Raw genomic sequence first — 57,671 nt, 5'->3', positions numbered from 1 at the left:
TAGATGGCAACCAACTGCCGATAAAAGACGTTACCATACGCGAGCTCAAATTAGGCAGTGTAACACAAACAAATATTAACGGCGAGTTTAAAATACTTGGCACTAACTCGGGCACTATTACTGTAGCAGCTCCTGGCTTTGCAAAAAAGAGTATAAGCTATTCTGATACCTCATACCTGGATATCATGCTGGAAAAAGGTGCAAGTCAAACCTTTGATTTGGCAGAGGTTAATATCCAATCCAACGACGTAAAGGAAAACCCCACCAAATTTATAAATCTTGAAAACCGGAGCTACATGAATCTTTCCCAGGTTTTGCAAGGAACTATCCCCGGGTTAAGTTTACAGGTGGTTAACTCCAGCTCTAAAACCGTTACCAGTGTGGATGCTTATGTACACAGTTATTTAGGAAACACTGTGCTTACATTCATCCGTTTTTCTGTTGAGGATTTTTTGGTTTATAAAGGCCAAACTGAAGGGCAGAATATTATTAATATCTTACTAAGGGGTACAAATATCCCTGCCTCTATTTCTACTTTATATCATATTAATACCACTACAACGGTTACTAACGCCTTGGTGCCCGAAATACGTGGGGCAAACAATTTTGGAAGCAATGTCTCCAATATGCTCGTAGTTATTGATGGTTTTCCGCAGGATGGTTTTCCCGCCAATTACCCCATGACAAACGTTGAATCTATCGAGGTAATTAAAGACCCGAAGGAATTAGTTAAATGGGGATCAAGGGCCGCTGGCGGAGCTATCCTAATCAGGTCGAAACCTGCTAAAGCCGGAAAATTACTGGTGAATTATTCAGCCAGCTTTTATTATTCGCCGGCGCCTAAATTTAACAGAGACAAATTAAAACTGTCAGATTCCCGCACGTATTTAAATTACCTTCGTGATGTTGATTCTATTTTAAACAACAGCTACGGTGCCACACCGTTTGGCCTTTCGCCTGCCAAGCAGTTACTCAGTCAAAAAAAGCTGGGCACTATTACCGCATCAAAATTTAACACCAAATGGGATTCGCTCTCGCGGCTGAATAACGAAAGCCAGTTAAATATGCTACAGCAAGATTCCTACAGTCAAAACCACACTTTAACAGTAAGTGGTGGTACACTTGCTTACAAGTTTACAGCCATTGGTAATTATATCGGCGGGCAGGGTAATGATCTGGGCGGTAACAATAAAACGTACTCGTTTATCTTAAATAACAACTTTAATCTTTTAAAAAACAAGCTCCACATCCGGTGGCTCATCAATTACTCTGATGAAAAAACCAAATCAGGCTATTCCTTTTCTCCAACTAACGTAGGGCTTGATCCTTACCAGATGCTGTTAGACGGGCAAGGAAATTATATTTATGATTACACTAAGCTTTCAGCCTCGGCAAATCAACAAATCGTATCCCGTGGGTACAAAAATTACGGGGTTAATCTTTTGGAAGACGCCAGACTCAATGATCTTACTTCTTCGGTAATAAACAAACAATCCAATTTCAGCATGAACTGGAATTTATTGCCAGGATTATCATGGGCCTCGTCTGTAATTTACACCCATAAAGATAATGGTACCAGAAACCTGTACGATGGCGAGTCGAGCTATGCAAGGCAGTTGGTAGATACCTATGGGCAATTAACCAATAATGGAGTAATTTTTTATGTTCCTTACGGGAATATCCTAAAGTCAACCAATTCAATTTATGATAACACTAATATAAGGTCGGGCCTGTCTTATTATAAATCTCTTGGCAAACATACCTTTAACATTAGTTTAGGAGGAGCAGCTTCAAGCGTATCTACAAACAGCCCTTCAAACATGACATTGTTTGGCTATAACGCCAACACCAATACAAGCACACCGGTTTACCTACCTACAAACCCTTCAACACAAAGTACAATAACCAATTTTTACTCACTCTTTTCAGGGGCTTCATCTAGCGCCTACCCTTATTCATTAACACAACCACAAGGAGGCGATACCACTATAAACCGCAACCTGAACGGCAATGTGGTGCTTGAGTATAGGTTTTCTGATAGGATAAGAGCTAATGGTTCGTATATAGCCAATTTAAACCCTTTATATGGGCAGGCTGCTATTTATTCTGTACAGTCATCCTATAAAAGCGATGTTACGGGTCGTGTGGTTAAAAACTGGAACGGATTTTTGAAAGATGTTTTCTTATCTGTAGGAACTACAGGCATTATCATGCCCGATCTGCCTGCACAATATAAAAACACAAGGTATTTACAAACCTATTTTAATAACTATACCATTTGGGTAAGCGGCACTTCGCCTACACAGCAGGAAGGGCAGAGTTCAAAAAATTTATATCAAAAATTAACACTTGCTTTTGCAGATAGTGCTATAGTTGCATACGGAGCCTATAATACGCAAACTACTAAAGGTGATTTAACAGCAACAAACTCAAACAGTGCTGCTAATAATACTACTACAACAGCAAGATACCTTAGTGGTGGTTTTGCGGTGTTTTTGAGAAAAAAGTTATTGAACTTCCGTCTAAATTATGACAGATCACCGGAAGGGGACGCGCAATATAACGGAAACTTTAATTACAACATTAGCCGGGAAAGCTTTTTCAAATCGAATACCATAAGCGACCTGGAATTTAATGCAACTTTGCAGGAGATTAGCCCATACCAAGGCTTGTCGCTAATGCAAAGCACAAACATTCCTACCGATGGCTCTTACAGTCAGGCAATTAATAGTGATTTTAGTATACTCCCGTCAGCAAACCGAACTTTTGAAGTTCATGGTAAAATCGGTATCAATAATAACAAGCACACTTTGGATCTGCGCTATTACGATCAAACTTCCAGCGGTTTAAATAACAACCTCAATGTTTTAACCGATCCAACTACCGGCCTTTCTAACCATGTGAGCTACAGTAGCATCACCAACAAGGGTGTAGAGTTTTTCTTTAATACTGCTATTTTTAAAAGTGATAAGTTTAGTTATAACATTACCATAAACGGAGCACATAATACCAACATTGCACGCAGTGTGCCGGTAACTAATTTTACAGCAACCAGCGATTACACGATAGCTTTAAGGAATGGTTATGATATAAGTAACATATGGGCACCCAAATGGGCAGGCCTAAACTCAAGCGGCGATCCTCAGATTTATGACAAAAACGGTAAAGTTACCTCGGTACTTGATAGCGCTACGGTTGCCTCATCACTGGTGAAGCAAGGTGTAACCAAAGCCCCGTGGACAGGTGGTTTAATACAGGAGTTTAGATTACACCAGTTTTTTGCCCGTGCCGCCGTTACGTTCAATTTGGGATACGTAATGAGGTATTACCTTCCTTATCCTGGCAATGATTCGGAAACGAGCAGCCTTGTGGCCGACAGATGGCGTAAGCCTGGGGACGAAAACTTTACAGATGTTCCCAAAATCAGTGCCTCAGGTGCCAACACCTACAGGGAATTTGTTACCCGCTATTCAAGCAACAGTATATTGCCAGCCGATAACATACGCTTGCAAGAGATAATGGTAGGCTGTAATGTACCTAACAGGTATCTGCAAAAATATGGTATAAGCTTTTTAGTAGTAACCTTACAGGTACAAAACCTTACCTATTGGGCACGTAACAAGTATAACATAGATCCGGCAACTGTAGCCGTAGATGGAAGAATAGGAAACCCTCTGCCAAGGATCTATTCATGTAACCTAAGTATGAATTTTTAAGCAATATAACAATGTATAAAAGAACACTATTACTTGTTTTGGCTATATATGGCCTATGGTCACTATCAGCCTGCAAAAAATTCCTGGATATAGCGCCGTCTTCTACAAGCGTTAACCCTATTAAGATCCAGGATTTTCAGGAAATACTCAATAGCGATTCGTTAAGCAAATGCCATTTTTATTTGTTAGATGTAATGAGCGACGACCTTACACTCACAGACGCCCAAGTGGCTGCTTCTACCAATTACTACCAGCGTAGTTTTTTATGGCAGAGCCTGATCTGGAACCCATCTGATGTAGACGTGATGTATAACTCAACCTATTCGAGGATATTGCAAATGAATATCATTTTAGACCGGGTAAACGACGCCCCGGCCGATAATTATAATACACCGGAAAATAAAAGCAATGTTATCTCACAGGCTCTTATTAACAGGGCATGGTATTACCTGCAGTTAGTAAACGCTTACGGAGCGGCGTATGATGCTACAACATCGGCTACAGACCCCGGAGTGCCGCTTACAGTTACTGCCACTAATTATACCTTATTGCCAAGAGCAAGCGTGGCAGATGTTTACGCCCAGGTAATTGCCGACCTAAAAACGGCTGTTAAAAATCCATACTTAAAAAGTAAGGGAACCGATATTATCCATCCCGGAAAGGCATCCGGTTATGCCTTACTGGCAAGGGCCTATCTGTATGAGGGTGACTATGTTTCGGCATCAAACTATGCCGATTCTGTTTTGGCAACACAAAGTACACTACAAAGTTACTCTATAAGCGGTTATGTGGCCCCATCTCAATTACCTGATCTGACAACTAATCCGGAGATCCTGTTAGGGCGTGTCACCCTGGATATCGGCTTTTATACGCTCTACACCGCCACAATTATGCCTAGTTCAACATTAACGTCAACATTAACAACCTCCGATTTACGATACTCTAAAAAGTTTGCATCAGCTTCAAGATTTGCGCCTGCTACTTATGCTGTTTCCGGCGGAAATTCTATGTTTTTTGACAACAGTGTTGGTGTACCGGAGGTAATGCTGATTAAGGCCGAATGTTTGGCACGCAGCGGTAATTTTGCTGCTGCCGGAGCGCTTATTACCACACTAAGGAAAGCCAGATTAACAGCTTCAACCTTCGCCGCAGAGAATCGTACCTACACAGCGGCTAACATTTTAGGTTATGTACTGGATGAACGCAGACGTGAACTGTTTTACCACGGCGGACTCCGTTTGTTCGACTTGAAAAGGCTGAATAAAGACGCCACCCTAAAGAAGGACATTACACGCCTCAATAACTCAGGCAAAGTTATAGCTACACTTCCTGCAGGCTCTGGCTTATACCTGGTACCGTTTAGCCCAACGGTTTTAGCAGCTAATCCTAACATAGTTCAAAATCCCAGATAAGGAGAATAACTGTTAAACTATAAAACAAATAAAATCATGTTACAAAAAATATATCACAATATCTTCCGGTCGTTTTTTAGCTTTCAAGGGGCGTTGTTGCTGGGTTTGCTATGTATAATAGGGGCAGCCTCATGCAATAAAGGCATGAGCGATGCGGATACCCTACAGGCCAAATTTGACAGCGGAATGGTTTCGTACATTGAGGGCAGCAATGTAGTGGCCCTAAATGGCTTAAATTACAGTTTTACACCGTATTTTAAGGGAGTACCCATATCGCTGAACGGCGCGGCAAAAACTAACGATACGGTAACCTCAGTTGTCGATCCGTCATTAGTTGCTCAGTACAATCAGGTTTATCTGGAAAAAAATCCAACAATACCCCAAGGAGCATTCCAGGTTTCTTACAACGGAACCTTTCCAATAGCAGGCGGTTCTGCCCAAGCTAAAGATTCCTTGTATGTTTTATTGAAAGACGGTAGCCAGTTGAACGATAGTACCGCTTACCTGGTACCTGTTACCCTGGCGGCAAAAAAAGGTTCCAAGTTAAAATACTCTGTATTCTTTTTTAAAGTATTTGTTACCAAAGGCGACTTGAAAGCCAAAATGTATAGCATCGGCACTATTAATGGCGTTAGCTTTAACAGGCTGAGCAGTGGTGCGCTGCAAACTATACATACGAGTACTGGTGTGCCCGATTCGCTAAAGTTTAAGCTAAGCCTAAATAAGGTATTTCCTGCGCACGATGTTAGTGTGCAGGCAACTTTACTTACACAAAGTGAGTTAACTGCGGCTATAGCCAAGGAGAGATTTACCGGGATACCGATGCCCGATAATACAGGCAGCCTAACCAAAGACCTGGTTACCGTACCAGCCAGATCCTTACTGAGCAAGGATAGTTTAACGCTCCGTTTCCCTAATAAAGCTGTTTTAGCAAAAAGTCAATGGTACGTTATGGGGATTAAAGTTGTCACTTACACGGGCTCTCAATACGGTGTACCACCTGTGGCTAACGACTCTTGCAGGGCTTATGTCCGGTTTTTCCTGAGTAATTAATTCAAACTGGTTCTCCGTAAATTAATTTATACCAAATGTTAAAAAAAATGGGCCTGGGGGCCGTAATTTACTTGTACATCTCATTTGTTAACCTGTCTTTTTCAAAAGCTAAGGCATATCCGCCCGGGGATATACACCCCGATAAAAATCAAAGCGCGGTATGCCGGCTGGTGGTTAATATGATACTTGCCAATAACTATAAAAAGGTAGCCATTAACGATTCGTTATCAGTTTTGGTTTTTGACAGATATTTAAAAAGTCTGGATGAAAATCATAGCTATTTATTGGCCGTAGATGTGGCAGCCTTTGATCAGTACAAAACGTTGTTGGATGATGACCTGCAAAGCGGCAACCTGGCTCATGTATTCGGTATGTTTAATGTTTTTAAAATGAGGAATGAGGAACGTTTAAAATACGCGCTTACACAACTCGATGCCAATTATGATTTTACTAAAAACGATATCTATGTGCCCGACCGGAGAAAATTGCCTTTTATAAAAACAGAGGCGGATATGAATTTGATGTGGAACCAACGGGTTAAATATGATTTGCTCGAACTGCAGCTATCAAGCCCGGATATAGCAAAGAATAGGGAGACACTAAAAAAGAAGTATCAAAATCTGTTGGATCAATCGGCCAAAACGTCGAGCCAAGATGTTTTTCAATTATTTATGAACGCGTTCACAGCTTCGGTTGATCCTCATGCTGCTTACTTTAATCCCTTCAATGCTTCCCAGTTTAATGTGGGTATAACCCGAGCCCTGGAAGGTATTGGCGCAACACTGGCATTAAGTAACGAATACGTAACCATTAAAAGTTTAACACCCGGAGGGCCTGCCTATAAAACAAAGCTAATTAATCCGGAAGACCGTATCATTGCCATAGCCCAGGGTAAGGATGGCGATTTTCAGGATGTTACTGGCTGGAGGCTTGATAATGCCATAGCGTTAATTCGTGGGCCCAAAGGAACGATTGTGAAGCTTAAGGTACTGGCCAAGGGAAAAAGCGCGTCTGATGAACCTCTAACCGTTGAAGTTGTTCGGGATAAAATCATTTTGGAAGACCAGTCGGCAAAGCAGGAAATACGCACCTATAAAGCGATGGGCAAAAACGTTAAAATTGGTATCATCTCCATTCCGGCTTTTTATTTTGACCATGTGGCTTATACAGCCGGTGACCGCAATTACAAAAGTACAACCAGAGATGTGAAACTATTGCTGGATACCCTAAAACAGCATAACGTTGATGGCATTATGATTGACCTGCGCGGTAACGGCGGCGGATCATTAAACGAAGCGGTTAGCCTAACGGGCCTTTTTATCAAATCGGGCCCTGTTGTTCAGGTACGTGATGTTGATCAGCACATTCAGGTAAATCAGGATTTCGATCCATCAATATACTATAATGGTCCGCTTGCCGTATTGGTTGATCGTACCAGTGCATCTGCTTCTGAGATCTTTTCGGGAGCGATACAGGATTATGGCCGCGGCCTTATTTTAGGTTCGCAAACCTACGGAAAAGGGAGTGTGCAAACCACGGTAGATTTGAACAAGGTAGCGCTAAAACTAGCAGGCCAGAACAAAACAAACGCTGATACCGGCAAGCAAGATCAATTTGGACAATTGAATGTTACCATTGGAAAATTTTACCGGATTAATGGTAGTTCAACCCAGCATAAGGGCGTCGTACCGGATATCCAGCTGCCATCATTCATCGCACCGTCAAAATATGGTGAAGATAACGAACCATCTGCTATGCCATGGGATACCATATCCAAAACTGATTACATCCCGGTAGGGTTATTAAATAAGGTGGTGCCTGTTTTAAACAGCCAGTACCAAAAGCGTAGTCAAACTATTGCTGCCTACCAAGCATATAGCAACGAGGTAAAGGCGTATCAGGATAACCAGGGGCCTAAAACCATTTCATTAAATGCGCAGGCATTTAAACACACCCGTGATGTTAATGCCAAAAAAGCGTTGGATCGCGATAATAAGTTACGGGTGGCAATAGGGCTACCGGCGTTAAAAAAAGGAGAGGTAAAGGCTAAAACGGACGACCTTGACTTTATGAAAACCGAAGGCGCCCAAATATTAACAGATTACATCTTTTTGGATAAAGCACTCTTCGGTATAAACGGGCCAAGCTATTATCCCGAGGGTAAAACGGCAAACTAGTTGCCCCTTTAAATCATCACTAAAAAACAATGCCTGTAACTCAATATAATTAATAAAGCAAACGAAACCAACATGGTAAAAACAATAGCTATAACTACTCTTTCTTTTTCAGCCCTGCTGTTTAACGGGTATACAAATCATATACCTTCGCAAGGTAAAAATGCGCATTTACAAAACTTACAACACAGCAGCGGCAACGTTAAAACGGCTACCGACACTTTAGGGCTTAAAGCAGGTGATAAGTGCCCCGATATTGTATTCAGAGATACCACAGGGTATAACGGGCACGATGTTAAACTTAGCAGCTTTAAAGGCAAATATGTACTTATTGATGTATGGGCTTCCTGGTGCGCCCCATGCCGTGCACAATACCCGCACTTGGTTTTATTGGAAAATAAAATGAAAAACAAAGAGATAGTTTTTGTAAGTATATCAATTGATACCCGCGTGTTTAGGTGGAAGGGCCCTGCACTCCAATCAATGGGCGGCATTCAATGGATGGTAAAAGACGAAGGATTTGAAAAAGCATTTGGTATTACTACCATTCCCCGGTTTATTTTACTGGATAAAAAAGGCAATGTTTTAAACCCCAAAATGCCCCTTCCATCGCACCCAGAACTTGAGCAAGAGTTAAACAAGCTTAAGGGAATTTAAAATACATATACCCTAATATGATAAAATCAATTATTATAATGCTTGTTGCAATACCTTGCGCCGTAGCAGCACAGCAAAATTACACCGTTAAGGTTAAGTTAAAAAACGCTAGTCCGCCGGCTAAAGCTTATCTTAATTATAAGGTAAACCAAAAGATAATGCAAGACTCGGCTATTTTAATCAATGGCGAATTTACTTTTAAGGGCACCCAGAGCAACAAAATGAAAGCCTTTGTTTTACTGAGCCATACCGGTGTACCGGTTAAGGACCTAGCCGGTGCCGACCAGGTGGCGGTGTATCTGGAAAATGGTACTATCGTTGTTAACGCCACCGATTCATTAGTACATGCTTCAGTGAGCGGCACCATGCTTAATGATGACCAGCAGCAAATGGTTAGTTTGCTGGAACCTTACAAAGTAAAGGGTAAAAATATGGTTGCGGCCTACGATAAGGCCGAAGGTAATGCCAATGAACAGGAAAAACTGAAGGCGGAATTCGCTAACCTTCAAAAAGAAAAAAATGAAGCTATTGAGAATTTCATTAAAAGCCATCTTAATTCATTGGTGAGTTTAAACCTGCTCCTTACAACTGTAGATCCGGCCCAGGATATAGCTAAGGCCCGGAGGCTTTTTAACAGTTTAACGGCAGATGTACAAAATTCTGCAAACGGCCAAACGTACAAAAATGTAATTACAGAGGCCAAAACAGTGGAGGTGGGCAGTCAGGCTCCAAACTTTACAATTAAAAATACAAAAGGCGAGGATGTTTCCCTGGCATCTTTTAAGGGTAAATACGTGTTGGTAGATTTTTGGGCAAGCTGGTGCGGCCCCTGCAGGGCCGAAAACCCCAACCTGTTAGCCTCTTTTAAGCAGTTCAAAAACAAAAACTTTACCGTTTTGGGCGTGTCGTTGGATGGAGGAAAAAATGCTAAACAGCTATGGATGGATGCAATTACCAAAGATGGTTTACCGTGGGAGCAGGTATCTGAATTGCAGGGATGGCAGAGCCCAATTGCCCATCTATACAAAATAACTACCATACCGGCTAATTTTTTAATTGATCCAACAGGTAAAATTATTGCCCGTGACTTACGCGGGGATGATCTTAATCAAAAACTAACAACTCTTTTCTTATAATATTTCATCATAGCCTGTTTGGTATTTTAATATCAGCACACATTTTTTAAGGCTCCTATACAAAACATAATACATGAAAAAAGCAATAATAACGCTGCTCGCAGCATTACCCCTTAGCGCCGCCGCACAGCAACAATACACCATTAGCGGAACCGTAGGTAAAGTAAAATTCCCGGCCACTGCTTATGTGGTTTACCAGGAAAGAGGGCAAATGAAGTTTGACTCGGCTACCGTTCAGCCTGGTGGTAAATTTATTATTAAAGGCACCGTATCTGTCCCCATGAAGGCCTTTGTTATGATGGGGCAAAACGGCGAAAAATTAAACTCCAGACCAAGCCCCGATCAGGTGGGTGTTTATTTGGAAAACGGTGTTGTTGAAATAACCACACCCGATTCATTATTGAGAGCTAAGGTTGGCGGTACCCCTTTAAATAAAGACCAGCAGGACTTGGTTGCCTTGTTAACACCCTTTAAGAAAACAGAAGCTCAGATGAGCGCAGGCTTATCTAAAGCGGAGGGCAACAGCCAGGAGCAAGCGCAAATACAACAGGCATTTGAGAGCCTGGCCTTAGCAAAATTACAGATCCAGATGGGGTTTATAGAAAGTCACCCTAATTCGTTGGTGAGTTTAAATTTGCTGCGTAGCGCCGTCGATCCTGATAAATATCCTGAAAAAGCCAACACGCTGTTTAACGGCTTCAGTGCCGAGCTTAAAGCTTCGCCGGCAGGGCAGTCATATCTTAATAAAATTGGAAAGGCAAAAGCCTTAACTGTGGGTAACATAGCACCTGATTTTGTTTTGAAAAACACAAAAGATCAAGATATAAGCCTGGCGTCGTTTAAAGGTAAATACGTTCTGGTAGATTTTTGGGCAAGCTGGTGCGGGCCTTGCCGTAGAGAGAACCCCAATGTGGTTAAAGCATTTGAGAAATATAAGACTAAAAACTTTACTGTGCTTGGTGTATCGTTAGACGGAGGCGAAAAAGCGAAGGAAAAATGGTTGGCCGCTATCGGTAAAGATGGCTTAAACTGGGAGCAGGTATCTGACCTTGAAGGGTGGAGAAGCTACGTAGTTCAGCTATACCACATCAACGCTATACCAGCTAATTTTTTACTGGATCCATCAGGAAAAATAATTGCCAGAGACCTGCGTGGCGAAGAGCTTGAAGCAAAATTAGCAACCATACTTTAATACAATGGTCAATCTGTTTTATTTACTAATCAAAAAAAAGAAACCTGTTGTGGTTGCCTTTTTTATAATACTGTGCTCGCCGCATTTTACTTTGCATGCCCAAAGCCTGCAAAACGACACTTATGTTGATTATGACGAACTAATGAGTAATGTGCTTAAAAACCTTAAAGCGGCACAGGCAAAAACACCGTTTACCGGATCGGCGTCGCTGAGGAAACAAGCACTTTTATTGCCGTCTGATTCTAAGGCCCCCATACGGTCGTTGGTTAAACCCGGCCAAAAGGAAATGACAGCCGCCCAGATTATAAAAGACCGCAGGGATGGTGTTTTAATGATATATAAATATTATAAAGCTACCGAAAAAGAACCTGAAAAGGCACAGTTATACGCAACGGCCTCGGCACTTACCGCAGATGGTATTTGTGTATCCAACTGGCATGTTTTTATGGGCGTTGTTCAACCAGAAGAAACACTTGCCGCTAATGATAGCGTTACCTTTGTAGTAACCTTAAAAGGAGATGTTTACCCCATTCAACAGATTTTAGCATTTAATAAAAACGCGGATGCTGCAATTTTTAAAATCAATACTGGTAATGCTTACCTAAGCCCCATACCCTTGGGAACGGAGCTTGCCGTTGGCGAAACCGTTCACACGCTTACCAATCCGGAGCAATATATTTATTATTACAGCAAGGGTGTGGTAGCACGTAAAACAGCCAACCATAAAATTGGTGCAATGGGAGACCGGATGGAGATAACTGCCGACTATGCGAAGGGATCAAGCGGCGGTCCTATTTTGGATGACAGGGGTAACATGGCGGGCATGGTTTCTACCACGCACTCTATTTATGCACAAGATAGGCCACAGGTTAATTTGCAAATGGTAATTAAAACAACCATTCCGGCACAGTCCATCCGAAGGTTAATCCAATTAGAATAGTTGGATCTACCATAAACCCTCCCCTTTTTAAAAAAGCGAAACTTTAATATCAGCGAAAAGCAGAATTTACAATCAGGATTACTTGATGCTTTTGTTTACGATATAACCGCCCCAACACCTATAAATATCAATTGAAACCAAATGAAATATTATTTAATCATTGTCACTACGGCATTAATTTGCTTTACTGAAAGTTTGTTTAGTCAGGTTCGCTTAAAAGGGGACATCAAAGCGTTAAGGGCGATCGACCAGGTAATTATCCAGTACTACGAGGGCGATATTGACAAAACGGTTACGCAAAAAATTATTAATGGGAAATTTACCTGGGAGGCGCCCGTAACCGAATCGCAAAAAATAACGATGATTTTTCCGGGCCGGGCAATCTATATTTTTATAGACCCGGGAGATTTAACGATAACCGGAAGCAGGGATTCTGTGGACGCGCTTAAAGTAACCGGTTCTAAAACAAATGATGAGGCTGTAGCTTATGCCCTTAAATTGAAATCTTTAAATGACGAGGAAGCATCTCTTAACCTTCAATATCATAAATTAACCGGGGATAAAGAAGTGGAGCTGGAAGAAAAAATTGCAGGTATTGCTAAACAAAAAAAAACTATTGCTAATGCCTATATTGCCACCCACAAACAAAGCGCTTTCAGTTTAAACCTGGTAACTGAATTTTCCAGACTGGGTAACTACGAAGATGTTGCGAAGATGTATAACATGTTAAGCCCCCAGGTAAAATCAACATCAGCAGGCAAACGCGTTGCAAGTCGGCTGGCTATCCTCAAAAGAAGTGCTATTGGCGAAAAGATGATAAACTTTACGGAAAAAGACACCAATGGCACCGCTGTTAATTTTTCTGCCTTTAAGGGTAAATACGTATTAGTTGATTTTTGGGCCAGTTGGTGCTATCCCTGCCGGGAGGAAATACCCAATGTTATACAAGCGTATAACACCTTTAAAGACCATAACTTTACAGTAGTAAGCATTTCGCTAGATGATGTACGTAAAAGGTGGCTAACCTCATTAGCCACTCTTAAAATGCCATGGATACAATTGTCTAATGTAAAAGGATGGGACGATGAGCTACCCGTTTACTATGGAATAAAAGGAATCCCGAGCAGTTTACTTATTGATCCGGAGGGTGTCATCATCGCCAAAGACTTAAGGGGAGTGGCATTAAATAAAAAGTTAATAGAGTTATTTAGCCGCTCTAATAATAATTAAAGTGGGCATTAAGCCCGCTTCCGTTATATTAAATTCCGACATCTAAAAGCTGGAAAAACCAAATTTCATTAACCCAAATTACGCAGTAGCAAATAGCACCCTTACAACTCATTTAATCCCTAACTCCGCATAATTACCCCGTCTATTTTGAAAAATATAGTGGAACAACGCTTGATTGTTCCTTTTTTTGTTTATTTTGGGCTACCTAATTAGGTTGTCTATGTCGTTACCTTCCTGGATTCAAAAATTTAAAGAGCCAAAAACAGAGATCAGGCTTATCAAGGGTACATTTTACAAGTACGCTGTTGAGTATCGTTATAATTCTGAAAAAAAGCGGACGGATAAAATAACCCTGGAACTTCTTGGTAAAATCACCGAGAAGGAGGGCTTTGTCCCGTCGGATAAAAAACTAATAAAAGATAAAGGCAACAGCCTGCCGGTAGTAGATATCAAAACATACGGATTGTATAATCTCTTTACGTCTTTGCTTGCTGAGGATCTTCCCAGTTTACTTACACTCTTCCCAGAGCCTGTTAGTCAAACATTATTGACAGTAGCAATGATGCGTTTTGCTTATCAGCACCCAATAAAGCGTATGCCGTTTCAACATGCACATGACTACTGTTCTCTGAACTGGGTCACAAAAGGTCTTGATGACAAAGCAATTACAGCTGCATTGAAATATGTAGGAGAAAACAGAGAACTATTGCTGGGCTGGATGAAAGGCAGATTAGGGGTAAGGGAAGCTATGCAGGATAAATTTGTAATGATTGATTCTACGCACATACCATCCCTTTCAGAACATCTTTCAGTCAACGCAATGGGTTATAATCCACAGCATAGCTATGATCCACAAATACGCCTGATGTACATTTTTTCTGCACAAATGCAACAACCGGTGTATTATAGACTTATCAATGGGAATATTACTGACGTTACATCGATGAAGATATGTGTAGACGAACTAAATATCAAAGATGTGGTTTTCATTGCCGACAAGGGATTTTACAGCAAGAAAAACGTCGCTGACCTCAAAACTGCCTCCATTCATTTCATTATCCCACTATACAGAAATAATAATCTCATAGATTATGAACCGCTACAGCAAGCCAATTTTAAAAAAGGTATAAAGAATTATTTCACCTATCAGAAGAGGGTGGTCTGGTATTATGAATATGAAAAAGAAGGACTGATGCTAACTACTTACCTTGACGAGCGCCTTAGAGTAGAAGAAGAAGCTGATTTCCTTACCCGTACTCAAACACATCCTGATAAGTATAAAGAAGTTGATTTCTTTGAACGGGTTGACCGTTTTGGAACACTTACACTCACGAATCACCTGCCTGAAGCGGTGTCCGCACAAATGTTATATGAAACCTACAAACAGCGCAATGAAATAGAAGTCATGTTTGACGCCTACAAGCACTTCCTGCTTGCAGACAAAACCTACATGCAGAACCGATATGTGCTGGAAGGATGGTTAATGGCAAATTTTATAGCCATGATCGCATACTACAGGTTGTATACACGACTAAAAACAGCAAACAAACTTTCAAAATATGCACCAAAGGACATAGTAGAAATATCAAAAAGCATCTACCAAACTAAAATCCGAAACACCTGGGTAAGATCCGAAATAACAAAAAAGACAAAAGACCTCTTTAAATCTATTGACATAGACTACCTAAATTAGCGGAGTTAGGGTTTAATTTCTAATTTGTGAGGCTTTTGTTTTTCAATGCGTAATTTGGGATAAACATAGCTAATAGGAGCTAAAAGTTACCTATAACAATCATTGCTTGTAATTCATCTTCATGTTATAACAATGATTGATCTGTAGCAATTTATGATATACTACGGGTGCAATAAAAAATAATCCGTTTACTTTTCGCTTCTATCTATATATTATTGTTACCCGTAGTGCATTATCAGACTAAATTTATTTTAATGTGATTCATGTTCCTTTTAAAGATAAATTTGTTGAGGTATTGAATGGTGGTCAGGGCAGTTATTTTACTTAACGTCCTTGTCTTAAACCCCTCAAAAGTTTTGGCATAATTTCTTCTGATCATAAACTGATCGCACAGTTGCGAAAATAGCGTTTCAATCCTTTTCCTTGATTTTTTGAATAGGTATGGATACGGTTTGAATTTCTTTTGATTGTTTCTCATCGGGGTTTCCAATCTAATGTTTACAGATTCAAAAAGATTGACCTGTACCTCTGCGGACAAATAGCCTTTGTCTCCAAGTAGCACGCAATCAGTCATTTGTTGTTGTATATCTTTCAGGTAATGTATGTCATGTACGGAAGCAGGGCTTAGGTCAAAGTTCTCAAAAACACCATCTACTGAACAAACTGCATGCAGTTTGTATCCATAATACCTCGAACTTTGCGCAGCACAAAAACCATGGTTTGGAAAAGCGTATTCCTGTTCTTTGCAGATTTTACTTCTTGCTGCACGGGCATTTTTACATACCTCTAAAGGCATTGAATCGACAATGAAACAGTCCTGGACAGCGTTCAGTTTCTGAACAAGCTTTTTTCTCACCTCATTTATGTGCGGGAACAATTTTCTTTTTCTCTTATTGTAAACACTTCGTTCGATCAAGATATCAAGCGGGGTACCTTTCAGGTTTCTAAATAACTGATATTCAGAATCTATTCCACAATATTCAGCGGTCAAATTTAACGTAATTAACTCTAAATCAGACAGTCTTGGCCTTACTGGTTTGTAATAAAAGTCCTCTTTTATTGACAGTTTCCTAAACTCTTCTAAAATAAAAGTGTAATTTTGAATCAAGTTGTTCATGTTTGTAATTGATTGTCAGTCAATACAATATACCATTTATTGGCGAAATGAACAACTTTCTTTATAATGCACTACGGGTTATTGTTTTAACTGGAGTGCTAAGTTAGTTTAGTTGCTATTTGCGCTCCATGTTATCTATGCCGGATATGGTATCGGTAATATGAAAGAAATCAAAATCAGCCCAGCCGCCAATCGTCTTCGTGGCGTAATTAAACAATGCAAAACGGTAGCCAATAAACTGGGGGATTGTATAAGCCATTTTAAGCGGCGTGCCTAGCTTATTCCAACTTTTTCCGTCCAAACTATAATAAAAATAAGCGATGTCTTTTCGATCAGCAAAGTCACATTCGGCCTTTAAATAAACCGTGCTTTGTGTGAGCGGGATGGTTTGCGCCTCAACCGGTTTACCTGTTGAAGCATTGATCATGACGATAGACCTATTGCCTCCGGCAAGCCTTACACCAATTTGGCCATAGTTCTTTTGTAACAAGCCCAGGCCGGCAAAATCACCGTCTTTAAGGCTCGAGACATCGATCAGCACACTGCCTGCACATACCGGGCCTATGGTGCGCTGGGTCAAAGAATTCCGGGCAACCAGCAAGTTGCTATCGAGCCTTCCAGTGGCCAGGCGCAAATATCCTTTTCTTTTACTAACCGACCACAGTTCATCATCCGGGTTATGGTTCCACTGCCAAACCAGCGGTAGAGGCCGCTCACCCTTTTTACGGTTGAAGTCATCAGATGCCACTATACCCGGTATCAAACCTTTTCCAACGGGCAAATCCAAGGTGCCTGGTACTTTACCGTCTAAGCCCAGTACCGGCCAGCCATCCTCCCATTTTACCGGAACCAGATAAGGGATACGCCCTACGGCGCCATTGTCTTTAAAAAGGTAGGCAAACCATTTACCTTCCGGCGTGCTGATTAGCCCGCCCTGGGCAACCCCTTTGTCCTGGAGTGCCACCCGGCCTTCGTATGGCCCGGTGATATGATCGGCCCGGTGTATGATAACCGTGCGCATACCGCCTCTGGGCCAGGTGATGTTGAAGAGGTAATATTTGCCGTTCACCTTAAAAAGTTGGGATCCTTCGGCACCCAGGCCACCATTGCTGTTTGAGGGAGCGCTGGCGTTCTCTATCAGTACCTTATCCACTCCCCCGGCTTTAACACCCGTTATATCGTCATTTAATTCGGTCAGCCGCAGCTTACTGCTGCCATAAACCATATAGGCCTTACCATCATCGTCAAAAAACAAAGAATGATCATGCAGTGAAGGTTTAAATGACACGCTTTTCCAGGGACCTTTTTCAATATCTTTTGTAGAATAGATATAGGTTTTCCCGGTGGTCTGCGCAAAGGTACTAACATAGTAGACGCCATTGTGGTACCGGATGCTGCTTGCCCACGAGCCGCGCCCGTAAGTGCTTTTGCCATTCTTGAGGTTAAGTTCATCAACATTAGCCAACGTATCGTAAGCGTAGTTTATAATGCGCCAGTTAACCAGGTCTTTAGACTTCATGATCGGAACACCAGGACTCATATGCATGGTGGTGCTGCTCATGTAATAGGTATCCCCTACGCGGATCATTGCCATGTCGGGCACATCGGCGTAAATAACCGGGTTTTGGGCCGTGGGCTGGTTCTGGGCCGAAGCGGCACCAAATGCCAGCAAAGCCACAAATGTTAAACAACGGAGTATAAAGATTTTCATAAGACGGTCAATCTGGTATATTTTATATTTGTGAACAATAAAAAAAAATCACTCACTCTATTTCGTATTTTGCTTTTTGTATACTTCATCCGTCCCGTCGTAACGCAGGTATTTAAATGATGCGCTATTATGGCTCGTCATCCCCGAAGAAGTAGCATATAAGCCGAAGAAACAGCCGATAAATCCACCTGCTTCGTGTGTGCTCAAAAACTTGCCGTCCAGTTTGTCTTTTAATAAAACCCAATGGCCCGGTTCGCTTGCATAAGAGCAACTGTAATATTCGCCTTCTGCAGCTATCCGCAGCCCAACGGCTTGACCTTCTTTGGCAACCGGTGCTTCGGCCAACAACTCCATAGTTTGACCATCGCCTGTACTTTTGAATAATTGCAGAACATGCTTTCCGCCGGATACCGATTTCCCAATAAAATAGAAATGCTTTTCGTCCTGAAAAATAACAAGCCCGGCCTTTTCATTTTCTTTTTCAGGTATAAAGGTAAGCTCGGTTTCAGCAGTACACAAGAGATGCTGTTGGCGTTTCCCGATAAACGAAGGATTGCCGTATCCCATACAAGTTTCGGGCTTGAGTTTCAGCCAGAGGCCCGAAGTTTTATTAACCGAAAAGGAACTGCTATCGCAGCTTCTTAAAAATACCAATGAGGGGTCAAGCACACTGTTAAAGTTAAGGGTGTAACCGAAGTTCCCGCTTTGCGGAATTGAATTTTTCAGTTTAACCTCTTTATAATCAGCAAGATAATCGTATTTAACTTCGGCGTTACCGGCGTTAATCACAGGCCAGTCGTTTTCCCATTGAACCGGCGCGATAAAGGTTTCCCTGCCGGTATTATAATAATCACCGGTATAAGGCCTTACACCCAAAAATACCGCATAGGTCTTCCGGTCAGGGCCTTCAACCAATTGGGCATGCCCCGTTGATGTCACCGGATATTTCCGGTCTTCCGGCAGATCTCTCTGGGTAAGGATCGGGTTTTTTTCGTAGGGGAGATAAGGCCCCCAAACCGATTTGCTTCGGAATACCACTTCAGAATGATTTACCGAAGTACCACCTTCGGCAGCGTAAAGATAATACCAATCGTTTCTTTTCAACAGGTGCGGCCCCTCTATCCAGACCGGCTTTTTGCTGATGTCAACACCCCCATTAACCACTATCTTTTCTTCGCCAATAGTCGTCAGGTTCTCAATGTCAAATTCGAACATTTTAATGGTCCGGTGTCCCTGGTACAAAGGCTTATAATCAGGCGGATCACTGTTGTAAACAACATAGGCTTTGCCGCCGTCAAAGAATATAGACGGATCTATGCCCCTCACCTTTGGCAGCCATACAGGGTCACTCCAGGGGCCTGCCGGGTTTCGGGCCGTAACAACGAAATTACCCTTATTATCGATATTGGTACAGGTAACATAAAATGTACCCTTGTAATAACTGATGCCCGGAGCAAACAGCCCCCTGGTCATACGTTCGCCAATGAAATCCATCTGAGACTTCCGGCTGATGATATTGGCCAGTTGTTCCCAGTTTTTTAAATCCTTGCTATGAAACAAGGGTAATCCCGGAAAATATGAAAAAGTAGAATTAACCAGATAGTAATCAGCCCCAACCTTAACAATACTCGGGTCGGGGTAAAAACCGCTGAGTATCGGGTTTACCAGATGGATAGGCTGGGCAGCCGCATTTCTAAAAAGACAGCCCAGCAACAGGATCATTAAAACAGTGGTTTTTATTTTCATAGCTCTATATCATTCAATTATCGGCGTTGGTTACTACCGCGCCAGCAGTGTATAATTTTTTCCGGGTTCCGTTAGCATATCGTATAAAATGGTAGCATCAAGCTTCAGGGGCACTACAGGGGCAGCCGGGGAAATAACCGGAGCCGGAACGGGGTTGAGCTGATAGAAAGGATTGTTATTTGTACCTTTCGCGTCTTTCAGCACTCCGGAAATGGCTTTTAATGCGTTTGGCACCCGCAAACGCAGGTTACCGCCCAGTTTAGACCTGATGGTAACCTTGGTGAGTTTCCCTTCTTTCCAGTTCATGTCAATAATTTCGAAACCGCCAATAGCCCGCAGGCCGCCTACAGAGCCTTCCTCGCGCCAGGCGTCGGGCAGGGCGGGCAACAAGAAAACGGCACCATCCGCACTTTGCATCAACATCTCGGCAATGCCCGATGTACATCCAAAATTTCCATCAATCTGAAAAGGCGGATGTGCATCAAAGAGATTATTATAGGTTCCCCCTCCCCCCTTGTTAACCCCAAGCGGCGTCAGCTGATTGCGGATCAGCTTATAAGCATGGTTACCGTCCAGCATTCTGGCCCACCAATTAACCTTCCAGCCCATACTCCAACCCGTAGATACGTCGCCACGCTGCAAAAGGGTAGTCCCTGCCGCCTGGAAAAGCCCGGGTGTACGATAGGCCGAGATCTGGTTGGAGGGAAACAGGCCGTATAAATGAGAAATATGCCGGTGGCTATCTTTAGGGTCGTCAATATCGTCCAACCATTCCTGGAGCTGCCCATACTTGCCGATATGCATCGGGGACAGCCTAGCCCGCATCCTTTTCAATGTATCGGCAAACAACCTGTCTGTATCAAGCATTTCCGCGGCTCTGATTACCGTGCTGAAGCTGTCAAAAATAATCTGGTTGCTCATGGTTGTTCCTGCATCAAGCGAAGAACCCTGATGCGCCCTGGGCGCGTTCTCAGGTGACATATCGGGATTCATCACGAGCCAGTGACGGGCGGGGTCTTCAACAAGTACATCCGCGTAAAACATAGCGGAACCTTTCAATATCCCATAAACCGATCTCAGGTAATTTTTATCGCCGCTGTAGAGAAAATGTTCCCATAGATGCTGACTTGTCCAGCCACCGCCCTGGTTCCAGATACCCCAGAACGCGCCGTCAACCGCGCCCGTTGCCCGCCATATATCCGTGTTATGATGCGCCATCCAGCCCCTGGCCCCGTACATGGTTTTCGCAGTTTGTTTTCCCGATTCGGCCAGTTCCTTTACCATCTGCAGAAAGGGCTCATGTAATTCAGCCAGATTGGTTTTTTCAGCCGGCCAATAATTCATTTCAGCATTAATGTTGATGGTATATTTACTGTCCCAGGCAGGATAAAGTTTGTTGTTCCAGATACCCTGCAGGTTAGCGGGTTGGCCGCCGGGCTGGGAGCACGAAATCAGCAGGTAACGGCCATACTGAAAATAAAGTGCCGCAAACTGTGGATCGTTTCCTGTGCTGAAGTTTTTCAGTCTTTCGTCCGTCGGCTTGTCGGACGTTACGTTTCCGCCCAGACTAAAGTACACCCGGTTAAAATATCGCTGATAAGCTTCGATGTGTGCTTTTTTTAATTGCTGATAAGTTTTGCCCCCAGCTTTATTGAGATCGGTTTCGGCCCTGAGGTTTTCATTTCCGCCTAAATTGTGGTAGTTATCAAAATTAGTTGCCAAAGCAATCAAAATGGTTACCTCATTGGCATCCCTTACAATGATAGAGGTGTCGTTCCGGCTAATCATTCCGCCGTTGGGTTTAAAATCAATTAAACCTTTATAACGCACCATACCTTTCACCCCTTCGTGGTCGATAGTTGTCCCGCCGAATGTAAGCTTGCCCGTCTCCCCCGTTGCGACGGCAACGCCCGTCTGCGGGGAAGAGTAATACCCCGTAAAAGAAATACTGTGCGGCCGGCTGGCGGTTAAATGCATCACGATTACACGATCAGACAGGGAGGCAAAAACTTCCCTTTTGAAAGTAACCCCGTTTACCACATAAGACGTTACCGTGACCGCATTTTTAAGATCAAGGTCTCTGTAGTAAGCTGTATATTGCTCCTGCTCTTTAAAAGCCAGGTGCAGCTCACCTGCGGGTTCAAACATCTGTCCCTGAGATTTTTTACTGATAATGACATTATTTGCTAACTGCTCGGCCTGTTTTTGCTTACCTTCAAAAATAAGCTTTCTCATCGCCGCAAGTGAGTCTAGGGCCAAAGGATTATCGTTCCGGTTGGGGCCACCGCTCCAAAGGGTATGTTCGTTCAGTTGTACCGTTTCCAGGCCAACGTTTCCGTAAACCATTGCGCCTAGCCTGCCATTGCCTATGGGCAAGGCATTTTCCCAAATCTTGCCCGCTGGCTGCTTATACCATAGTTTTAAATCCGTTGCATCTTGTGTACTGCTTTGTGCCCAAACATTGCTTACGCTGATGATGGCAAGCAAAAAAACGATGCTAACCGTAACACGAAGCACTGTGCTGATATATGGCACAACGGCTTGCTTTATATTCTGTTGTAAATTCATGGTGACAGGAAACAGATAAGTTAATATTCAATCACTTGTTCGGTCCATGTTGGGCCCTTAATGCCAAATACCCCGTCCTTATACGTTACGGGCTCAATGCCCATTTGCGTTGTTTTTTCCCAAGGCTGTAAAACCTGGCTGTAAGGATAGGGCCGCTTTTCATACATCAGGTAGTGACAGCTGCTCCACAACTTCCCGTCCGGGCCTTCAAACAGGGCATTGTGCCCGGTTTCGCAGTAAGGGTCCTCAGAATCCTGGAATTTCAGATCAGCATATCCTCCCTCAATAGCCAATTCGGGACGGAAGCCTTTTTTACGGCAGCCAAAAATGGGCTCGGGCGAGGCCAGTACCCAAGGCCCCAGCGGAGATTTAGATTTGAGTAAGCCAACTTCGTAGCCCCTGGTCCAGGTTGAAAAAAACATAAAATAGTAACCATCGCGTTTAACCACAAAAGGGCCCTCTATCCCTCCTACCATCCATTCCGGGTATCCAGGTTGCCTTTTATCCAGAAACTTTTGCACCGTACCAATCAATTTTCCGTTTTGCAGGTCTATCTTGGCCTGAAACAATCCGTTCCCACTACAATAAAGATAGGTTTGGCCATCTTCATCTTCAAAAAGCGTAGCGTCATTATTGTACTGCGGCGTAAGCGGCCCGTTAACCAGCTTATAGGGCCCGGTAACCTGGTCGGCAACGAATAGCCAGATACTGTGTGACTTCATACCCTTAGGGTCTTCCCTGGTCACCTTCCCGCTGTTTACCGTTAGCCAGAACTTCTTTTTGATGAGGTGAATCTCGGGCGCCCAAAAACGGCCATTGTAAGGGCAATCCGCAGGAAGTTTGCTCGCATCAATCAACCAGGCATCCTGTTTCCAGTGGATCAGATCATCTGATTCCAGCATCCGGACACCGGGGTTATACCCCGTCCAAACGGGATTGGATGTGCCGGTGCAATACCATTTATTGCCTACCTTGATAATAAAATGGTCTCGCATGGAAATAGACGTATCCCGGGTGATAGGATTAGTATATCGGAAAGTATGGCCGGATGCTGCATTTGCCGGATTGGTAGCGGGGCTTTTAACCTGTGCCAGGCAAGCAGAAGAGGCGAGCAGGAAATATGCGGCCAGTTTGAAGATGCGACTCATAAAGTATATTTTAAATTTTTTCTTTTTTGTAGGGACTTTCTTCCATTTTGAGATGTGTCGGTTCGTAGCCACCGGCATCAACAACGATTTTCTGGATCACCACCCCGGGATCCAAAGGTTGTATCTGAAGCAGATGAACCCCGTCATTCACTACCGGCAGTTCAAGTACTTTAACCGATTCTATAATTCTGGCAGCACCCGAGGGATACATCCGGGTATAATTATTTTTCCAGATTAGATCCTCGTTGATATTCCACACAGTTTCCTTCGCGCCGTCAAATGCTGCGGAAACGCGCTGTCCTCCCTTTTTGAAAGGAAGCGTGCAAGTGAAAAATATCCGCAATGTAACATGGTTTGACTGAGAACTGAGCTTCATTTTATAAAGCAGAGCTGAATGATCGGTGGTAGCAGTATAAGGCAATAAGGCCATTCCCGAAAGCGTCCGTCCCAGTTCGGGGATTATCACCCACTGCGCCTGTGCATTGGCTCGGGCCTCAAAATAATGTTCAGCTTCCATCGCAACTACGCCATTTTTCTCTGTAAAAACAAAAGAACCCGGTTTCACTTCGTCGGGTTTAACCCTAAACACTTTAGGCATACTATTGCCGCCTTTCGGCTCATCCCACGATCTGTATCCAATATGGGTCTGATCCATCAGATGGTTCCATTTACCACCTGCTACATTCAAATTATAGTCCTTTGATAGTTCGGCATCTCGCTTAAAACAATATTCGGCATGGTCTGCCCAGTAATTTGCCTTCAGGTCTTTATCAGCGGTAAGCTTGCCGTTCATGGCAACAGCGTAGTAAAGGTCGTACAGGTTTGCCATAGCCCTTACCGGATGCATTACCAATTCCATATAAGCATCTTTATACCGCGGTGACAGCTCCAGATATTGCCTCAAGGCTCTTGTTTCAAGCGCAAGATAGGCATCTCTTACCTTCAAAAATTCCCCACTCTCCAGGTTATAGGTTCTGCTGTCCAGCATTTCAGCGGTCACCCGACTATTAAATTTGCAATAGGTGCTGAGGATATCAGCAGCTTCGGATGCCTGGGCTGCACCAAATTGCTGAGCGCAAAACCGGGCCGCGTATTCACCTAGATTATTCTGATTAAATGATTTAGGATTCCAGGCCATATTGAGGAAAAAATCCATCGGATATTCATTGGGTTTCAGGTCGCCCACGTTCAAAATCCATATTTTGTCCACACCGTAATCATAAGTCAGCTGCAACTGCTCCCACATATGGGGTATCTGTGTCATATTCAACCATTGATAAGCCCTGGGCGCGCCGTGCAGGTCTACATGATAATACATGCCGTAACCGCCCTTGCGTTTCTTGGAAGCAAGCTCCGGAAGCCGCCTCACGTCACCCCAGTTATCATCGCAGAGCAGAATAGTCATATCATCAGGCACTTTCATCCCCTGGTCAAAATATTCCAGCACCTCGCTGTACAGAGCCCAAATCTGCGGCGTCTGATCAGCCGGCTTATGCGTAACTCCTTCAATAATTTTGCGCTGGTCGGCCATAATATTTTCGAGCACAGTAAAGTTCTGCTGCGCGCTTCCGGCATCCGGCATAGGCAAATCCCCGTCACCGCGCATCCCCATCGTCAAAATGCTTTCATAGTTTTTATTTCGTTCCAGCCCCTGTTTCCAAAAGTCCTGGACACCCTGTTTATTACTAACATAATTCCACTCACCATTACCAAACTCGTTGTGATGTATGGTCCATTCGCGCTGAGCTCTCAACATTGGCTCATGATGAGAGGTCCCCATAACAATGCCGTATTCATCGGCTAAGCGCGGGTTCTCAGGATCGTCTTCGTTGAACGCGCTTGACCACATGGCCGGCCACAGATAATTGGCCCTTAAACGCAGCAACAGCTCAAACATGCGGGTATATACTTTGCTGTTCCGGCCGCCATATTTTGCCTGGGTCCAGCCGGTAAAGCAAGGAGCCTCGTCATTGATAAAGATTCCCCGGTAACGTACCTTAGGTTCACCTGAGCTGTAACGACCGGAGATTACATAGGCGGCAGTCCGCTTTTGGATCGGCACGTCGGCCCACCAGTACCATGGTGATACGCCCAGCTGACGAGATAACTCATAAATCCCATAGATTGTGCCTCGCTTATCGCTGCCGGCAATCACGAGGCATTTTTTATTTTTATTGCTTATCCCGGGTATGGTACTTATAACGAAACTTTCCCATTTTCCTTTGAGGTCCTGCGTAGCGAGCTTTTTTGCAGAAACAAGCTCGTCTATTAGCTTACTGTGGCCCAAGGTACCGATGATGATCTCGTCAATATCGCTCGGTTTATTGTTTATAATCGCCAGTTTTACCCCAGTAACACTGTCAATATCGTTCCTCAGATCCCCGATAGCCCGTATAACGCCTTTATAGTCATTGTCGTCATAGCGAATGCCTGCAGCAACTTGATCAATACCAACTATCGGAAAATCCCGCTCAGACAAGGGCTTTGCTGAAATGAGATCTTCTCCCAATCCACCAATCTGCTGTGCTGCGCTCTGCAGGCTAAGTAAACTTAAGATACAACAAAAACTTAATCCTGCCAGAAATTTTAAACTACGCTGTTTAGCATTCATTTTAAATTGACGTTTATACTATCGCAGATCATTTTAGAATTGCGTATTAGTGAGAAAAGAAAAAGCTTAATTATTTGCCTGCCCGAATCAGCCTCAGGTAGTAAACCGGCCCTGGCCTAAAGTTATCTGGCGCCTTGAATTGAATTTTCACATGGTCGGCCCTTTTGATCATCGCATCCGGAATCTGGTATATGATATCGAACAGGTCGGCCTGCCCCTTACGAAAAGGCACTCCCGTGCTTTCGAGTTTAACATCATCCACGTAAATCTCATAGTTTTGCTTCCGGCGATCAGGCCCTTCATAGCCAACAACCAGCGATAAGTTTTTTTCTCCGTTTGTTGCCAGATCATAACTAAAGCTACCGCCATCAGATGTTTCCCTGAAAACCTGATCATGTGCAACACCGGTTCTGGACCGGGTGTCCAGCATATGGTGGTCAACCTCGGGCTGTTGTTCACCGGCTTTAACAAAATCCACCGTCCGGTTTTGTAAATCCAGGTCTTCTTTTTCCCTGAGTGCCAAAGAGTCCAGGTAGCTGCGATACTGCTTGTTGGTTAATGTCATCCAGTACATCATATACCGGCTTTCGTGTATCCTGTAAAAAGGTTCCAACTTAACATCAGCCGGATTAATCAGCTTCCATTGTGAAACACTGAAACTCAGCGGCTGATCCTTGATTCCGGTTAGTGCGGCGGCTATATGGTCCGGATTGTCATCGATTATGATCGGAGCCTTGTCAAGCGGAAGTTTCTTTCCGCTTGGGATATGCCCCCACCTGCTGTCATTGGCGTTAAGCCCTTTAAGATCCTCAGTACCTGTTTTTGCGCCAAGCAGGATCGGGCCGTGCATAATGGCAACATAATTAGGTACATGGGGCAAATGTACTATTGTATTGTGCATCTGGAAGGTAACCTGTACCACATCCCCCTTTTTCCATTGGCGGGTGATCTGGGCGTAAGAGGATGGATGAGATGCCGAAGCGGCGGTCTTGCCATTAACCAAAATGCGAAACTCTCCGTCGGCCGCCCAGGCAGGGTGCCTCACCAATAAGGTAAAATTAGACGAGCCGTCAACAATTTCCAGAGTGATGCCTTCCTGGTCGGGGAACCGGGTCTCCTGACGGATCCTGATCCCTTTTTCGCGCCAGTTCAGTTCAGAGGCTGCAAAGAGATTAACATACAAAGAATCGTGCTGATGGGTATAAATCATCTCATTGTATTTGCCATGGTTTTCCATCCCGCTCCCTACGCAGCACCACATGGCCTCGTTAGGCGTGGAATACACCTTATAACTGCGGGGCCGCACCGGTGTAAAATAAACGTATCCGCCGGTATTGGGATTTTGCGTAGACAGGATATGGTTATACACCGTTTTCTCATAATAATCCATATAACGTGCCAAAGGCTCCTCTCTAAAAAGATCCTCGGTAAGCTTCAGCATATTATAAGAATTACAGGATTCTGGTCCCTCTACATCGGTGAGAAAATCGCGGTTCGAGGCAGCGCTCGGAAAAAACTCTCTTCTGCTGTTTCCGCCGAAAGCCAGAGTTCGGTTTTGAGTTACAGTTTCCCAAAAAAACTTGCCGGCTCTATCGAACTTTTCATCGTGAGATAATTCTCCGATCCTGGCAAAGCCAATAGCTTTAGGTACCTGAGTGTTGGCATGTTTATTATCCAGATTATCGATGCCGTTTGACATGGGGTCGAGCAACATATGATGTGAAAAGCGCTTAGCGGCCTGAAGATACTTTGCTTCATGTGTCATCTGATAAGCATCCGCAAGCACTTCGTTCATCCCGCCCTGCTCGGTGTCAAGCATGGATTGCATCTCAACATCTGTGAGGCCTGAAGTAATTCCTATCGCCCAATCGCAGAATTTTAAAAAAATATTTTTCGCCTTCTCGTTCCCGGTGTACAACCAGGCGTCGCGCAGGCCCGCGTACATTTTATGAACATTATACCAGGGCACCCAAGCTGTCTTAAAAGCCGTAAAATTCCTGCTTTTTAACTGCGACCAAATTTGTTGGCTATTCGGTACGCCGCCTGCATAGCCAATTCCCCAATCCGGATGAATCAAAGCATTATTATTCTGGCAGGCCTCAAGCTCAGCTAACATATAGTATAAACGCTTTTTGCACGCCTCATCTTTTGTAGCAGCATAATTCATGGCCAATGCCGAAAGATAGTGTCCACCTATATGGCCGTCCAACCCGTCCCAGTTTTTGTAGCTTTGTGCTTTCGGAGTAAGCCCTGCTTCTTTAAGATAAGGCGCAAGTAAACGATCGACATCGTAGGCCAGTAAACTTTTAATGTTAAGGTCCCTCGCCTTTTTGAAAGGCCCGTCGAGCAAGGTCACGTCGGAAAGCGGGAACTCGTTACGGTACAATTTATCCTGGGCAAATACGTGCTCACCGCAAAAAAAACTTAACATCCATACGCCGGCGAATACTGCGGCGGTAAAATTATATTTTTTCAATTCGTGCATTTTTATGGCAGATCTTATCTGTAAATGGTAAAGTTCAGTTCTTTTCAGTGCTGCGGCTGATAGGTTTTACTAAAAGGATAGTATAAATGTTCATTTAATAAATATAATGCTTTTCCAAATGAATTTATACGCCGCTGAAAACGGAAAAGCCGCCATCAACGTTGACCACGGTGCCTGTTACGAACCGGGAAGTATCGCCCAGCAACCATACCAGGGCACCAATCAGTTCATCCGGTTCGCCAAATCGTTTGAATGGCGTTTGCTTAATCACCTGGTTGCCGCGTGTTGTATAACTCCCGTCGGGTTCCGTTAATAAAGCCCGGTTCTGTTCCGTGAGAAAGAAACCGGGAGCTATCGCATTGATCCGAATCTTGTCCTGGTACCGTGCGGCGGCCTCCACAGCAAACCATTTGGTATAAGCGTCAACTGCCGCTTTCGCCATGGTGTAACCTAATACTTTGGTGATGGCCCGCTGAGCGGCCATACTGGATATGTTGACTATGCTTCCGCCCCCCGTCTCTGCTATCGCCTTTCCGAAAACCTGCGTAGGTATCAAGGTCCCCCAAAGATTGAGGTCCATGACCTGGCGCATTCCCGACATGTTCAGACCAAAGATATCCTCGTCGGGCTGCAGTATCCCGCCCGGCATGTTTCCCCCGGCGCCATTTATCAAACCGTCCACTCGCCCAAAAGTATCCATCACTTTATTCTTAGCTTCTATAACCTCTTGTTCGTTCAAAACATCAGCAATAAGTGCTATAGCTTTGCCTCCCAAGGCTTCAACTTCCCTAACGCGTTCATTAGCAATTGCTTCATTACGGCCCAATACCCCAACAATACCACCAGCTGTTACAATGCCTTTAATAAAAGCTTTGCCAAGAATCCCGGTACCTCCGGTAACAATGATAACCTTATCCTTTAAGTTAAATTCTCCCATATTTTTTGTATATTTTAATATTATCGCTTCTTGTTAAAAGCACCCTCTAATCCCAGGCAGATTGCTATTTTAAGCGCATTGGCCTAAGTTATATTAAATGTTAAGAGGCCGTCTCATAAGCAATTATGAGGCGGTTTTTTTATGGAATATATTTGGATTGTGCTATTAGGGGCTGAAGCTCTATTGTGCAGATATTTCGTTTCTGATCGATTCTAAGAGCGTTTTTTGGAAAAAGGGGGCGAAAAGCCTCAGGCTTTCCACTTTCTGAGGTTATGAGCGATGGATAACAGGCCTATTTCGACCTCGGTTTTGGACATGCCTTTCAGCAGAAAGCGCCTGAAGCCATGATTATGCTTCAGTTGGGCAAATACCGGTTCCACATCGGCAGGCCTTCGCTTTCGGTATTTGATGCCCTGTTCTGTATTTAATCTTTCCTTTGCTTCCTGCTTGTGTTTTCTCAGGGAATGGTTCACCTCAACGATCCGGTTGCCCTGCCCGCTATGGCATACGCCACGCATGGGGCAGTTATTACAATTCTTTGCCTGGTAACGGCTGATCAGCTGTACATGGCCCGATGTGGTTATTCTTTGACCATCACCGATATGTGCCATCCGCTGGCCCATCGGGCAGGTCAGGTAGTTTTCCCCTTCGTTGTAATGCAGGCTGTCATTACTGAACGCTTTGATGCCTTCCTTTTGTTCTTTGTCGAACGTATTGTACTTGATATAGGCTTCGATGCCTTTTTGCTGTAAGATGCCGTAGTTCTCGTCTGAACCGTAGCCGGCATCGGCCACAACTGCTTGGGGAAGTGTGTTGTATAGTGCTTCGTATTGGTCTATGTGAGATGGCAGGGTCTGATAATCGGTAGAGGTTTGATGCAGGCTGTAGTTAAGGATGAACTGATCTTGTGTGGATATTTGTAGGTTATATCCAGGTTTAAGCTGCCCGTTCAGCATGTGGTCTTCCTTCATCCGCATAAAAGTCGCATCCGGGTCGGTCTTTGAAAAGCTGTTACGGATACCTAACTGCTTTTCCTGCTGGTCATAACGTTCCAGGTTTGCAGGCCAGTTCTTTCTGGCATAGTTCAGCTTTTGTTTGACCTGCTTGCTTACTTCTTCCTTGTCGTTCAAAGCGGCATCGATCTTAGCTATGGTTTCTTTTACTTTTTCAGGGTTGATCTCTTCAAAAGATATTGGCGTGGTATCTTTTAGTTCTTCTGCCGCAAGGCCTTGCGCGTACTTCCATAGTTCATCCAGCTGGCTTTTGATCTTCTCTTTACTGTTCTTGATGCTTTTGCCCCATACAAAGGTGTATTTGTTCGCCACCGATTCGATCTTGGTGCCATCGGTAAACACAGTCTCTTTAAGCGAAACGATACCCTGTTCTGCCAACAGCAGTACAATCTGAGAGAAGATCTGCTTTAAGATACCCGACAGCTTTTCGCTCCGGAAACGGTTTATGGTATTGTGATCGGGCTTCTTCATCCCCAACAGCCACATAAAGTGGACGTTCTGTGCCGCCTGGTCTTCCAGCTTTCTTGATGAATAGGTATTGGTCAGGTAACCATACACCAGCAGTTTCAGCATCAGCCGCGGATGGAAGCTTGATGCCCCGCCGCCTTTATACTTGCGGTTGATCGGTTTAACGTCTATCAAGTCAACTACTTGTTTGACTATGCGTACCGGGTGGCCCTCAGGTACTAACTCCTCCAGTTTATACGGTAAAAATGTTAACTGGTCAGGGTCATATGGCTTAAAAACTACTTTCGCTCCCATGCCTTTAAGTTAACAAAAATCACTCTAAAATAACAAGAGGCTGCCTCACTTTTGAGACAGCCTCTTAACATTTTTAAAATTGAAATTAATTAATAACCATTATTTTGCGGGTATGCAGGTCCGCTTAAAACATTTTGAATTTCCCTTTGCGGAATCGGCCTACGGGTATGGTAAGGCTGAATATAAGGTGCTGCAAAAGAGTTATACTTAGTTGCACGCCTTACCAGTTGATTAGTTCTCACAAGATCATACCACCGGCGTGGGTCGCCATAAAATTCGCGGCTGTATTCTTCTAATATCAAGTCCATTCCGCATGGAGCAGAACCTACAGTTGTATTATTAGGTATAGCCAATTGAGCTAACTGTGTTCCTGTTAAAAGCATAGCAGCTGCGTTTGCAGAATTTACCGCCGCCATATTAGCAGCAGTAACGCTGGCTTGATTATTAGCCACAGTTGCCGCGTCGGCAGGTGTACGGTAAGCCGCGCGCGCCCTTAAAACGTTTAATGATGTAGCAGCCGCAGTAATGTTATTTAACATATAGTTCGCTTCGGCGTTCATTAGGTAAACTTCAGAAAAACGCATCAATACAATAGGACGGCTTGAAAAATCTCCTGTAGCAGTACGGGTTGGATCATCAAACTTTTTCACAGTAGGGAAAATAGTATTGTTAAATTGCTTAGGCGTAACAATTACACCTTTAAACGCATCGCGGCGTGCCATGGTAACATCCTGGCTAGGCATCAGGATAGATGTGTCGCCGCCTATGGGTACCTGATATGAGCTTAATGAAACATTTGATGCAGGTGTTAGCTGTCCTTTTGATGTGCCGGTACTACTTGTGCCGGATACTCCTGCTTTGTTGCATATCCAATAAGTTTGGAAAGTAGCATCATAACGACAATCATGTACCTGATCGGCAAAGGCTACATCCATTGTATAAAGCTTATTTGGGGCTAATCGCGTATACGGACGGCCACCATAAACATCGCGAAGCATGGCTGAATTTGAGCTCATCTTTTGTGGAACGGCATCAATGCCAGTAACATTGTCTACACCTGTGTTCACATAATTGAAACGGGCCAGTACATAAAGTTGATTGATACCGCTACCGCCCGAACCTTGGAGTGTATAACCAGTATAGGTAGGATCTGACGCGCCTCCATAGTCAATATTGAACATGTTTTCTTTGCCATAATCATTGGCTGGTTTATGCTCGTCATTATAATCTTGCCACAAATCCAAACCGTAAGTAGCTTTGTTGGAAATTAATGATGCCGTTAAAGTAGCCGCTGACTGAAAGTCGCCAGGTTGGGCAACTTCGCTATTATAGCCTCTGGTTAGATACGTTTTGGCTAAATAAGCGTTAGCAACGGCCGAAGTAGCTGATTTTCCAACCCCTGCTGCCGAGAAAGGATTTGTGCCGGTAATGGTTGCCGGTAAGTTGGTTGCAGCCGTAGTAAAATCCGCTATGATAGCGTTATAAATATCCGAAAGCGGTGAGGGTGCGTCGGCAGTACTTGCCGAAGTATTATAGGTAAGATGTAGTGGGATACCGCTTTTTTGTGTAGCAGTAGTACCGCCATAAGTTTGCACCAGGTAAAAATATATAAAACCACGCAAAAACTGAGCTTGAGCAACATATTGTGCTCGTGTCGCTGCATCTGTAATAGCAGATGAGTACTGAATAGCGCCATTAAGCGTATTAATATCTGTATACAATCCTAATAAATCAGGAGTATTAGTGGAGTTAAGACCGTTATATGAATTTAATATATTGGCACCGTTACCGCCGCTGCCGCCAACTATATTTTCATCTGTTCCGTTGTAGCAATAAACGATACCTTCGCCAGAGAAGTTACTCCTCAAATCCTGATACACGCCGGTAATTGCAGCCTGCACCCCACCTGCTGTAGTAAAGTACTTAGGGTATAAGTCCGATTCCGGCTTTTCAGTAAGCAGTTTTTTACAGCCGGTTACCATAGTTAGTGCTGCTGTTGCAGCAATAAGAAAGTTTGTTCTATTAAATATTTTCATAGCTGTATAAATTAAAATCTTGCATTAATACCAAAAATAAAGTCGCGTGTTTGTTCGCCGGCATTGATACCCACACCACGAAACGTTGAAGTGTTGTTGTTATCGTAACCGGCAACGTTACCACCTGAAGATGGCGAAGTTGGCAAAATATTATACTGCGATTCTGGGTCGGGAACAGAGAACCCATGGTGCATAATTGGTGCATAAATAATAAACGGATTAGTCACATTTGCATAAAACCTTAATGAACTCATCCCAATCTTTTGGACCAGTTTAGACGGTACATTATAGCCCAGGTTAATACTCTTAGCTCTGATGAATGATCCGTCATAATACTGCAAAGTAGAGAAATAATTTCCCTGATTTTGTGCATTTGGCTCCGGGAAAGCATTGGTTGGGTTAGTTGGCGTCCAGTAATCAAGCACCGGTTGGTTATGGCGTCCGATATTCAGAAACTGCCAGCCCTGTGTACCAGAGTTGTTTGATGAAACATAAGGTACGCTTGTTGTAAATCCTATACGTCCCTGAATAACAAGGCTAAGGTCGAAGTTTTTGTAGCTTATCCGGTTGGTCATACCCAGCGTATACTGCGGCTGATAGTTACCAATGAACTGATTATCGCTGGCATTTATCTTGCCGTCACCATTATAGTCTTCAATTTTAATCTGGCCAGGTTTTTGGCCGAAAGTTGCCGCTTGTGCAGCTTCGCTTGTTTGCCAGATACCAATTTTACGCAAATCATATATAGTGCTTAAGGGCTGCCCAACAAATTCACCCAAGCTTATATTCTGTTGTGCACCATTGGGTAATTCAACAATACGTTCACGGCTGAAAGCCATATTGTAATCTGTAGACCAGCTAATGCCCTTTTGACTCTGGATATTTTTACTACTCAATGTGATCTCTAAACCCTTTGCCGCCGATGTACCCAAATTGGTTTGTTGATTTGTAACACCGCTGGTTGGCGGTAGCTGATTATTCAAAATAATGCCGGTTGTTCGTTGACTATAAACTTCAACCGAACCTGTTATGCGGTTTTTCAGCACAGCGAAATCCAGGGCTAGATTATATTCGCTGGTTGTTTGCCAGGTTAAGTTTGGGTTAACAAGGTTTGTTACCAATACGCCCTGCGCGTCCCCGCCAGAAGCACCACCATATTGATATTTATAAGTGCTTAATTTAGCTAAAGTACCATAGGGATCCACACCACTCGCATTTGAAGTTTGACCGTAACCAGCGCGTAACTTTAAGTTATCAATAAAATTGTAACGCTTCATAAAGTTTTCGTTGCTGATAATCCAACCCAAACCTATTGAAGGATAGGTTGTATGCTGATGCCCCGCTGACAAAGCCGAGTTGGCATCATTACGGATGGTTGCTGTTAAACTGTATTTACCATTAAAAGCGTAGTTTAAACGACCAAAAAAAGAAACGATACCCTGCTCTTTAACGCTACCTGAAATTGAGGTAATGGTTGTAGCCAAATTAAGGTTAGAGTTTACGTTAGAATTGTCAGGGATACCTTGTGCGCTCATAGCCGAGTTTTCAGTATGTGCAAGTTCATTTGTAAAACCTGCCACAAAGTTTACACTATGTTTTTGAGCAAAAATATTTTCGTAACTCAACAAATGCTCTTGGGTTACGCGGTAAGAATAGTTATTGGTAGTAGTTGCGTTAGTTTTAGCAGCAGTTAATATATTAACCTGAGTTCGATTAATCAGAAAGCAAGAATTTGATTAGATCGATTTTGTTGGTAGGATATGGAAGGTTTTTTAGGGAGAAATGAGTAAGCGATCAATCCGGATACGATATTAGTGATAAAGTTAGTAAAAGAGCGGTGTCTTGCATGTTCGACCTGGCAGATGTTTTTGAGTTCATCATTAACAGTCTCTATGACCGATCTCTTGCGGAGCATGATTTTGTCGTTCATGGTCATCAGGCTGTTTTTCATATTGTTACGGATATTGGTTATGAGGTGTATATCACCAACAAACAATATTTTGGTCAGTTTTTCTGATATATAGCCTTTGTCGGCAAACAGTTTGCCAAAAACAGCTTTCAGGAAAGCTTCGTTTTTAAGTGGTTCCCGGTCATCTACGTTGGCCTGTGTAATAGCGAAGTTGAGTATTTCACCCTTGTCGCTAAGGACGATATGGAGCTTAAAGCCATAAAACCAGCCCATGGTTGATTTGCCTACTTCGGCAATGCCTTTAAATACCTTATTTCTTTTAATCCGTTTGGTATGGCATACCCTTATCGGTGTAGAATCAACGAACGAAATGCCAGTACATAAGCCTAAGCAGCAGGTTTTGAGAAAGATAGACATGGGCATCAGCACACTTTGGCTAAGTTCTACAAAGCGGTTGTAGGATACGGTGTTAGGAAACTCACGCTGCATGTGCCTTTGCAGATAGAAGATATAGAAGTGTTTAAAACACCGGAAGCCACTTAAATGAAAAAGCATACAAATGGATATGATCTCGCTTTTAGACATGGTTGGAGGGCGTTTAGATGGCTTACCTAACAGGAATGGCTGGGTAGTGGCATCAAAGTCCTTGCAAAACTCGTCAACAATACAAAAAATATCAGTAATTTTATCGTAGTCAATCATCTGGAAATGTATTTAAATATTTGAATGTCAGATACTTAAATATACTTACATTTCCTTTGATTGACAAATATTATCTCATTTATTAATCGAACTCAGGTTATTAACTTTATCAATACCGTTGTATTGATCTTGTAATGATTGAAAGAAGTTATAGTTTACCGAATAACGGTACTTTAAATGTTTAACGGGAGTTAATTCTCCATATAAAATATTGTTGCTTGTAAACTCTCGTGTTTTGTTTACGTACACATCTGGGCTTTGGCCTTGTAATAACGGGTTAGCGTTTTGCGCATCAATTTGGCCAACCTGTGGTGTTAAGTTCAAACTACCATCCGCATTATAGGGGTAAGTAAGCGGGCTAAAGTATTCGGCATTCTGAAATTGACTGCCTCCGCTTGCATCAAGAATACGCAGGGTAGTCACGGTGCTGTAACCAAACTTAATCACCTTGTTGATCTTATGATCCAGTGTGGCGTTTAAAGACACACGTCTGCTACTATTATTGGGCTCCACACCGGTAGTTGTACGGTAACTGGTACCAACGTTAAATTGTGTTTTATCAGTTCCGCCTGATACCCTTAAACTTTGATCCCAAACGTAAGCCGGTTTAATCAGCAAGTTTACGTAATCTGTGCTCACACCCTCTTTTAATGCCTGCTGTTCGGTAGTTGTCAACGCGTAAGGATTAACAGAGCCGTTGCCCTGTAATACCGCGCCCTGCAATGCATCTGTTTGTAACTGCGCAAATCCCTGTCCGTCCAATAACTTAATTCTACCTTGTAACTTGCTAACTCCTACATAAGAATCATACGAAGTAACAGTTTGCCCTACACGGCCTCTGTTGGTTGTAATTAATAGCACACCACTTGAAGCGCGCGAACCGTAAATAGCGGTTGCCGAAGCACCTTTAAGTACTTCAACACTTTTGATATCATTAGGATCAATATTTTCGATGGAGTTGAAATATGGCTGACCATCCAAAATGATAAGCGACGCATCGGCAGTTGAACTACCTATTGTACGGTTACCACGCAGAGTTAGCACAGGCCCGTTGGTTCCATTAACAATATCCAAACCGGCCACGCGGCCTTTCAGTTGTTCAAACACGTTAGACGCCGGAACTTCTTTCAATGCTTTGGCATCAACCGAAGCCACTGTTCCAGTTAAATCAGACCTTTTAATAGTTCCATAACCTACAACTACTACTTCGTTAAGGTCTTTAGTATTCCGGGTCAAAGCCATTTTGCCCATATCAGTTGCCCCTTTGGTAATAATTTTCTCAAAATCTACGTATCCCAAAAAAGAAACTGTAATTTTTGTTGTTCCGGCAGGAACTTTCAAATTAAAATCGCCGGAAATATTGGTGGTAGTACCGATAGTAGTTCCGGCTATTTTTACTGTAGCCCCAATGAGAGCTTCTCCCGTTTCGTCTACTACCTTGCCATGCAAAGCAATTTCTTGTGCAAACAGAGAGAGGGAAATCATATTCACCAATAGGGTGATCAGTATAATTTTCCCGAATTTAATAAGTTGAAGTTTTCGCATAATTTTATTGTAATTGGTTAAATAAAAATTAAAAAACCATAAGAAGTCTCACTTCTGGGTTTACCTGTATGATTTAGGGATTTACTTTAGGCTTTTTGTCTCATACGTTAAATTAAGTTTAATTGGTTTACTATTTTTCTTCTTTTTTCGAAAGCATAAACACCATCCCGGTTAGAAAAGTTGATCATTTCAATACAATTACAATCGATTTTTATGGCTCTAACTATCATAAAAGCACGTTCCAATAGTCTTTTGCAATAAAAAATTTCAATCGGTTGCATTTTTTGGGTGCTAAATAGATCCACTAACATACTATACGCAGTTTCGAGCCTTTACTATATTGATTGTTATAATTGGTTGATCTTGGTTTTGGAACCCAGACATTGTAACATTCGTATTATCAAAAGTCTGCAATTGAAATGATGGACACTACTACAAATGTCCAAATATATAGTTCAAATGTTCAATAAAAAACAGGGATAATGTCCTGTAAAAATAATTTACTATCCATTTCCCTGTTCTATGAACCCTTTTACGGTCCGATATTTATTTAATTGTGATCCTGATGGCTTGCAAATTTTTCCGATCAGAACTCTCTCCATAAAGTATTTCGTAATCTCCTGAAGTCACCCGCATAACCGCATCCGCAGGGTCAAAAAACTCAAATGTTTTGGGTGAGAGATCCATTTTTACCATATCTGTTTTTCCGGAAGCTACAGGAATGCGTTTGAAAGCCCTTAACGTTTTTGATGCGCCATCCGGGTCATTCAGCTTACGAACATAAATCTGCAAAACTTCTGTTCCATCTTTTTTACCGGTATTGGTAACCGGAACCTGGAACTGCAAAGGTTCATTCTTGGCAATGGTACTTTGCGTTACCTTGGCCTCACCAATATTAAAGCTTGTATAGGTTAAGCCAAATCCAAATGGGAACAAGGGATCTCCATTTATGTACCGGTAAGTTCTTCCCTTCATTGCATAATCACTATAGTCTGGCAATTGCTGCAGGTTGCGATAAAAGGTAACTGGCAAATGCCCGGAAGGATTATAATCTCCGAAAAGCACATCAGCAACAGCCTGCCCTCCCGATTCTCCGGCGTACCAGGCCTGCAAGATGGCATCACAATTCTGCGTTTCTGGCACCATAGCTATCGCCGAGCCTGAACAATTAACAAAAATGACCTTTTTGCCTGCCTTTTTAAGTGCTTCCATGCAATTCCGCTGAACGGCCGGCAGTTCAATATCGGTACGGTCACCTCCCTTAAAGCCCGGTAGCTGCACCGGCATCTCCTCTCCTTCCAGCTTAGGTGAGATCCCGCCGACAAACACTACCACATCCGCGTCTTTTACCTTTTGGATCAGGCCGTCATAGGTCAGCGGAATTTCTTTCCCGAAATTAAATCCCAGGTTCGCCGTCCAGTTATTCAATTGTTTATACCTTAGTTCAATTACATATTCTTTCCCTGCTTCAACCTGCAAAGGGAAGCGCGTTGGCAGTGATCTCCAACTGCCGGTTCTAAATACCTGTTTATTATTGATGAACAATTCTGCAGAACCGGTAGCTTCCAGTTTAAACACCAACTCCCCGCTCGTGGTTGCCTTAAAAACGGTCTCGTATTTTGCCGAAAAGTTTTCTGTGTTTACTCCCTGTGCGAACTGATGCGCACCTAAAGTGGTGAGTGCTACCGCGGAGGTCAACTGCTCAACAATAACGGGAGCGGATTCGAAATTGCGATTATTCCAATAGGTTGCCCTGAATCCTTTTTTTCCGTCTATATCACAGTCTCCAAGCAGGCTTTGTGTGATTTTATCATCGGTAAGATCGCAGGCAGCATCATAAATGAGCTGCCCGGGGCCTATCTTACTCCTGATACCGTCTAAAATATTGATAGTCCGCAGCGGCGTGCCATTATAATTACCAGACAGCATTTGCGAATCATTGGCATTTGGGCCGATGACAGCTATCTTGGGCACACTTTTGCTCAGCGGCAAAATATTATTCTTATTTTGTAAGAGGGTCATGGTTTCCCGTGCAATGTCAAGCGCCAGTTTCTGATGCGGCTCAGAGTTCACTACCGATAAGGGAATCTTAGTCCAGGGAACCAGTTCATCCTTATCCATTTCGCCCAGCTCAAAACGCTGCGTCATCAGGCGCACCACACTGGTGTTAATATCTTTTTCTTTGATCAGGCCTCGGGATACAGCTTCAGGTATCTTATCAAAGGCATAACCTACGCATTCCACATCCGTTCCAGACAAAACTGCCTTGGCTGAGGCATGAACTGCATCTGACGAGGAATGGTGAGAATTATAAAAATCTGTAATCGCGCCACAATCCGATACAACAAGGTATTTGAAGCCCCAGTCCTGCCTTAATATCTGTCCCAGCAAACGACTATTACCGCAGCAGGGCTCATCATCCAGACGCTGGTATGCGCACATTACCTCCCGCACATCTGCTTCCTGCACCAGCGTTTTAAATGCCGGCAGATAGGTTTCCCAAAGATCGCGCGCGGTTACGTCGGTCACGTTCATTTGGTGACGGCTCCATTCCGGCCCTGAATGTACAGCGTAGTGCTTGGCGCAGGCCAGCAGCTTCCGGTATTTTGATCCGACAGGGCCTTGTAAACCCGTTACAACCGAGACGCCCATCCGTGAGGTTAGATAAGGGTCTTCACCATAAGTCTCCTGGCCACGGCCCCATCTCGGATCACGAAAAATATTGACGTTCGGCGTCCATACCGAAAGGTCATGAAAACGCTGGCTTTCTCCATGCTTTTTATAATCATTGTTTTTGGCCCGCGCCTCATCAGAAACAGCATCAAACACATGAAAAACCATTTGGTCGTCAAACGAGGCGGCCATACCAATGGGTTCAGGAAATACGGTTACAGGCCCTTGATTGGCGTAGCCATGCAGCGCCTCGCTCCACCAATTAAACTTTTTGATACCCAAGCGCGGCACAGCTTCCGAGATATCTTTCATCAATCCCACTTTTTCTTTCAGTGTTAGGCGGGATACCAGGTCTTTCGCCCTGTTTTCGGAAGACAAATTTGGATTTTGATAGGGCAGCTGTTGCGCCGAAGCTAAAGATCCATAAAACAGGGCTAAGCAGATAAATAATTTTTTTTTCATATCGTTTTATAATTTGATAGTCGATTTCACACCGTGATAGGTTATGATCTTTCCTTTAGTCTCGGCCAAATCAACCCCTGTACCTGTGTTAACAACCACGATATTGAAAACACGGTCTTTTTTCATTCCTTTATAGCTACCTATCCTGGGAGCTATCGTTAACTCTTTTAACATGTCATTCCAACTGAGTTCGTAGGTCGAAAATTTACCCTGCATATAATGGTAATTGTCGCCCTCATCCTCGTAAACCATAAACTTGCCATTTGCGCCGGGATAAATGCGTATCTCCCAGGCAGCATCCGGCTTTTCATCAGTATACTGCATGGGCGGCCCCATGGGCACAACAGACCCGGCTTTAACAAAAACCGGGATGTGATCGATCGGTGAGTCCGAAATGACCGATCTGCCGCCCTGATATTTTTTCCCTGTCCAGAAGTCGAACCAAGACGTTCCGGCAGGTAGATACACTTCCCTGGATTTGCTGACCCCAGTCAGCACACTGTCTCCTGGCGCATAATACATCGGCGAGGTTACAGGGCACACCAGGAACGCGCTACCGAACATAAACTGGTCTTTAATATCATAAACCTTAGAATCATTCCTAAAGTCAAACAACAGGGAGCGCGTCATGGTATAATCCTGGCGGTTAACCTGCGCGGCCAGTGCATAAATGTATGGCAGCATCCGGTAACGCAGATCGATCTGCTTCAGGATCGCATCATAATAGGGATCTCCGGCTGAGCCAAACTTCCAGGGTTCCCGGGCAAAGTCGGTGCCATGGCTCCTGAACAGTGGCAGCCAGGCACTGTATTGTAAATTGCGGACATAGAACTCTTTATAACCGCGATCTGCCGTACCTTTCGGAAATTCGCCTTTACCAAACCATTCTACATGCGGCCGGACGAAAAATGCCCCGGCGTCTATCGTCCAATAGGGCGAGCCTGTCACCATATAATTAAGTCCGCCTGGAATCCAGCTTTTAAAATCAGCCCATGTTGCCTTGGTATCACCGTTCCATACCATCGTTCCGTAGCGCTGCTGGCCCGGAAAGGAGGCCCTGGTTAAAATAAAAACGCGCTTCAAACTATCTACTTTGCGTTGGTTTTCATAAACGCCCATGCTATGGTGAAGCGAAAATGTATTGACGCGCTGCTCGCCGAGCAGGTCGGCCATTACTTTAACATTCTTTTCAAAACGCACACCAGGATCATTAGCGATATTGTTCGCTCCCCTGTTCCAATCGGCTTCTACCGGTTCGGAAGAGTCGCACCACCAGGCGTCGACACCCTTGGTAAACAAATTAGGGTAAACATAGTTATCCCAATACATCTTTCGGCCTGCCGGGCTGTAGGCATCGTAAATACGGCGCCCCAACACCAGGCCTTTGTCACTCATTTCCTTGTCTTCGTTAGCGGCTAATTGCGGCCATATGGATAGCATAAAATGCGCGTTGCGGGCATGTACCGTGTCTATCATTCTTTTGGGATCCGGGTATTTTAACTCGTCGAATTTCTTATAACCCCATAAGCCGTCTTTCCAGTATAACCAATCCTGAACAATAATATCGAGGGGTATTTTGCTTACCCGGAACCGGTTCACAACACTGTCAATATCATGAGGATTGGTATAGCGTTCTTTGGATTGCGTATAACCGAAGACGTATCTTGGCGGCAGCTCAACCTTGCCGGTCAACCTTCTGAACTGATGGATGACCTGGTCAAACTCAGGTCCATACATGAAATAATAGTCGACTTGGTTTACAGCAAGCATCTCCATAAAACTTCCTGCGCTGTCATCATGAAAAACCATTGCGGAACCGGCATCGAATAAAAGGCCATAGCCTTTTGCCGACATCAGGACGGGCATACTCTTTTTCAAGTTATGTTCATACAGGTATTGATAGGTGCCGCGCAGGTTCATATGGTCTTCCTGGTGCGACCCCAGCCCGTAGAGGGCCTCCCCGGGTTGCCAAACAAATTGCTGCCTGGCTTTCCAGGCCGTCCCTACCACTTGTTTAGAAGTGATGTTTGCAGAAAGCTGGTCCCCGTTAGCGGTTTTTACGGTTTGACTGGCCGCATCATTAAATATATTATGGCTCAGCGCTACCTTGTCCATAATCCTAGGTAATGTAGGGTTTTCGGCCAACAACAGATGGCCGTACCTGTCATAATACCTGATGGCGCCCGTGCTCGTGGAGACTACAACTTTAAGAAGGGCCGACTGCAAAATCACGGAGCTACCAATCTGACTGGTGACGAAAGGCACTGTTCCGAATGACTGAGGCAGGCACACATCTGTTCCGTTGTCTTTAAACTCTCCTTCGGGGACATAACGCACCCTTACAACTGCATCGTTACTGAACACGATACTTAATTTACGGGTTCCCGAACGCAGCAAAACCCCGTTCGGTTGCTTGTTAAACCCATATCCCAACGAATCGCCGGCCCCATAGCCAGTCAGGGGCGATGCTAACAAAAGGATAAGGAAACAACAAACTAAACCATTTATTGCTTTGTTGCTGTTCGTCGCGGAATAACGTTTCATTGCTGATCAGGTTTAGGCTATATAAGGCAGCACTGCCATAGCTTTGGTTATTGCTTCAAAAATAAGCCAGCCAGGTAGATCATTTTATCGCGGATGTCCAAATCTCTGTCACTCTCGTTCAAACAAGTTACTTCGCGGTAAATTTCCACCAATCGAAATTGAACAGGTGCCACTCTCCGCCCCGAAACACCAGGTAAATATCATGTACCCCCTTAGTGTCCTTAATATCACAGGAAACATTAGCCCAATTTTTATCGCCGCCGGTATTTTTAACTATGCAGGTTCCGGCCAGTTTACCCGTAGGGCTATCCAGATGGATCTCGATATAGCCACCCTTCGTAGATGAAGCGACAGCCGCAGTGAACGACTTTGCGCCTGACCCGAAATCAGCTCCTCTGACCTTGATATAATCGGTATTATCAATACCGGTAACGTAAACCCCGCTTTGGCTGTCTCCCGCGGTTTGAACGCCCGATGAGAGAGCAATCGTCTCAGCTTCCACACGCTGATAGGGGTTTATTTTGCCGATCTGCTCTGTTCCCTCCGTAGACCAAAACGGAAGTTTTTGGATGGAACCATCTGCATTATAGGTTAATTTTTCTACACAAATCGATCTTCTTTCATGGTGTATGTTGGTAATCTTCCAATTCAGCGCATAGTTAAACCCGAAAACATAAGAATTGCCCTTATAATCAATTATTCCTGGATGATTTCCGGAAGAAATAGGGGCTCCGTCCATAATCATACCCTTGTAAACCCAAGGCCCAGTCGGGTGATCACTCATAGCATAACCAATCCCTTCCGGACAGCAGGTGGATGCATAAGCCAGGTAATAATGGCTGTTTCTTTTATAGAACCAGGGACCTTCCTGATAATTGGCGGGTTTAGAATCAATTTTAACGATGTCTCCAGAATAGGATACCATATCAGGGTTGAGTTTCACATAGTAACAATTCGGATTTCCCCAATACAGGTAGGCCTGTCCATCATCATCAATGTATACTGTGGGATCAAAGTCCCCATTGCTGTTGCCCGCGATTAGCGGCTTGCCGATAGCATCCTTAAAAGGGCCATATGGGCTATCCGAAACCGCTACGCCAATGCCCATTGAAGTGCCCTTGCGGGCTACAGGCACGTATAAATAAAACTTACCGTTTCTCGGGATGCACTGTGGTGCCCAGGCACCGTTCTCGGCCGTGTAGTCAAAGGTTTTAAGCGAAGCAACCGAACCACGGTCTGTCCAGTTAACCATATCGGTTGATGTGTACAGCAGCCAATTAAGCATCTTGAAGCCCTTGGCATCATCCTCATCGTGGCTGGTGTAAAGAAAGACGGTGTCGTGATAAACCATCGGAGCAGGGTCGGCAGTAAATTTGGTTTGTATAATCGGGTTTTGCGCGTTACAAATAACCGATAGCAACATAAAGGCAATAGAAAAAAATTTGATCTTCATATGTAAATTATAATTTGATGTTTAAGCTGTGACCCTTATAGTCGATTGATTTAATTTGAACTGAGCTATCAGACAGACCTCCCTTTGGCGTAAGTATGATATTGAACCTGCGATCCTTAATCATCCCGTCGAAAGAACCTTTTTGGTCCGATATTTTTAACGTCCGGCTCCGGTTATCCCAGTGAAACTCAATCTCGCTATACTTTCCCTTTTCATAATTATAGTTATCGTTTTCGTCTTCATAAAGGGTAAAATCCCCATCGGCTCCCGGGTATAAAGCTATATCAAGATTATCCCATCTTTTTTCGTTGGCGAATTGAACACGAGGCCCCAAGGGTAAAATAGCACCAGCCTTGACATAAAGTGGTATAATATCTATCGGTGTAGCCCTGCTTACGCTTTGCCCCCCGGTCATTTTTTCACCGGTCCAAAAGTCGTACCAATCCGAACCCTTGGGCAGGTAGGTAACCTGGCCTTTTACCGTACCAAAATCTTCCAACTTTATGGTATCCCGGCCTACAACATTACCCGCTTTAACGTACATGGGGCTGGTTACGGGGTTCACCAAAATCGATTTGCCAAACATGAACTCGTTATTGACGTCCCAGGCATTTCTGTCTTCAGGAAAATCCATCATTAGCGCACGCATCAAACTTGATTGATGGGCCGTCACCTCCCTGGAGGCAGCGTAGATATAAGGTAAAAAACGGTAGCGGATGTTGATGAATTTTTCGATAGCATCATAAACCTTTTCGCCTTTGCTGCCAAACTGGTAGATCTCCCTTGGCGCATCCGCACCGTGTGAGCGCATCATGGGGCAAAAAGCACCGAATTCTATCCACCGGGTATATAACTCCCGGTATTCAGGGTCGGCCAGTTTCCTTCTGAACTTTGACAAAAAGAAACCGCCTATATCGCTGTTCCAGTAGGGAATACCGCTTAAAGAAAAATTAAGCCCGGTTGGTATCTGCTGTTTGAGCGTTTGCCATGATGAGGTGATATCACCCGACCAGGTATTGGCCCCGTAACGCTGCTGCCCGGCAAATGCTGAACGCGTAAGGATAAATACGCGCTTATCCGAACCGGTGTTACGCTGATGTTGGGAAACGCCACCTACAGTCATCAGCGGATACGCATTCCGTACCTTGCGAAATGATCCGAGGAATGTTTTATTGTCAAAGTCGGTCGGTTTGAAACTGAGGTGATCAGGTTCCGTCGAATCCATCCACCAGCCATCGATGCCTAACGAGAACAAACCTTTGTTAGCGTATTTCCAGTAAATATCCCTGGCTTCTGGGTTGTAAGCATCGTATACCCTTACGCCCGACGGGTAATCCATATTCGGTGGCCATTTATCACTGCCTGATTCGGGCCAGGTAGCGAAGTCAAACAACATATTCTTGTTATTGAGTTCTTTATAAGGCTTAGTTTGAGGGCCGAAGGAAGACCAGATGGAAATGATCATATGGGCGTTCATGCCATGTACATCGTTAATCATCTTTTGCGGGTTGGAAAAATCGGCGTTCAGGAAATCCATGGCGTTCCACAAATAGTTACTGCCCCAGTACTGCCAATCCTGGATTATCCCATCCAGTGGCACCTGCAGATCCCGGTATTTCTTCACTACGCCTACCAGCTCGTCCTGGCTTTTATACCGCTCCTTGCTTTGCCAGTAACCAAAAGTCCACAGCGGAAACATTGGTGCCTGCCCTGTCAGGTCGCGCATGCAGGCTATCACGCCATCGGCATTTTCGCCACTCATCAGGTAATAGTCAACCCCATCCCCAACGTCCGACCGGAAACGGGTTCCACTCTGGTCATCGTTAAACTCCGTAGGCGAGTAATTATCCCAGAAAATACCATACCCCTTGACGGATTGGATAAATGGCACCACATCGTCTGTATTGCCTTGTACCAGGTTATAATGCTGGTTCCGTTGGCTCAGGTTGCCACGTTGGTGCTGCCCCAGGCCATAGATGGGTTCATCTTTCTCCAGCTCAAAAGTTTGTGATACGGTATAAGTACTGCTACCGGCATCATTGAACGGCAAAAATGTGGTTGCATTTTCTTGTTCGTTCAATAGCGGCCTTCCTGAAGCCCCGGCAAACATCAGCCTGCCTGTTTTCAAATTTAGGGTTACTTTGAGTTTTGCACTGTTCAATTCAAGCAAACCGTCATGTTGCTTTATGCTAAGCGCCGTTAGCTCGGGTGTTTTAACTACCGAAAGGCTTGTTTTATTCCAGGTACCGCCTTTCGGTGTTTTAATAACCCGTACAATTTCCGGGCTATAAAACTGGAGCTCCACATCTACCGTTACAGTGCTGGCTTTAACCCCAAGCTTGGTGCGCTGGTAATTTTGGGCATATAGGGAGGCTGTTCCGAAGAATAGCAGCCCGGTCCATGAAAAGATAAGTTTTGATAATTTCATTGGATTAATGTTATTTTATTGATGATCCTTAACTTGATAACCTAGCAGGGAGAGCATTTGAATGCCATATCTTTTGCCCAACTCCCGGTAACCGGCGGCAGTGAAATGCAAGTGATCTGCCGAACAGGGACAACCAGCCGACGAGATCACGTAGGCGTTAGGTACAACCTGTGGCAGTGTGGCAATAATCTTGTTCATGCTGGAGCAAATCCCTCCCTGGTCGGCGTTAACCACTTCACCTGCAAGCAACGGAACTGCTTTTGGTTTCAGACCGAGGTCTTTGATCAGGTTATCGTAGATTCCTTTTACCTTTTTTGTCCATAGTGTATCGTTTGTATTTGATTCTCCCTGGTGCAATAACACTCCCTTGATTACACCCGATTTTTGCGCCAGTTTTGCTAACTCCAACAAGCGGGCGTATGGGTTGCCATTATATTCTGCAATCATCTTTTTCATCCAGTCGGGGGCTGTTGCCGCATAGGCCTGGTATTGATCCTGCTCAAAGACTTCGATCTTAGAACCGGCCACAGAAACATTAATTACCGCTACTGTGATGTTTTTAGGCAGGTTAGCCACCAATGTACGGCCAAAGTAATCTGCCGGGGTAAGCCCGGTACTACAGCGGCACAGGGGCGGGACAGCGGTATACCAGTTACCTTTTACCCTACCAAGCGCAGGGCAATCAACGGCCTGTAAAACCCGGAAACGCTGATCAACAGTGGTATCCTGTGCTTCGAAATGGGCATTACCCTCCATGTTTGATTGCCCGAAGCAAAGAAATATATAAAGGTTTTTATGCTGTGACAATGCAGTTTGGCTCAATAATGCCAAACAGGTGGTTAAGAATAATTTATAGCAAATCTTCATAATTATTTAGTTCTTAAAGAGTAGCGAAGCGAATTGGTTCAGTGACCGCCTCCATGACTGCCATTCATGGGCGGTGCCGGGTGATTCATAATAAACATGCTTGATCCCTGCACTTTCCAGTGCTTCATGGAAGTTTTTCACACCTGTGTACATTCTTTCCGACTCTGCAGTACCAATACTAAGGTAAACCAGCTTCGCTTTTTTGTTAAAAGCCGACGCGTCGGCCCAAATGCCATTAAACATTTTAGTAACGGGTACCCCTTGTTGCAAAAATGCCGCGCCGCTAAACCCGCCGATATAAGCAAATTTGTCCATATTGGCCATCGTAGTCTGAAAAGTCTGAAATCCGCCCATAGAAAGGCCTGCCATCGCCCTGTGATCACGATCCGGTATTGTTCTGAAATCACGGTCTATCATAGGCACCACTTCTTTAACCAAAACTTCGGGGAAAATGTTGCCTGCACTGCCCGATGGGCTATTTGCATATCCCCTGTCCATAACAACGATCATCGGCACAGCTTTCTTCGATGCGATGAGGTTGTCAAGAATAAAATTCATTTTACCCTGGCCGGGCCAGCCGGTTTCGTCTTCCCCCGATCCGTGCTGCAAGTACAGCACCGGATATTTTTTGGCAACAGAAACATCATAGCCCGGAGGTGTATAAACATTGGCGTGTCTCCAGGCCTGGGTCATTTCGGAATAATACTGAACAGACCTTACCTCGCCATGGGGAACTTTTTTTGCTGTATAATAATCGCCATCAGGATCCGGGATATCGATGCCGCTGGCCATCCGGCCCATCCCGTAAAAGGCCTGGCTCGAAGGATCTACCACGGCCACGTTATCGATGAGGAGCGAATAATAATGAAAACCCAGTACCACAGGATCGGTTGTGAGCGTCCAGAAACCGCCGGTATCCTTTTTCATTTCGTACTTTTTTAACAGGTCAATTTTTACACTTTGGGCGTCCGGCGCTTTTATCCGGAAAAGCACCCGGTTATCCGGCAATATCTGCGGATATTTTTGTCCCGGAATATTGGTTGACGCAGGTGTGCCTTCCTCGCTGTACTGATACTTTGGAAAAGTTGAGATATCAACAGGCTTGAATATCAGTTGCGAAAACATATATAAACCATTTTTCCATACTTTAAAGTCGTGCACGCCGGGCTCAACATAGTAAATATGCGGAACCCCTTTCTCGGCCAGGTATTCATGGGTACGTTTACTGTATATCAATAACCCATCGCTGGCACCGCAGGAGATCCAAAGCAATTTCAATTGCTTTTTAGCTGCCTCAGGGTCTGGTAAAAGCTCCTCGGGCTTTTTTGTATTTGGCGCGGAAGAAAAGCCCCCAACCCAGGCAAATTTGTCCAGGTGAGTGAGGCCGAAGTTCAAAGATTGCCCCCCTCCCATAGATAGGCCGGCTAAAGCCCGGTGCTCCCTGTCAGCTAAAACGGGGTATTGATGCTCGATATAAGGAATCAGGTCATTAAGGAGGTCGTTTTCAAAGGTGGCAAAGGCCTGCACTTTATCAGCCGCCATAATGTTGCCTGTCGGCCGGTCATCTTTCATTGCTCGCCCGTTCGGCAGCACAACAATCATCGGGGCCAGCTTGGCCTGCGCGTATAAATTATCCAAAATAACCTGTGGCTTTCCGCCGTTCAGCCATTCCTTTTCGTCTCCGCCTATTCCGTGTAAAAGATAAAGCACAGGGTATTTCCGGTCTTTTGAGTACCCGGGTGGAGTATATACCAGTGCTTTCCGGGTTGTGCCAACCGTAGTTGACGGATAACTGACCGAGTCGATCCTGCCGTGCGCTATCTCCAGCCGCGGCACATCAAACCCAGGCTGTGCGTGCTTAACTATATTTTGCGCCGATAATGGAACAGCCGATGACATAAACAGGATGACTGCAAAAAGCCCCGGATGAATTTTTAATAAATTTTTCATATTAAATTTTAGCTATTTTATGGTTGGTTCAATCATATGATATTTTCCGCTCAGGTGCATCAGGCTGAACAGGTACAGCAATCCATCATAATACGGATCAAAATACCCGTCATCATAAGGCTGAAGCTTTGCGTTCCATAGTGCATGGATAAAATCAAGCCTCCCTTTTTCTTTAACCATGATAGAGGCCGCAGCCGCCGTAGCCACCAGGCCAAGGGAGTGGCGCAATTTTTTAACTTTTCCGGCTTGCAGAATAAACTCCGGGCGTGAGCCATCCAAGTTAAACTGGTCTTCAAAGTTGTCTACTCCTTTGGATCTCAGGAAACCCTGGAAACGATGTGCATAATTTTCCTGCCATTGCTGATCTTTTCCAAACCAGGCATAATCCATGGCGATATTCATCGGCACCCGCCAAGAATCATATCGAAATGCCGCTGGCATCCAGGGGGTTGAATGCGGCTCACCGCTAAATTCCGTATAGTCTGCATTAAGCCCAGTAGGGGCACTACAGGCCCGGCGTAAAAAAGCCCGGGATGTATCTGCGCAGTCCCGGTAAAATTGTTCATGCCCATCTTTGGCATACAGCGCCCAAACCTCATAAAAGGCAGGCAAATGGTAAGATGGGTCGGTCCAATTATAGTTGTTTCCTTCCGGCACAAAGCTAATCTGCTTATGCGCCGTATTGATTAGGTTATAAACGTTGCCGGTCCCGTCCTTTTGCCACATCGCATCAAGTATGTTCCGGGCTTCCCGGTAATAATTTATGCCCGTATCGTTGCCCCAGCGGTTAGCTGCAAACAACAAACTGGTAGCAAAATATAATTCGCCATCGGAAGCTGACCCTTCAGAATTACGCTTCATGGTTTCTACGTTTATACTCCAGGCAAAATAGCCTTTTCTTGGCCCATCCTGGTGCTGCAGGTATTTTTTCGACCATCTCCAGATCCTATCGAACACATCTTTCTTGTTGAGCTGAACGGCGATCATCATGCCATAGGAAAGCCCTTCTGTCCGTGCATCATGGTTCTTCAAATCAGAAACGTAGGCCATGGTATCGCCTACTTCGAAATATACCCGGCCTGGACCTTCGAACACATCATGATAAGCTTTAGCCACTTTAGTATCTATATCAGCTTGGCTGTAACCAGCTTCCAGGAACAGGTTACTGTACACGCCCGAAATAGCGGCAGGCTGGCTGTCCAGACCATTGGTCTTTTTGACCTTCTGGCCTACCGCCAGATCCGACAGTAGAAAAAGCGCAATAAGGAATAAAAAGGCCGATCTCATTATCTTAAAGATTATTTAAAAAACTGTATACTTTGAATGCTTGTGCCAAGCGCGGTTCCTTTGGGGAACCTGACAAAAATATCATGTTGGCCGCTTGCAGCTTTGATGGCCTGGCGAAACTTTTTCAAATCATGGCCCGAATTTGGGCTCAGGGGCACGGTAGCAATCAATTTTCCTTTTTCAATATCGTCAATCCAAATCTCAATTTCAGCATTGGTTTTTACGCTGGCCGTTACCTCAACAGAAGACGGTGTCTGCAATCCCAGTTCCACGCCGGATATCATGAACCATCCTCCTTTTTGAGAGGTATTGCTTACCTGCTTTGCAGCACCTTTGGTAACGCCAAAGTAATTGCTATATCCGGACGCTGGCAGTACAGAAGTGCCATCTTTGCATATAAACAAATCAAAGTCCGCAGGTTTTCCTTCCGCAAATAATCCAAGGCTCGTTCCAACCCAGGAATTGAAATTGGGTTGTGCCTTGTCCAGCTCCACGGCGCTGATGGGGGCGCCTACAGAAGTCCACAATTTACCATCATTGCTAAAATAGCCGGTTAACGTATGCTGGTCTCTCACCAATTTGAGCCATACGATACGACCCAAAGTATTGGCGATCACACGCTTTGCTGTGTCCATTTGAAAAATAATCTTCTTACCGTGATCATTCCCACTGAACAGGCGCACAATAACCTTTTGGTTGCCGTTGGTAAGGTAGATACCGGCTTTGTCGTTTTCATTAACGGCATCGAGATCAACCCTTGTAACCGCCGAATAAACATGGTCGGTTTCTTTCTGCATAATATGTGTTCTTGCAGTATCGGGGGTCAGTCTCAGCCAGCCCTTTCTCGCCGTAAGGGAATAATTTAAAGATGCCGCTTTAGTAAGAAAATGCCAGCCCATACCTAATGAATCAGCCTCGAAATAATCCGTCCGGACACTGCGCCACGGAATTACGCCCTGAGACAGATCCGGCTTGATAATAGGCTTGGTGGTTGGGGCCATACCCCAAGGGCGGTCGCCTTCCCAAATCACCGGGTAAAGTGCCGTCTGGCGTCCCAGGCCCGACCAGTCATCGCCATCATACTTTTCGTAACTCTGCCCAATCGTCCACCAGGTACCGTCCGCCAGCTGCAGCGGTGCCGAAATGTGGTTTGGCCGGCGGAAACCTACCGACTGATCTGAAATTGGCTTGAAAAACGAACCAAGACGCACCCATTTAGTTGAATCTGCAGTTAATGCAGATGCCCGTAACACGTATTGACCGCCGGATACATCACCCGCCGGGAAATAATAGTAATAGCCGTTCCTTTTGCACATCACAGGTCCTTCGGCCCAACTATACTGGAGCTTAGCGTTAATCCAATCCAGGTTGATTACCGTGTCGGCCAATTGTCCGTCTCTGCCCAACGCCTGGAGGCGATTAATTTTCTGGCCGTTCTTAATCACGATATATGGCTTGCCGTCATCATCAACAAATATCGAATTATCATAGCCAAGATTGCCCGTTTCCCGGTTGGTCTTTAACTGTACAGGAGCAGACCAGGGGCCTTTGGGAGAGCTTGCTTTTGAAAAGTACTGCCCGTTTGCAGAAAAGTAGATCCAGTAAGAGCCGTAGAAATAAGTGATAGCCCCTTGCCATATCCCTGCCGATGGCCTGTCGGTTACCCATTTGCCCTTAGCCGCGGTTAGCACCCTGCTGATCACCTCCCAATGAACCATGTCCCTCGAGTGGTAGATAGGCAGGTAAGGGTTAAAATGAAATGACGAGCCGCAATGATAAAAATCGTCCCCTACCTTCAACATGGTCGGGTCTGGATGATCTCCCGGAAGCACCGGGTTAACATAGGTGCCTACAGTTTGGTAGAACAGGGACGAGTCTGGCGATTTTTTTTGTTGTGCATGGGCAGAAAACGATTCTTGTAAAATTAAACCGGAAATTGCCAAACATAGTATAGAATATTTCATAATCAATTATTGTTCAAAGTATCTTTATTTTAGTGTGGCCGCCTTCGGCAGCCCTTGGTTTAATGTTTTAATTTGGCGCTGTTTAAAGCTGATCCAATCTATTTCTACCGGACCTGAATTCCCGGCGACAAAGAACAGGTCATGTGTGCCTTGTAAACTCTTAAGCAGCACGAATGTTTGAAGCCCCCATTCCGTGCTCCGGCCCAAATTAAGGCGCGCAATCAATGGCCCTGATGGTTTGTCGGCATGTATTTCCAGCACACCACCACGGGCAGCTTTTACTTTGGCCGTAACCCACCTAGTGCTGCCCCTGCTAAATGCAACCCGGTTATATCTTAACCAGGCCCCTGCCTCACTAAACGTTGCCTTCCAGCCTTTCATCTTTTGAAGAGAATCAAGGAATGCGACCGAAATGCCGGAGTTGCCAACAGCGCTGTAACGGTCAATCTGAATCTCAGACGTGGCCGGGCTAATACCTACGCCCCTTAGGGTTTGTAATACCTTCCTTATCGTTCCGTCTCCATTAAAAAACAAGCTATCAGCTCTTATCGACCTGTTCTTATCAAATTGTGGGGATAGGTCATCGTTATGATAAAACAGGTACCATTGGTTTTTGAACTTAATGATTGATTGATGATTGGTCCAGCAACCGGAAGCCGATTCATCCATGATCACACCAGTGTAACTGAACGGCCCCAATGGACTTTTTGACATTGCGTATTCCAGTCTTTCCGTTTTATTTGCCACATGGGGATAAGTGAGGTAATAATTATCCTTCCGCTTAAAAAGATAAGGGCCTTCTTTTAGTCCTTTTTCGGGAAGCTGATCGAAAATAACAGGCTCAGAAGCAAGTTCAAGCATATTGGCTTTGAGTTTTGCTGCATAAATATTGCCCTGGGCCCAGTAAATGTAAGCCTGACCATCATCGTCAATAAATACATTAGGATCTATTCCCTGTATGCCTTCAATTGGTTCCTTTTGAGGCGTAAAAGGGCCGGTCGGTTTGTTGGCTACAGCCACTCCAACACGAAATCCCTTGCCCTTGGAAATACCTCCCGGAGGAGCGGGGAAATAAAAATAGTATTTACCGTTGCGAAAAACACAATCAGGGGCCCACATGCTGTAGGCGGTGGAATCGGCCCATGGAACCCGGTTCTGTGTTAAAATAGTTCCGTGATCCTTCCAGTCTGTCAGGTTCAGGGAAGAAAAAACATGGTAATCCTCCATACAAAACCAATTTGCACGCCCATGTCCCGGTATCACAGGTATGTCGTGTGAGGGATAGATATAGACCCGGTCACCGAAAACCCGGGCAGACGGATCTGCCGTAAACTGGTCGCGTATCAATGGATTCTGGGCAATAACAGTTCCTGTCACCAACCATAAAACCAAACCGATCAAACTATATTTTATTTTTTTCATCATTGTCATTCAATAGTATTTCGCATCGTTATCCAGTTCTGCTAAGTCAATGCCCAAGCAAGCCGTTTGTGGTCATCCATTTAAAAATGGGCTGCATCCATTCTTCCGGGCGCTCCCGCAGAACAAACCCGTGTCCACCTTTAGGAAAAACATGGAGCTCGGCAGGTACATTAGCATGTCGTAAGCTTTCGTAAAATTGTATACTGTTATCCACATCCACCAGCTTATCATCACCGGCATGCGTAATATAAGCAGGAGGTGTATTGGCATTCACCTGCAGTTCATTTGAAAAATAATCAACCGTTTCCTTTAACGGCATCGCACCCAATAAATTCCTCCTTGAATCTGCATGAGTGAGCCCCTCTTGCATGGAGATCACCGGATAAACCAGGATAACAAAAGCAGGTCGCAGGTCAGTATGGCCCTCATTTTCAATGTATGTTTGCTGAAAATGAGTGGCCGCCGTGGCCGCCAAATGTCCTCCTGCGGAGAAGCCCATAATTCCCACTTTTTTAACATCCAATCCCCATTGCAGGGCATGTTCCCGAACAAACTTAATTGCCTGCTGGGCGTCCTGCAGTGGGCCAATCTTTTTGTCAATCATCAGCGAATCATCTGGCAACCTGTATTGAAGAACAAAAGCCGCTATGCCATTTTTGGCAAACGCCTTCGCTGTCCGTACACCTTCCGCCTCGTAAGTTAATACTTTGTAACTGCCGCCGGGACATATAATAACCGCCGAGCCACCCGCAGTTGACTTTTCTGGCAGAAAAACCTCAAGCATAGGATGGGTAACTGCATAAACCATTCCGGCTGCAGCCGGCCTTACAGGCCGCGCGGCCTGAACATGACGGCTATTAGGTATTTTTCCGGGGTAAATGCTAACGGTATCCTGCGCTTCTGAATATATTGATAGCGATAAAAAAAACGCTAACAGCTGTGCACAAGCAAAAAGCTTCCAAAAGGCAAGCTTAGTTTTTAAATATAGCATGTTTAGCAGGTATTCGTTGGTTTAATTATAAATTTTTAGGCTGGTTTGGATATGAGCAACACCCTGCCAGCACGAAAGTATACACCTTGGGGAAGGGAGTGTATGACATTTCACAAATTTGCTATAACGAATGTTTAACTTCAAGATAATTATTTAGCCATAAGGAATTTTAGCAGAGACGGTTGTTTTTCTACTGAAAAATCCATTGTTTTCTTTTTGGTTTGCCATACTGGTTTATTCATTTGTTGAAATTGATAGCATTATTGTTCAATATCACTTCTTCGAGTTGCGATAATGAGTTCGAATAATTTCCTTTGACTATACCGCTTTAGCGTTTAGCACTAATTTCAAATGAAATCATTACTTCATCCTTCCAAGCTAGCCCTGCTGGCGTTCAGTTTATCCAAAGCTGCGGTGTTTCCGAACTATAACAGAAAGCCTCCAATTAATTATACCAGAAAGTAAGAAAATGAAAAAAAACATACAGCAATCGCTTATCCTATCAGGAAGCCTTTGTACTGCCCTGATCTGCTCCACCTTAACGGGTTGTCATTCGCACAAAACGATGATGATCGCTGATCATCCGGCCGTGCAAGAAACAAAAGGCTTAAAAGATTATTACCAAAATTATTTCCCGGTAGGCGTTGCGGTTAACATGGCCGCACTGAGCGGCAAAACCGCTGAACTGGTTACCAAAGAATTCAACAGTGTGACTCCAGAAAACGATATGAAAATATCCGTTATTCACCCACGCGAAAACCAATACAACTGGAAAAACGCAGATGCTATCGTTGATTTCGCTGTAAGCCATCATATTAAGATACGGGGGCATAATTTGCTTTGGCACACCCAGGTTCCGAATTGGATGTTTAGAGACAGCACCGGTGCCCTGGTAAGTAAAGAAATCTTATTAAAGCGCCTTAAAGAGCATATTTCAACGGTGGTTAATCGTTATAAAGGCAAAATATACGCATGGGACGTAGTGAATGAAGCCATAGATGACAATCCGGACAAATACCTCCGTAATTCATTGTGGTACCAAATATGTGGTGAGGATTTTTTGGCAAAGGCATTTGAATACGCACACGAAGCCGACCCCAAAGCCGCGCTTTACTATAATGATTACAACAGCGAGAACCCATCCAAGAGGGAAAAAATTTACAAATTGCTCAAAAATTTAAAAGACGCGAAGGTACCTATAGATGGTGTTGGCTTGCAGGGACATTGGAAACTGAACGATCCAAGCCCAGATCTGATCCGCGCAGCTATAGATCGTTACGCATCGCTGGGATTAAAGATCCAGATCACCGAACTTGACGTAACCATTCGCGGACCCAGAACCAGGCCCAAACCCCAAAGCGATAACAGTGTAACCCTACCGGTTGACTCCGGCTATACCGAAGGTATAGCGAACCTTCAGGCAGACCGTTACCGGGCGATCTTCCAGATCTTTCGTGATTACAAACAAGTAATCACCAGCGTAACCTTTTGGAATGTTTCTGACCGTTACAGCTGGCTTGACGCCAGAAACGGAGGGCTCGCGGGCGGGGCGGCAGCAAGTTTAAATACACCAATGGTGGTCCGTAAAGCCTACCCCTTACTTTTTGATGAGAATTTACAGCGCAAGAAAGCTTACTGGTCTGTGGTGAAATTCTAAGTGGGAGTACATATCCTTATCACGTTTATACTACACCAGTAATTAAAAAGAGGCTGTCTCAAAATTTGAGACAGCCTCTTTTATCAGTAAGAAACGATTTATCAGTTTACTTTTTGATCTATGGCGTATTAGTGTTGTTTCAAGTTTGGATTAAGCTTCAATTCATTCTCATTAATAGGAAGCAGCCATTTTGATTGGTCTGTTAAAGTTGCTTCCAGGTACGGAGTAAGCGATGCAGGCGCCCGCTTTTCCACGGCGTCTATTAAAACCCGTGGCCTGCCATGTCTGGCTATCCGCATCAGGTCATACCAGCGTCTGCCTTCGTAACCCAGCTCTAAGCCTCTTTCCCTCAAAATAAAATCTTCTATCTGGTCGTTCGTTGATGCAGTGGTTATACCAGATACACTCGCCGCAGGCATACCTGCACGGCCCCTAACACTGTTTATCTTTGATATAGAATTGGCTTTATCGCCTATCCTG

35 protein-coding genes (2 of these 35 cut by a window edge) are annotated in these 57,671 nt (G+C 44.3%); 11 read left to right on the top strand and 24 right to left on the bottom strand.

Annotated elements, in window-relative coordinates; all coding sequences use genetic code 11:
- The 10 genes from BDD43_RS09590 to BDD43_RS09545 form a co-directional block, all read left to right on the top strand.
- A protein-coding gene (locus BDD43_RS09590) for a SusC/RagA family TonB-linked outer membrane protein (protein WP_121197471.1) crosses the window boundary here: on the top strand, positions 1 to 3,716 show its 3' portion. Its footprint begins 349 nt before the window's first position; the window shows 3,716 of its 4,065 coding nt (coding positions 350-4,065); the start codon falls outside the window, past its left edge; the stop codon is at positions 3,714 to 3,716.
- Positions 3,717 to 3,727: 11 nt separating this feature from the next.
- Entirely contained in the window at positions 3,728 to 5,128 is a 1,401-nt protein-coding gene (locus BDD43_RS09585; protein WP_121197470.1) for a RagB/SusD family nutrient uptake outer membrane protein, read from the top strand.
- 36 nt (positions 5,129 to 5,164) lie between these two features.
- Positions 5,165 to 6,181: a DUF1735 domain-containing protein gene (locus BDD43_RS09580; protein ID WP_121197469.1), complete on the top strand. Its 1,017-nt coding sequence runs from the start codon at positions 5,165 to 5,167 to the stop codon at positions 6,179 to 6,181.
- 35 nt (positions 6,182 to 6,216) lie between these two features.
- Entirely contained in the window at positions 6,217 to 8,358 is a 2,142-nt protein-coding gene (locus tag BDD43_RS09575; RefSeq protein ID WP_121197468.1) for a carboxy terminal-processing peptidase, read from the top strand.
- A 72-nt stretch (positions 8,359 to 8,430) separates the two neighbouring features.
- Positions 8,431 to 9,012: a TlpA family protein disulfide reductase gene (locus BDD43_RS09570; protein ID WP_121197467.1), complete on the top strand. Its 582-nt coding sequence runs from the start codon at positions 8,431 to 8,433 to the stop codon at positions 9,010 to 9,012.
- Between the two features lie 38 nt (positions 9,013 to 9,050).
- The gene (locus tag BDD43_RS09565; RefSeq protein WP_246001509.1) at positions 9,051 to 10,148 is read left to right on the top strand and encodes a TlpA disulfide reductase family protein; all 1,098 of its coding nucleotides are present in this window, start codon (positions 9,051 to 9,053) and stop codon (positions 10,146 to 10,148) included.
- A gap of 73 nt (positions 10,149 to 10,221) precedes the next feature.
- A complete protein-coding gene (locus BDD43_RS09560; protein ID WP_121197465.1) occupies positions 10,222 to 11,340 on the top strand; it encodes a TlpA disulfide reductase family protein in 1,119 nt (372 codons plus the stop codon).
- A gap of 4 nt (positions 11,341 to 11,344) precedes the next feature.
- The gene (locus BDD43_RS09555) at positions 11,345 to 12,280 is read left to right on the top strand and encodes a S1 family peptidase (protein ID WP_121197464.1); all 936 of its coding nucleotides are present in this window, start codon (positions 11,345 to 11,347) and stop codon (positions 12,278 to 12,280) included.
- Between the two features lie 141 nt (positions 12,281 to 12,421).
- Positions 12,422 to 13,510: a TlpA disulfide reductase family protein gene (locus BDD43_RS09550; RefSeq protein WP_121197463.1), complete on the top strand. Its 1,089-nt coding sequence runs from the start codon at positions 12,422 to 12,424 to the stop codon at positions 13,508 to 13,510.
- 220 nt (positions 13,511 to 13,730) lie between these two features.
- Positions 13,731 to 15,203, top strand: coding sequence for a transposase (locus BDD43_RS09545; protein WP_121195838.1), 1,473 nt, complete (start codon positions 13,731 to 13,733; stop codon positions 15,201 to 15,203).
- A 235-nt stretch (positions 15,204 to 15,438) separates the two neighbouring features.
- Here the strand turns inward: BDD43_RS09545 and BDD43_RS09540 are convergent, their stop codons facing one another.
- The 23 genes from BDD43_RS09540 to BDD43_RS09430 form a co-directional block, all read right to left on the bottom strand.
- Positions 15,439 to 16,320: an IS982 family transposase gene (locus BDD43_RS09540; protein ID WP_121196630.1), complete on the bottom strand. Its 882-nt coding sequence runs from the start codon at positions 16,318 to 16,320 to the stop codon at positions 15,439 to 15,441.
- A gap of 115 nt (positions 16,321 to 16,435) precedes the next feature.
- Complete coding sequence (locus BDD43_RS09535; RefSeq protein ID WP_121197462.1) at positions 16,436 to 18,031, bottom strand: glycoside hydrolase family 43 protein; 1,596 nt, start codon at positions 18,029 to 18,031, stop codon at positions 16,436 to 16,438.
- A gap of 57 nt (positions 18,032 to 18,088) precedes the next feature.
- Positions 18,089 to 19,777: a glycoside hydrolase family 43 protein gene (locus BDD43_RS09530; protein WP_121197461.1), complete on the bottom strand. Its 1,689-nt coding sequence runs from the start codon at positions 19,775 to 19,777 to the stop codon at positions 18,089 to 18,091.
- A 33-nt stretch (positions 19,778 to 19,810) separates the two neighbouring features.
- Entirely contained in the window at positions 19,811 to 22,345 is a 2,535-nt protein-coding gene (locus BDD43_RS09525; protein ID WP_121197460.1) for a glycoside hydrolase family 95 protein, read from the bottom strand.
- A gap of 20 nt (positions 22,346 to 22,365) precedes the next feature.
- Positions 22,366 to 23,493, bottom strand: coding sequence for a glycoside hydrolase family 43 protein (locus BDD43_RS09520; RefSeq protein WP_162847015.1), 1,128 nt, complete (start codon positions 23,491 to 23,493; stop codon positions 22,366 to 22,368).
- A gap of 10 nt (positions 23,494 to 23,503) precedes the next feature.
- Positions 23,504 to 26,104 carry a glycosyl hydrolase 115 family protein gene (locus BDD43_RS09515; RefSeq protein WP_121197458.1) on the bottom strand — a complete coding sequence of 867 codons (2,601 nt, stop codon included), beginning with the start codon at positions 26,102 to 26,104 and terminating at the stop codon, positions 23,504 to 23,506.
- A 70-nt stretch (positions 26,105 to 26,174) separates the two neighbouring features.
- Positions 26,175 to 28,589, bottom strand: a complete 2,415-nt coding sequence (locus BDD43_RS09510; RefSeq protein ID WP_211339668.1) for a glycoside hydrolase family 127 protein — start codon at positions 28,587 to 28,589, stop codon at positions 26,175 to 26,177.
- A 124-nt stretch (positions 28,590 to 28,713) separates the two neighbouring features.
- Complete coding sequence (locus BDD43_RS09505) at positions 28,714 to 29,526, bottom strand: SDR family oxidoreductase (RefSeq protein ID WP_121197457.1); 813 nt, start codon at positions 29,524 to 29,526, stop codon at positions 28,714 to 28,716.
- Between the two features lie 248 nt (positions 29,527 to 29,774).
- Positions 29,775 to 31,301: an IS1182 family transposase gene (locus BDD43_RS09500; protein WP_121195523.1), complete on the bottom strand. Its 1,527-nt coding sequence runs from the start codon at positions 31,299 to 31,301 to the stop codon at positions 29,775 to 29,777.
- Between the two features lie 89 nt (positions 31,302 to 31,390).
- Positions 31,391 to 33,337, bottom strand: a complete 1,947-nt coding sequence (locus BDD43_RS09495) for a RagB/SusD family nutrient uptake outer membrane protein (protein ID WP_121197456.1) — start codon at positions 33,335 to 33,337, stop codon at positions 31,391 to 31,393.
- 11 nt (positions 33,338 to 33,348) lie between these two features.
- Positions 33,349 to 35,034, bottom strand: coding sequence for a SusC/RagA family TonB-linked outer membrane protein (locus BDD43_RS09490; RefSeq protein ID WP_246001861.1), 1,686 nt, complete (start codon positions 35,032 to 35,034; stop codon positions 33,349 to 33,351).
- A 20-nt stretch (positions 35,035 to 35,054) separates the two neighbouring features.
- Positions 35,055 to 35,948, bottom strand: a complete 894-nt coding sequence (locus BDD43_RS09485; RefSeq protein WP_121195917.1) for an IS982 family transposase — start codon at positions 35,946 to 35,948, stop codon at positions 35,055 to 35,057.
- A 75-nt stretch (positions 35,949 to 36,023) separates the two neighbouring features.
- Complete coding sequence (locus BDD43_RS09480; RefSeq protein WP_121197454.1) at positions 36,024 to 37,493, bottom strand: carboxypeptidase-like regulatory domain-containing protein; 1,470 nt, start codon at positions 37,491 to 37,493, stop codon at positions 36,024 to 36,026.
- A 546-nt stretch (positions 37,494 to 38,039) separates the two neighbouring features.
- On the bottom strand, positions 38,040 to 40,628 hold the full coding sequence (gene xyl3A / locus BDD43_RS09475; RefSeq protein ID WP_121197453.1) for a xylan 1,4-beta-xylosidase: 2,589 nt from the start codon (positions 40,626 to 40,628) through the stop codon (positions 38,040 to 38,042).
- A gap of 6 nt (positions 40,629 to 40,634) precedes the next feature.
- A complete protein-coding gene (locus tag BDD43_RS09470; RefSeq protein ID WP_121197452.1) occupies positions 40,635 to 43,172 on the bottom strand; it encodes a glycoside hydrolase family 31 protein in 2,538 nt (845 codons plus the stop codon).
- Between the two features lie 127 nt (positions 43,173 to 43,299).
- Positions 43,300 to 44,625, bottom strand: a complete 1,326-nt coding sequence (locus BDD43_RS09465; RefSeq protein WP_121197451.1) for a glycoside hydrolase family 43 protein — start codon at positions 44,623 to 44,625, stop codon at positions 43,300 to 43,302.
- A 7-nt stretch (positions 44,626 to 44,632) separates the two neighbouring features.
- On the bottom strand, positions 44,633 to 47,053 hold the full coding sequence (locus BDD43_RS09460) for a glycoside hydrolase family 31 protein (RefSeq protein WP_121197450.1): 2,421 nt from the start codon (positions 47,051 to 47,053) through the stop codon (positions 44,633 to 44,635).
- Positions 47,054 to 47,068: 15 nt separating this feature from the next.
- Positions 47,069 to 47,920 (bottom strand): sialate O-acetylesterase, encoded by an 852-nt coding sequence (locus BDD43_RS09455; protein WP_121197449.1) that lies wholly within the window; start codon positions 47,918 to 47,920, stop codon positions 47,069 to 47,071.
- Positions 47,921 to 47,926: 6 nt separating this feature from the next.
- Positions 47,927 to 49,870 carry an alpha/beta hydrolase-fold protein gene (locus BDD43_RS09450; RefSeq protein WP_211339667.1) on the bottom strand — a complete coding sequence of 648 codons (1,944 nt, stop codon included), beginning with the start codon at positions 49,868 to 49,870 and terminating at the stop codon, positions 47,927 to 47,929.
- 12 nt (positions 49,871 to 49,882) lie between these two features.
- Entirely contained in the window at positions 49,883 to 51,157 is a 1,275-nt protein-coding gene (locus tag BDD43_RS09445) for a glycosyl hydrolase family 8 (RefSeq protein ID WP_121197448.1), read from the bottom strand.
- 11 nt (positions 51,158 to 51,168) lie between these two features.
- A complete protein-coding gene (locus BDD43_RS09440) occupies positions 51,169 to 53,121 on the bottom strand; it encodes a family 43 glycosylhydrolase (RefSeq protein ID WP_121197447.1) in 1,953 nt (650 codons plus the stop codon).
- A 24-nt stretch (positions 53,122 to 53,145) separates the two neighbouring features.
- Positions 53,146 to 54,546 carry a family 43 glycosylhydrolase gene (locus tag BDD43_RS09435; RefSeq protein ID WP_246001507.1) on the bottom strand — a complete coding sequence of 467 codons (1,401 nt, stop codon included), beginning with the start codon at positions 54,544 to 54,546 and terminating at the stop codon, positions 53,146 to 53,148.
- A 43-nt stretch (positions 54,547 to 54,589) separates the two neighbouring features.
- Entirely contained in the window at positions 54,590 to 55,534 is a 945-nt protein-coding gene (locus BDD43_RS09430; RefSeq protein WP_121197445.1) for an alpha/beta hydrolase, read from the bottom strand.
- A 469-nt stretch (positions 55,535 to 56,003) separates the two neighbouring features.
- On the opposite strand from BDD43_RS09430, the gene BDD43_RS09425 reads away from it, so the two are divergent.
- A complete protein-coding gene (locus BDD43_RS09425) occupies positions 56,004 to 57,191 on the top strand; it encodes an endo-1,4-beta-xylanase (protein ID WP_121197444.1) in 1,188 nt (395 codons plus the stop codon).
- Positions 57,192 to 57,319: 128 nt separating this feature from the next.
- Here BDD43_RS09425 and BDD43_RS09420 read toward each other — a convergent pair whose 3' ends face one another.
- Positions 57,320 to 57,671, bottom strand: partial view of a RagB/SusD family nutrient uptake outer membrane protein gene (locus BDD43_RS09420; protein ID WP_121197443.1) — the 3' portion only. 1,271 nt of this gene lie beyond the right edge of the window; 352 of the gene's 1,623 nt are visible here — the last part of the coding sequence; its start codon lies off the right edge, out of view; its stop codon occupies positions 57,320 to 57,322.

The organism is Mucilaginibacter gracilis, from assembly GCF_003633615.1.
Classification (GTDB): Bacteria; Bacteroidota; Bacteroidia; order Sphingobacteriales; family Sphingobacteriaceae; genus Mucilaginibacter; species Mucilaginibacter gracilis.
The sequence above is the reverse complement of the archived record's forward strand: the minus strand, read 5'-3'. Positions and strand labels throughout refer to the sequence as shown.

Coding starts and splice junctions, on each gene's coding strand:
- BDD43_RS09555 (WP_121197464.1), top strand. CDS start 11,345: ATGGTCAATCTGTTTTATTTACTAATCAAAAAAAAGAAACCTGTTGTG.
- BDD43_RS09455 (WP_121197449.1), bottom strand. CDS start 47,920: ATGAAGATTTGCTATAAATTATTCTTAACCACCTGTTTGGCATTATTG.
- xyl3A (WP_121197453.1), bottom strand. CDS start 40,628: ATGAAAAAAAAATTATTTATCTGCTTAGCCCTGTTTTATGGATCTTTA.
- BDD43_RS09525 (WP_121197460.1), bottom strand. CDS start 22,345: ATGAATTTACAACAGAATATAAAGCAAGCCGTTGTGCCATATATCAGC.
- BDD43_RS09460 (WP_121197450.1), bottom strand. CDS start 47,053: ATGAAATTATCAAAACTTATCTTTTCATGGACCGGGCTGCTATTCTTC.
- BDD43_RS09500 (WP_121195523.1), bottom strand. CDS start 31,301: ATGGGAGCGAAAGTAGTTTTTAAGCCATATGACCCTGACCAGTTAACA.
- BDD43_RS09515 (WP_121197458.1), bottom strand. CDS start 26,104: ATGAATGCTAAACAGCGTAGTTTAAAATTTCTGGCAGGATTAAGTTTT.
- BDD43_RS09565 (WP_246001509.1), top strand. CDS start 9,051: ATGCTTGTTGCAATACCTTGCGCCGTAGCAGCACAGCAAAATTACACC.
- BDD43_RS09540 (WP_121196630.1), bottom strand. CDS start 16,320: ATGAACAACTTGATTCAAAATTACACTTTTATTTTAGAAGAGTTTAGG.
- BDD43_RS09530 (WP_121197461.1), bottom strand. CDS start 19,777: ATGAAAATAAAAACCACTGTTTTAATGATCCTGTTGCTGGGCTGTCTT.
- BDD43_RS09480 (WP_121197454.1), bottom strand. CDS start 37,493: ATGCGAAAACTTCAACTTATTAAATTCGGGAAAATTATACTGATCACC.
- BDD43_RS09485 (WP_121195917.1), bottom strand. CDS start 35,948: ATGATTGACTACGATAAAATTACTGATATTTTTTGTATTGTTGACGAG.
- BDD43_RS09550 (WP_121197463.1), top strand. CDS start 12,422: ATGAAATATTATTTAATCATTGTCACTACGGCATTAATTTGCTTTACT.
- BDD43_RS09505 (WP_121197457.1), bottom strand. CDS start 29,526: ATGGGAGAATTTAACTTAAAGGATAAGGTTATCATTGTTACCGGAGGT.
- BDD43_RS09430 (WP_121197445.1), bottom strand. CDS start 55,534: ATGCTATATTTAAAAACTAAGCTTGCCTTTTGGAAGCTTTTTGCTTGT.
- BDD43_RS09535 (WP_121197462.1), bottom strand. CDS start 18,031: ATGAAAATCTTTATACTCCGTTGTTTAACATTTGTGGCTTTGCTGGCA.
- BDD43_RS09545 (WP_121195838.1), top strand. CDS start 13,731: ATGTCGTTACCTTCCTGGATTCAAAAATTTAAAGAGCCAAAAACAGAG.
- BDD43_RS09575 (WP_121197468.1), top strand. CDS start 6,217: ATGTTAAAAAAAATGGGCCTGGGGGCCGTAATTTACTTGTACATCTCA.
- BDD43_RS09425 (WP_121197444.1), top strand. CDS start 56,004: ATGAAAAAAAACATACAGCAATCGCTTATCCTATCAGGAAGCCTTTGT.
- BDD43_RS09465 (WP_121197451.1), bottom strand. CDS start 44,625: ATGAAGATCAAATTTTTTTCTATTGCCTTTATGTTGCTATCGGTTATT.
- BDD43_RS09470 (WP_121197452.1), bottom strand. CDS start 43,172: ATGAAACGTTATTCCGCGACGAACAGCAACAAAGCAATAAATGGTTTA.
- BDD43_RS09560 (WP_121197465.1), top strand. CDS start 10,222: ATGAAAAAAGCAATAATAACGCTGCTCGCAGCATTACCCCTTAGCGCC.
- BDD43_RS09510 (WP_211339668.1), bottom strand. CDS start 28,589: ATGCACGAATTGAAAAAATATAATTTTACCGCCGCAGTATTCGCCGGC.
- BDD43_RS09495 (WP_121197456.1), bottom strand. CDS start 33,337: ATGAAAATATTTAATAGAACAAACTTTCTTATTGCTGCAACAGCAGCA.
- BDD43_RS09570 (WP_121197467.1), top strand. CDS start 8,431: ATGGTAAAAACAATAGCTATAACTACTCTTTCTTTTTCAGCCCTGCTG.
- BDD43_RS09585 (WP_121197470.1), top strand. CDS start 3,728: ATGTATAAAAGAACACTATTACTTGTTTTGGCTATATATGGCCTATGG.
- BDD43_RS09440 (WP_121197447.1), bottom strand. CDS start 53,121: ATGAAATATTCTATACTATGTTTGGCAATTTCCGGTTTAATTTTACAA.
- BDD43_RS09435 (WP_246001507.1), bottom strand. CDS start 54,546: ATGATGAAAAAAATAAAATATAGTTTGATCGGTTTGGTTTTATGGTTG.
- BDD43_RS09450 (WP_211339667.1), bottom strand. CDS start 49,870: ATGAAAAATTTATTAAAAATTCATCCGGGGCTTTTTGCAGTCATCCTG.
- BDD43_RS09445 (WP_121197448.1), bottom strand. CDS start 51,157: ATGAGATCGGCCTTTTTATTCCTTATTGCGCTTTTTCTACTGTCGGAT.
- BDD43_RS09580 (WP_121197469.1), top strand. CDS start 5,165: ATGTTACAAAAAATATATCACAATATCTTCCGGTCGTTTTTTAGCTTT.
- BDD43_RS09520 (WP_162847015.1), bottom strand. CDS start 23,493: ATGAGTCGCATCTTCAAACTGGCCGCATATTTCCTGCTCGCCTCTTCT.